At 70.5% G+C, this 56,538-nt stretch carries 52 protein-coding genes (2 of these 52 running past the window's edge); 27 read left to right on the top strand and 25 right to left on the bottom strand.

Annotated features, from left to right (window positions below):
- A protein-coding gene (locus ACIQI8_RS21330; protein WP_402352721.1) for a nucleoside triphosphate pyrophosphatase crosses the window boundary here: on the top strand, positions 1-279 show its 3' portion. Its footprint begins 348 nt before the window's first position; 279 of the gene's 627 nt are visible here — the last part of the coding sequence; its start codon lies off the left edge, out of view; the stop codon is at positions 277-279.
- On the opposite strand, the gene ACIQI8_RS21335 is transcribed toward ACIQI8_RS21330, so the two are convergent.
- Positions 248-724 (bottom strand): hypothetical protein, encoded by a 477-nt coding sequence (locus ACIQI8_RS21335; protein WP_402352724.1) that lies wholly within the window; start codon positions 722-724, stop codon positions 248-250. The genes ACIQI8_RS21330 and ACIQI8_RS21335 overlap by 32 nt on opposite strands.
- 364 nt (positions 725-1,088) lie before the next feature.
- On the opposite strand from ACIQI8_RS21335, the gene ACIQI8_RS21340 reads away from it, so the two are divergent.
- Both ACIQI8_RS21340 and ACIQI8_RS21345 read left to right on the top strand, forming a co-directional pair.
- Positions 1,089-2,861 carry an acetyl/propionyl/methylcrotonyl-CoA carboxylase subunit alpha gene (locus ACIQI8_RS21340; RefSeq protein WP_402352727.1) on the top strand — a complete coding sequence of 591 codons (1,773 nt, stop codon included), beginning with the start codon at positions 1,089-1,091 and terminating at the stop codon, positions 2,859-2,861.
- An 80-nt stretch (positions 2,862-2,941) separates the two neighbouring features.
- The gene (locus ACIQI8_RS21345) at positions 2,942-3,514 is read left to right on the top strand and encodes a TetR/AcrR family transcriptional regulator (RefSeq protein ID WP_402352730.1); all 573 of its coding nucleotides are present in this window, start codon (positions 2,942-2,944) and stop codon (positions 3,512-3,514) included.
- Positions 3,515-3,583: 69 nt separating this feature from the next.
- Here ACIQI8_RS21345 and ACIQI8_RS21350 read toward each other — a convergent pair whose 3' ends face one another.
- Complete coding sequence (locus tag ACIQI8_RS21350; RefSeq protein ID WP_402352733.1) at positions 3,584-4,537, bottom strand: DeoR/GlpR family DNA-binding transcription regulator; 954 nt, start codon at positions 4,535-4,537, stop codon at positions 3,584-3,586.
- A gap of 164 nt (positions 4,538-4,701) precedes the next feature.
- Positions 4,702-6,150 carry an NAD(P)H-quinone dehydrogenase gene (locus ACIQI8_RS21355; protein ID WP_402352736.1) on the bottom strand — a complete coding sequence of 483 codons (1,449 nt, stop codon included), beginning with the start codon at positions 6,148-6,150 and terminating at the stop codon, positions 4,702-4,704.
- A gap of 95 nt (positions 6,151-6,245) precedes the next feature.
- Here ACIQI8_RS21355 and ACIQI8_RS21360 point away from each other — a divergent pair, with 95 nt between their 5' ends.
- The 4 genes from ACIQI8_RS21360 to ACIQI8_RS21375 all read left to right on the top strand — a co-directional run bounded on the left by ACIQI8_RS21360 (position 6,246) and on the right by ACIQI8_RS21375 (position 10,963).
- On the top strand, positions 6,246-6,683 hold the full coding sequence (locus tag ACIQI8_RS21360; protein WP_123998112.1) for a gamma-glutamylcyclotransferase: 438 nt from the start codon (positions 6,246-6,248) through the stop codon (positions 6,681-6,683).
- 115 nt (positions 6,684-6,798) lie between these two features.
- Positions 6,799-7,623 carry a purine-nucleoside phosphorylase gene (locus ACIQI8_RS21365; RefSeq protein ID WP_123998113.1) on the top strand — a complete coding sequence of 275 codons (825 nt, stop codon included), beginning with the start codon at positions 6,799-6,801 and terminating at the stop codon, positions 7,621-7,623.
- A 144-nt stretch (positions 7,624-7,767) separates the two neighbouring features.
- A complete protein-coding gene (locus ACIQI8_RS21370) occupies positions 7,768-9,399 on the top strand; it encodes a phospho-sugar mutase (protein ID WP_402352739.1) in 1,632 nt (543 codons plus the stop codon).
- Between the two features lie 388 nt (positions 9,400-9,787).
- A complete protein-coding gene (locus tag ACIQI8_RS21375) occupies positions 9,788-10,963 on the top strand; it encodes a hypothetical protein (RefSeq protein WP_402352742.1) in 1,176 nt (391 codons plus the stop codon).
- 12 nt (positions 10,964-10,975) lie between these two features.
- On the opposite strand, the gene ACIQI8_RS21380 is transcribed toward ACIQI8_RS21375, so the two are convergent.
- A complete protein-coding gene (locus ACIQI8_RS21380; RefSeq protein WP_402352744.1) occupies positions 10,976-11,701 on the bottom strand; it encodes a PH domain-containing protein in 726 nt (241 codons plus the stop codon).
- A 214-nt stretch (positions 11,702-11,915) separates the two neighbouring features.
- Here ACIQI8_RS21380 and deoC point away from each other — a divergent pair, with 214 nt between their 5' ends.
- The 3 genes from deoC to ACIQI8_RS21395 are packed head-to-tail and all read left to right on the top strand — an operon-like array spanning position 11,916 to position 15,213.
- Positions 11,916-12,872, top strand: a complete 957-nt coding sequence (deoC, locus tag ACIQI8_RS21385; protein ID WP_123998117.1) for a deoxyribose-phosphate aldolase — start codon at positions 11,916-11,918, stop codon at positions 12,870-12,872.
- Between the two features lie 6 nt (positions 12,873-12,878).
- Complete coding sequence (locus ACIQI8_RS21390; RefSeq protein WP_402352747.1) at positions 12,879-14,315, top strand: aldehyde dehydrogenase family protein; 1,437 nt, start codon at positions 12,879-12,881, stop codon at positions 14,313-14,315.
- Positions 14,305-15,213, top strand: a complete 909-nt coding sequence (locus tag ACIQI8_RS21395) for an aldehyde dehydrogenase family protein (RefSeq protein WP_402352750.1) — start codon at positions 14,305-14,307, stop codon at positions 15,211-15,213. Before ACIQI8_RS21390 ends, ACIQI8_RS21395 begins: the two co-directional genes overlap by 11 nt.
- A gap of 64 nt (positions 15,214-15,277) precedes the next feature.
- Here ACIQI8_RS21395 and ACIQI8_RS21400 read toward each other — a convergent pair whose 3' ends face one another.
- Positions 15,278-15,679, bottom strand: coding sequence for a hypothetical protein (locus ACIQI8_RS21400; protein WP_402352752.1), 402 nt, complete (start codon positions 15,677-15,679; stop codon positions 15,278-15,280).
- A gap of 127 nt (positions 15,680-15,806) precedes the next feature.
- Here ACIQI8_RS21400 and ACIQI8_RS21405 point away from each other — a divergent pair, with 127 nt between their 5' ends.
- Positions 15,807-16,442: a uridine kinase gene (locus ACIQI8_RS21405; protein WP_402352755.1), complete on the top strand. Its 636-nt coding sequence runs from the start codon at positions 15,807-15,809 to the stop codon at positions 16,440-16,442.
- 213 nt (positions 16,443-16,655) lie between these two features.
- Here ACIQI8_RS21405 and ACIQI8_RS21410 read toward each other — a convergent pair whose 3' ends face one another.
- Complete coding sequence (locus ACIQI8_RS21410) at positions 16,656-17,393, bottom strand: SigE family RNA polymerase sigma factor (RefSeq protein ID WP_402352758.1); 738 nt, start codon at positions 17,391-17,393, stop codon at positions 16,656-16,658.
- 243 nt (positions 17,394-17,636) lie between these two features.
- Between ACIQI8_RS21410 and afsQ1 the strand changes: the two genes are divergently transcribed.
- The 5 genes from afsQ1 (at position 17,637) to ACIQI8_RS21435 (ending at position 21,466) form a co-directional block, all read left to right on the top strand.
- Positions 17,637-18,314 (top strand): two-component system response regulator AfsQ1, encoded by a 678-nt coding sequence (gene afsQ1, locus ACIQI8_RS21415; RefSeq protein WP_280878262.1) that lies wholly within the window; start codon positions 17,637-17,639, stop codon positions 18,312-18,314.
- Positions 18,311-19,903 carry an ATP-binding protein gene (locus ACIQI8_RS21420; protein WP_402352761.1) on the top strand — a complete coding sequence of 531 codons (1,593 nt, stop codon included), beginning with the start codon at positions 18,311-18,313 and terminating at the stop codon, positions 19,901-19,903. Before afsQ1 ends, ACIQI8_RS21420 begins: the two co-directional genes overlap by 4 nt.
- On the top strand, positions 19,900-20,532 hold the full coding sequence (locus ACIQI8_RS21425; RefSeq protein ID WP_402352764.1) for a hypothetical protein: 633 nt from the start codon (positions 19,900-19,902) through the stop codon (positions 20,530-20,532). The genes ACIQI8_RS21420 and ACIQI8_RS21425 overlap by 4 nt, the downstream gene beginning before the upstream one ends.
- Before the next feature lie 82 nt (positions 20,533-20,614).
- Positions 20,615-21,166: a VanZ family protein gene (locus ACIQI8_RS21430; RefSeq protein WP_402352766.1), complete on the top strand. Its 552-nt coding sequence runs from the start codon at positions 20,615-20,617 to the stop codon at positions 21,164-21,166.
- A gap of 93 nt (positions 21,167-21,259) precedes the next feature.
- Positions 21,260-21,466 (top strand): PspC domain-containing protein, encoded by a 207-nt coding sequence (locus ACIQI8_RS21435; RefSeq protein ID WP_402352769.1) that lies wholly within the window; start codon positions 21,260-21,262, stop codon positions 21,464-21,466.
- A gap of 75 nt (positions 21,467-21,541) precedes the next feature.
- Here the strand turns inward: ACIQI8_RS21435 and ACIQI8_RS21440 are convergent, their stop codons facing one another.
- Positions 21,542-21,901, bottom strand: a complete 360-nt coding sequence (locus ACIQI8_RS21440) for an ATP-binding protein (RefSeq protein ID WP_401713695.1) — start codon at positions 21,899-21,901, stop codon at positions 21,542-21,544.
- Between the two features lie 178 nt (positions 21,902-22,079).
- Entirely contained in the window at positions 22,080-23,198 is a 1,119-nt protein-coding gene (locus ACIQI8_RS21445) for an adenosine deaminase (RefSeq protein ID WP_402352772.1), read from the bottom strand.
- A 113-nt stretch (positions 23,199-23,311) separates the two neighbouring features.
- Here ACIQI8_RS21445 and ACIQI8_RS21450 point away from each other — a divergent pair, with 113 nt between their 5' ends.
- Positions 23,312-24,076 carry an alpha/beta hydrolase gene (locus ACIQI8_RS21450; RefSeq protein ID WP_402352775.1) on the top strand — a complete coding sequence of 255 codons (765 nt, stop codon included), beginning with the start codon at positions 23,312-23,314 and terminating at the stop codon, positions 24,074-24,076.
- Positions 24,077-24,109: 33 nt separating this feature from the next.
- Here ACIQI8_RS21450 and ACIQI8_RS21455 read toward each other — a convergent pair whose 3' ends face one another.
- Positions 24,110-25,060 carry a LysR substrate-binding domain-containing protein gene (locus ACIQI8_RS21455; RefSeq protein ID WP_402352778.1) on the bottom strand — a complete coding sequence of 317 codons (951 nt, stop codon included), beginning with the start codon at positions 25,058-25,060 and terminating at the stop codon, positions 24,110-24,112.
- A gap of 63 nt (positions 25,061-25,123) precedes the next feature.
- On the opposite strand from ACIQI8_RS21455, the gene ACIQI8_RS21460 reads away from it, so the two are divergent.
- On the top strand, positions 25,124-26,389 hold the full coding sequence (locus ACIQI8_RS21460) for an MFS transporter (protein ID WP_402352781.1): 1,266 nt from the start codon (positions 25,124-25,126) through the stop codon (positions 26,387-26,389).
- A 131-nt stretch (positions 26,390-26,520) separates the two neighbouring features.
- Positions 26,521-27,537: a sigma-70 family RNA polymerase sigma factor gene (locus tag ACIQI8_RS21465; protein ID WP_402352784.1), complete on the top strand. Its 1,017-nt coding sequence runs from the start codon at positions 26,521-26,523 to the stop codon at positions 27,535-27,537.
- Here the strand turns inward: ACIQI8_RS21465 and ACIQI8_RS21470 are convergent.
- The 8 genes from ACIQI8_RS21470 to ACIQI8_RS21505 all read right to left on the bottom strand — a co-directional run bounded on the left by ACIQI8_RS21470 (position 27,421) and on the right by ACIQI8_RS21505 (position 36,440).
- A complete protein-coding gene (locus ACIQI8_RS21470) occupies positions 27,421-27,807 on the bottom strand; it encodes an STAS domain-containing protein (protein WP_402352786.1) in 387 nt (128 codons plus the stop codon). The genes ACIQI8_RS21465 and ACIQI8_RS21470 overlap by 117 nt on opposite strands.
- 147 nt (positions 27,808-27,954) lie before the next feature.
- Positions 27,955-29,232 carry a thymidine phosphorylase gene (locus tag ACIQI8_RS21475; RefSeq protein ID WP_402354079.1) on the bottom strand — a complete coding sequence of 426 codons (1,278 nt, stop codon included), beginning with the start codon at positions 29,230-29,232 and terminating at the stop codon, positions 27,955-27,957.
- A gap of 85 nt (positions 29,233-29,317) precedes the next feature.
- Positions 29,318-29,719: a cytidine deaminase gene (locus tag ACIQI8_RS21480; RefSeq protein WP_402352789.1), complete on the bottom strand. Its 402-nt coding sequence runs from the start codon at positions 29,717-29,719 to the stop codon at positions 29,318-29,320.
- A complete protein-coding gene (locus ACIQI8_RS21485) occupies positions 29,716-31,002 on the bottom strand; it encodes an ABC transporter permease (RefSeq protein ID WP_402352792.1) in 1,287 nt (428 codons plus the stop codon). Before ACIQI8_RS21485 ends, ACIQI8_RS21480 begins: the two co-directional genes overlap by 4 nt.
- The gene (locus tag ACIQI8_RS21490; protein ID WP_402352795.1) at positions 30,999-32,129 is read right to left on the bottom strand and encodes an ABC transporter permease; all 1,131 of its coding nucleotides are present in this window, start codon (positions 32,127-32,129) and stop codon (positions 30,999-31,001) included. Before ACIQI8_RS21490 ends, ACIQI8_RS21485 begins: the two co-directional genes overlap by 4 nt.
- Positions 32,126-33,676, bottom strand: coding sequence for an ABC transporter ATP-binding protein (locus tag ACIQI8_RS21495; RefSeq protein ID WP_402354082.1), 1,551 nt, complete (start codon positions 33,674-33,676; stop codon positions 32,126-32,128). Before ACIQI8_RS21495 ends, ACIQI8_RS21490 begins: the two co-directional genes overlap by 4 nt.
- A 199-nt stretch (positions 33,677-33,875) precedes the next feature.
- Positions 33,876-34,931: a BMP family protein gene (locus ACIQI8_RS21500; RefSeq protein ID WP_402352798.1), complete on the bottom strand. Its 1,056-nt coding sequence runs from the start codon at positions 34,929-34,931 to the stop codon at positions 33,876-33,878.
- Between the two features lie 288 nt (positions 34,932-35,219).
- Positions 35,220-36,440, bottom strand: coding sequence for an amidohydrolase (locus tag ACIQI8_RS21505; RefSeq protein ID WP_402354085.1), 1,221 nt, complete (start codon positions 36,438-36,440; stop codon positions 35,220-35,222).
- Between the two features lie 340 nt (positions 36,441-36,780).
- Here ACIQI8_RS21505 and ACIQI8_RS21510 point away from each other — a divergent pair, with 340 nt between their 5' ends.
- Positions 36,781-37,440, top strand: a complete 660-nt coding sequence (locus tag ACIQI8_RS21510; RefSeq protein ID WP_402352801.1) for a class I SAM-dependent DNA methyltransferase — start codon at positions 36,781-36,783, stop codon at positions 37,438-37,440.
- A gap of 488 nt (positions 37,441-37,928) precedes the next feature.
- Here the strand turns inward: ACIQI8_RS21510 and ACIQI8_RS21515 are convergent, their stop codons facing one another.
- The 4 genes from ACIQI8_RS21515 to ACIQI8_RS21530 all read right to left on the bottom strand — a co-directional run bounded on the left by ACIQI8_RS21515 (position 37,929) and on the right by ACIQI8_RS21530 (position 42,846).
- Positions 37,929-38,996: a hypothetical protein gene (locus ACIQI8_RS21515; RefSeq protein WP_402352804.1), complete on the bottom strand. Its 1,068-nt coding sequence runs from the start codon at positions 38,994-38,996 to the stop codon at positions 37,929-37,931.
- 25 nt (positions 38,997-39,021) lie between these two features.
- Positions 39,022-39,957 (bottom strand): N-acetylneuraminate synthase family protein, encoded by a 936-nt coding sequence (locus ACIQI8_RS21520; RefSeq protein WP_402352807.1) that lies wholly within the window; start codon positions 39,955-39,957, stop codon positions 39,022-39,024.
- A gap of 14 nt (positions 39,958-39,971) precedes the next feature.
- Positions 39,972-41,237 carry a cytidylyltransferase domain-containing protein gene (locus tag ACIQI8_RS21525; RefSeq protein WP_402352809.1) on the bottom strand — a complete coding sequence of 422 codons (1,266 nt, stop codon included), beginning with the start codon at positions 41,235-41,237 and terminating at the stop codon, positions 39,972-39,974.
- 262 nt (positions 41,238-41,499) lie between these two features.
- Positions 41,500-42,846 carry a DUF6716 putative glycosyltransferase gene (locus ACIQI8_RS21530; RefSeq protein ID WP_402352812.1) on the bottom strand — a complete coding sequence of 449 codons (1,347 nt, stop codon included), beginning with the start codon at positions 42,844-42,846 and terminating at the stop codon, positions 41,500-41,502.
- Positions 42,847-43,044: 198 nt separating this feature from the next.
- Here ACIQI8_RS21530 and ACIQI8_RS21535 point away from each other — a divergent pair, with 198 nt between their 5' ends.
- The 6 genes from ACIQI8_RS21535 to ACIQI8_RS21560 all read left to right on the top strand — a co-directional run bounded on the left by ACIQI8_RS21535 (position 43,045) and on the right by ACIQI8_RS21560 (position 49,185).
- Positions 43,045-44,031 carry a glycosyltransferase family 2 protein gene (locus tag ACIQI8_RS21535; RefSeq protein ID WP_402352814.1) on the top strand — a complete coding sequence of 329 codons (987 nt, stop codon included), beginning with the start codon at positions 43,045-43,047 and terminating at the stop codon, positions 44,029-44,031.
- Positions 44,031-45,368: a polysialyltransferase family glycosyltransferase gene (locus tag ACIQI8_RS21540; RefSeq protein ID WP_402352817.1), complete on the top strand. Its 1,338-nt coding sequence runs from the start codon at positions 44,031-44,033 to the stop codon at positions 45,366-45,368. Before ACIQI8_RS21535 ends, ACIQI8_RS21540 begins: the two co-directional genes overlap by 1 nt.
- A gap of 117 nt (positions 45,369-45,485) precedes the next feature.
- Entirely contained in the window at positions 45,486-46,328 is an 843-nt protein-coding gene (locus ACIQI8_RS21545; RefSeq protein ID WP_402352820.1) for an FkbM family methyltransferase, read from the top strand.
- A gap of 154 nt (positions 46,329-46,482) precedes the next feature.
- Positions 46,483-47,505 carry a glycosyltransferase family 2 protein gene (locus ACIQI8_RS21550; RefSeq protein ID WP_402352823.1) on the top strand — a complete coding sequence of 341 codons (1,023 nt, stop codon included), beginning with the start codon at positions 46,483-46,485 and terminating at the stop codon, positions 47,503-47,505.
- Positions 47,498-47,923 (top strand): GtrA family protein, encoded by a 426-nt coding sequence (locus tag ACIQI8_RS21555; protein WP_402352826.1) that lies wholly within the window; start codon positions 47,498-47,500, stop codon positions 47,921-47,923. Before ACIQI8_RS21550 ends, ACIQI8_RS21555 begins: the two co-directional genes overlap by 8 nt.
- Positions 47,920-49,185, top strand: a complete 1,266-nt coding sequence (locus tag ACIQI8_RS21560; protein WP_402352829.1) for an NAD(P)/FAD-dependent oxidoreductase — start codon at positions 47,920-47,922, stop codon at positions 49,183-49,185. Before ACIQI8_RS21555 ends, ACIQI8_RS21560 begins: the two co-directional genes overlap by 4 nt.
- Here the strand turns inward: ACIQI8_RS21560 and ACIQI8_RS21565 are convergent.
- From ACIQI8_RS21565 to ACIQI8_RS21575, 3 genes are read right to left on the bottom strand one after another with little or no spacing between them, the layout of a single operon-like run.
- Positions 49,175-50,887 carry a hypothetical protein gene (locus ACIQI8_RS21565; RefSeq protein WP_402352831.1) on the bottom strand — a complete coding sequence of 571 codons (1,713 nt, stop codon included), beginning with the start codon at positions 50,885-50,887 and terminating at the stop codon, positions 49,175-49,177. The two genes, ACIQI8_RS21560 and ACIQI8_RS21565, sit on opposite strands and share 11 nt — an antisense overlap.
- A 2-nt stretch (positions 50,888-50,889) precedes the next feature.
- On the bottom strand, positions 50,890-53,223 hold the full coding sequence (locus ACIQI8_RS21570; protein ID WP_402352834.1) for a glycosyltransferase: 2,334 nt from the start codon (positions 53,221-53,223) through the stop codon (positions 50,890-50,892).
- The gene (locus ACIQI8_RS21575; RefSeq protein ID WP_402352837.1) at positions 53,220-54,629 is read right to left on the bottom strand and encodes a glycosyltransferase family 29 protein; all 1,410 of its coding nucleotides are present in this window, start codon (positions 54,627-54,629) and stop codon (positions 53,220-53,222) included. Before ACIQI8_RS21575 ends, ACIQI8_RS21570 begins: the two co-directional genes overlap by 4 nt.
- Positions 54,630-54,892: 263 nt before the next feature.
- Between ACIQI8_RS21575 and ACIQI8_RS21580 the strand changes: the two genes are divergently transcribed.
- A complete protein-coding gene (locus tag ACIQI8_RS21580) occupies positions 54,893-55,984 on the top strand; it encodes an acyltransferase family protein (RefSeq protein WP_402354088.1) in 1,092 nt (363 codons plus the stop codon).
- Between the two features lie 37 nt (positions 55,985-56,021).
- Here the strand turns inward: ACIQI8_RS21580 and ACIQI8_RS21585 are convergent, their stop codons facing one another.
- Positions 56,022-56,538, bottom strand: partial view of a TetR/AcrR family transcriptional regulator gene (locus ACIQI8_RS21585; RefSeq protein WP_402352840.1) — the 3' portion only. It continues 137 nt past the right edge of the window; only the last 517 of its 654 coding nucleotides appear in the window; its start codon lies beyond the right edge, outside the window; the stop codon is at positions 56,022-56,024.

The raw sequence follows: 56,538 nt of genomic DNA on the forward strand, positions 1-56,538 counted from the left end.
GACACCTCGGACGGCAACAAGCGGTACGTGTCGGCGACGGCCTCCACCGTCGTCCGCTTCGGCGAGCCCACCGACGAGGAGATCGCCGCGTACGTCGCCACGGGCGAACCCCTTTACGTCGCCGGAGCGTTCACGCTCGACGGCCGCAGCGCGCCGTTCATCGAGGGCATCGACGGCGACCACGGCAACGTGATCGGCCTCAGCCTGCCGCTGCTGCGCCGGCTGCTGGCCGAACTGGGCGTCGGCATCACGGAGTTGTGGGCGCCGGCGGAGGCGTGACCTTGGGTCCGTCACCGCCCTTGGCGTCCTGGGGCTCCTCGCGGGCGGGCTCGGGCAGGCTGTCGTAGGTCATCAGCAGCAGCACGATGAGCGCGAGTACGACGACCATGAACAGGAACGCCGACCAGCCCACCAGCCCCCACACGAACGCGGCGAGCAGCCCGTGCACCACGGCCGCGCTGATCAGCAGGACGCGGCCGAGGCCGGCCGGCGGACGGTTGCGCAGGGCCACGAGCAGGGCGACCAGTCCGCACAGGGCGAAGTAGAGCCCGAAGACGATTCCGCCGGCCTTCGAGGACACGGCCATCGTGTCCGAGTCGAGGCCGGCCAGGGACATGTCCTGCCGGTCCACGACGATGCCGAGGAACCAGTTCAGCGCGGCGACGCCGAAGGCTTCCACGAACAGCACGACCGCCACGATCCATGCCACCGGCCTGCGTATCACCGGTCCCCACCCACTTCCGAGCCGACCTCTGGTTACCCCAAGTACGTTCGATACATCGCGAACGCTACTAACGGGTAAACCCGGGGACAAGGGTTCTGCGGACCGCAAAGAATCATTGGGCCATTCGTAGGGACTCCACAAAGAAACGACGTGGGCCGCAGCACGTGATGACAGAGACCTTGACCACAGAGGCGGGCTAGGGTTTCCCCGAGAGGTCCTGCGTACCGAGGTGCGACAAGGGATTTCATGGGTCGGGCACGCCTCGCATCACGCTCCGTGTGGGCAAGCTCACCACCGGGGACGGGTCGAAGTGCCGTGTCGGCAGTCCCTAAACTCGGCTTGTTTCAAGGAGGGAGCCTCAATCGTGCGCAAGGTGCTCATCGCCAACCGTGGCGAAATCGCTGTCCGCGTGGCCCGGGCCTGTCGGGATGCCGGGATCGCGAGCGTGGCCGTATACGCCGACCCGGACCGGGACGCTCTGCATGTCCGCGCCGCGGATGAGGCGTTCGCCCTGGGCGGTGACACCCCGGCGACCAGTTACCTCGACATCGAGAAGGTCCTGAACGCGGCCCGCGAGTCCGGCGCCGACGCCGTCCACCCCGGCTACGGCTTCCTCTCCGAGAACGCGGAGTTCGCCCAGGCGGTCCTGGACGCGGACCTGATCTGGATCGGCCCGCCGCCGCAGGCCATCCGCGACCTCGGTGACAAGGTCGCCGCCCGGCACATCGCGCAGCGCGCCGGTGCCCCGCTGGTCGCCGGCACGCCCGACCCGGTCTCCGGCTCGGACGAGGTCGTCGCCTTCGCCCAGGAGCACGGCCTGCCGATCGCCATCAAGGCCGCCTTCGGTGGCGGTGGCCGCGGCCTCAAGGTCGCCCGCACCCTCGAAGAGGTCCCGGAGCTGTACGACTCCGCGGTCCGCGAGGCCGTCGCGGCCTTCGGCCGGGGCGAGTGCTTCGTCGAGCGCTACCTGGACAAGCCCCGGCACGTGGAGACCCAGTGCCTGGCCGACACCCATGGCAACGTGGTCGTCGTGTCGACGCGTGACTGCTCCCTCCAGCGCCGGCACCAGAAGCTGGTGGAGGAGGCGCCCGCGCCCTTCCTCTCTGAGGCCCAGATGGCGGAGCTGTACTCCTCCTCGAAGGCCATCCTCAAGGAGGCCGGCTATGTCGGCGCCGGAACCGTGGAGTTCCTGGTCGGCACGGACGGCACGATCTCCTTCCTGGAGGTCAACACCCGTCTCCAGGTGGAGCACCCGGTCACCGAGGAGGTCGCCGGCATCGACCTCGTACGCGAGATGTTCCGTATCGCCGACGGCGAGGAACTCGGCTACGGCGACCCCGAACTGCGCGGTCACTCCTTCGAGTTCCGCATCAACGGCGAGGACCCGGGCCGGGGCTTCCTGCCCGCGCCCGGCACCGTGACGACCTTCGCGCCGCCGTCGGGCCCGGGCGTCCGCCTGGACGCGGGCGTGGAGTCCGGCTCGGTCATCGGCCCGGCCTGGGACTCGCTCCTGGCCAAGCTGATCGTCACCGGCGCCACCCGCGAGCAGGCCCTGCAGCGCGCGGCCCGCGCCCTGGACGAGTTCCAGGTCGAGGGCATGGCCACGGCGATCCCGTTCCACCGCGCGGTCGTCAGGGACCCGGCGTTCGCCCCCGAACTCACGGGCAGCGAGGACCCGTTCACGGTCCACACGCGCTGGATCGAGACCGAGTTCGTCAACGAGATCAAGCCCTTCACCGCCCCCGCCGACACGGAGACGGACGAGGACCCGGACCGCGAGACGATCGTCGTCGAGGTCGGCGGCAAGCGCCTGGAGGTCTCCCTCCCGTCCTCGCTGGGCATGTCGCTGGCCCGCACCGGCCTCGCCGCCGGCGCCCGCCCCAAGCGCCGCGCGGCCAAGAAGTCCGGCCCCGTGGCCTCCGGCGACACCCTCGCCTCCCCGATGCAGGGCACGATCGTCAAGATCGCCGTGGAGGAGGGCCAGGAGGTCAAGGAGGGTGACCTGGTCGTCGTACTCGAAGCGATGAAGATGGAACAGCCGCTCAACGCGCACAAGGCCGGCACCATCAAGGGCCTGTCCGCGGAGGTCGGCGCCTCCATCACTTCGGGCGCCGCGATCTGCGAGATCAAGGACTGAGCCGTACGGCATCGACAGGCGCCCGGCAGACGGCAACGGCCGCTCTGCCGGGCGCCTTCGCACAAGGGCAGGTGAGTCCCATGACGGCCAACCCCCCGGCAGGCCTGCGCGCCGACGCCCGCCGCAACTACGCGCGCCTCCTCACCGAGGCCCGCGCCACCTTCGCCGCCCAGGGCACGGACGCGTCCCTGGAACACGTGGCCCGCCGAGCGGGCGTCGGCATCGGCACGCTGTACCGCCACTTCCCCAACCGCCACGCCCTGTTGAGCGCGGTCTTCGAGGACGCGGTGAACGACCTGCGCTCCCGCGCGCAGGAACTCCTCGACGCCCCCGAGCCCTGCACGGCCCTGGTGGCCTGGCTACGAGAGATCGTCACCCACGCCGGTGAGTACCGGGGCCTGTCCCGAGCCCTGATGTCGGTGACGACGGACCACACCTCGGCGTTGTCCCGGTGCAGCGACCCCATCCAGCAGGCGGGCGCCGCACTTCTGACCCGAGCTCAGCAAGCGGGCACAGTCCGAGAAGACGTCACGATCACAGACCTCCTCCAACTGACCCACGCCATCGCATTGGCAGCGGAGGAGTCTCCGGCGGATCCGGATGTGGCGGACCGCTTGCTGACTCTGACGCTACGGGGCCTGAAAGCAAGCTGATCTGCAACGCCCTCAGGGGCGCGGGGAATCGCGCGAACAACCCCCACCGGCTCGCAGCCGCAATACGACCTAGCGCCGCCGCAAATCGGCAACGCGCGCCCGCTCGGCACCTGGCGAAGTCTCACCAAGCGTCGTGGCCGCCCTCAACCCGGCTCCTTGCCGACGAGGCCCCGGCAGAGCCACATCTCGGCGAGCTCCCCGCGGGGGGCTCGCATCACTCCCCGCCCCACCGCCGGAGGCCCCCGCCCCCGCGACAGCGATCTGCACGCCCTGATCCGCCAGCGCCTGCAACTCCGCCCCCGCCCGGTCGTCATGGGCCGGCGGTTCATCGGTCACGAGCCGCGTGATCACATCCGTAGGCACCGTCTGGAACATCGTGTCCGAACCGAGCTTCGTGTGATCGGCGAGCACGACGACCTCCGCCGCGGCCTGCACCAACGCCCGGTCGACGGACGCCGACAGCATGTTGGACGTGGAGAGCCCGCGCTCGGCGGTGAGCCCGCTCCCGGAGAGGAAGGCACGGGAGACGCGCAGCCCCTGCAGGGACTGTTCGGCACCGCTGCCCACGAGGGCGTAGTTGGAGCCGCGCAGGGTGCCGCCGGTCATCACGACCTCGACCCGGTTGGCATGGGCCAACGCCTGGGCCACCAGAAGGGAGTTGGTGACGACGGTCAGTCCGGGCACGCGGGCGAGCCGGCGTGCCAGTTCCTGCGTGGTGGTACCCGCTCCGACCACGATGGCCTCGCCCTCTTCGACGAAGCCCGCGGCGAGATCGGCGATGGCCGTCTTCTCGGCGGTCGCGAGATGTGATTTCTGCGGAAAGCCGGACTCCCGCGTGAACCCGCCCGGCAGTACCGCACCGCCATGCCGGCGGTCGAGGAGTCCTTCTGCCTCCAGTGCGCGCACGTCCCGCCGTACGGTCACTTCGGAGGTCTGGACGACGCGGGCGAGTTCACGGAGCGACACGGCCCCGTTCGCTCGCACCATTTCGAGGATCAATTGGCGACGTTCTGCAGCGAACACGAAACTGACAGTAACGCGGACGACCGTCTGCTTTCAGCAGTTTGCGCCGAATAGCAGAAGTTGTTCGCACACAAGCACGGGGAGTGGTATAAGGCCTACCCGCGCCGACTGCCGTACGCATGCTCGACAACTCCCCGTGACCAGCGGGGAGTCGGTTTCGGCGGTCAGGCCTCGCCGGTGGCCTTCCGGGTGTGCAGCTGTCGGGCCACCTCGGCGATCGACCCCGAAAGGGACGGATAGACGGTGAACGCGTTCGCGATCTGTTCGACCGTCAGATTGTTGTCGACGGCGATCGAGATCGGATGGATCAGTTCCGAGGCGCGCGGGGAGACCACGACACCGCCGACCACGATGCCGGTGCCGGGGCGGCAGAAGAGCTTCACGAAGCCGTCCCGGATGCCCTGCATCTTGGCGCGCGGGTTGCGCAGCAGCGGCAGCTTCACCGCGCGGGCGTCGATCTTGCCGGAGTCGACGTCGGACTGGCTGTAGCCGACGGTGGCGATCTCTGGGTCGGTGAAGACGTTCGAGGAGACCGTCTTGAGGTTGAGGGGGGCCACCGCGTCGCCGAGGAAGTGGTACATGGCGATCCGGCCCTGCATGGCGGCCACGGAGGCGAGCGCGAAGATGCCGGTCACGTCACCGGCCGCGTACACGCCCGGAGCGGTCGTGCGGGAGACCTTGTCGGTCCAGATGTGGCCCGACTCGCGCACCCGCACGCCGGCCTCCTCCAGACCGAGGCCCGCGCTGTTGGGGATGGCGCCGACGGCCATCAGACAGTGGGAGCCGGTGATGACGCGGCCGTCGGAGAGGGTGACCTCGACCCGGTCGCCGACCCGCTTGGCGGCGGCGGCGCGGGAGCGGGCCATGACGTTCATGCCGCGGCGGCGGAAGACGTCCTCCAGGACGGCGGCGGCGTCCGGGTCCTCGCCCGGCAGCACGCGGTCGCGGGAGGAGACGAGGGTCACCTTGGAGCCGAGGGCCTGGTAGGCGCCGGCGAACTCGGCGCCGGTGACGCCGGAGCCGACCACGATGAGTTCCTCGGGCAGCTCGGTGAGGTCGTAGACCTGGGTCCAGTTCAGGATGCGCTCGCCGTCGGGCAGGGCGTCGTCCAGCTCGCGCGGGTGGCCGCCGGTCGCGATGAGCACGGCGTCGGCGGTCAGGGTCTCCTCGCTGCCGTCGGCGGTGCTGACCACGACCTTGCGGGAACCGTCGAGGGCCTGCATGCCCTCAAGGCGGCCCCGGCCGCGCATGACCCGGGCGCCGGCCCGGGTGACGGAGGCGGTGATGTCGTGCGACTGGGCGAGGGCGAGCCGCTTCACACGCCGGTTCACCTTGCCGAGGTCGACGCCGACCACCCGGGCCGCCTGTTCCAGCGGCGGGGTGTCGTCGGCGACGATGATGCCGAGCTCTTCGTACGAGGAGTCGAAGGTCGTCATCACCTCCGCCGTGGCGATGAGGGTCTTCGACGGCACGCAGTCGGTCAGCACCGACGCCCCGCCCAGACCGTCGCAGTCGACGACGGTCACCTCCGCGCCGAGCTGCGCCGCTACCAGGGCAGCTTCGTATCCGCCGGGTCCACCACCGATGATCACGATCCGAGTCACGTACCCCATTGTCCCGCACGCTTCAAGGTGCCACCGCCCCGGGGCGACCCGGGGGGCCCGTGGGACCGGAGAGGTGCGTGTGTCGGCTGCCGTACCCTCGACGCATGTCGCTCTACGCCGCGTACGCCGGCAACCTCGACGCGCGGCTGATGACCCGCCGCGCCCCCCACTCGCCCATGCGCGCCACGGGCTGGCTGAACGGGTGGCGGCTGACCTTCGGGGGCGAGCACATGGGCTGGGAGGGCGCGCTCGCGACGCTGGTCGAGGACCCGCTGTGCCAGGTCTTCGTCGCGTTGTACGACATCGCGCCGCCGGACGAGGAGTCCATGGACCGGTGGGAGGGCGTCGGCCTCGGCATCTACCGCCGGATGCGGGTGCGGGTGCACACGCTGGAGGGCGAGGAGCCCTCGTGGGTGTACGTGCTCAACGGCTACGAGGGTGGACTGCCGTCGGCCCGCTATCTCGGGGAGCTGGCGGACGCGGCGGAGTCGGCGGGGGCGCCGCACGACTACGTGATGGAACTGCGCAAGCGGCCCTGCTGAGAGCTTCTCACTCATACGCTTCTCACAGGTCTCGTTGGAAACGACAAGACAACGATCGCAATCCCGTGAGCTCTGTCATCTACGCGCGTAGGCCGATACCGGCTACCCTCATCGCGTGAACGCATCTCTTCTTCCGGACGACATCCAGGGCGACCCCCACGCCGCCGCTGACGCCGCCGCCACTCGCCTGCGCGAACTGACGGGCGCCGAGACCCACGACGTCGCCCTTGTGATGGGGTCGGGCTGGGCTCCGGCCGTGGACGCCCTCGGCACTCCCGACGCCGAGTTCCAGGTCACCGAGCTGCCCGGCTTCCCGCCGCCGGCGGTGGAGGGACACGGCGGCACGGTCCGCTCGTACCAGATCGGCGCGAAGCGGGCCCTGGTCTTCCTGGGCCGTACCCACTACTACGAGGGCCGTGGCGTCGCCGCCGTCGCGCACGGTGTGCGGACCGCGGTGGCCGCCGGCAGCAAGACGATCGTCCTCACCAACGGCTGCGGGGGGCTCCGCGAGGGCATGCGGCCCGGCCAGCCGGTGCTGATCAGCGACCACATCAATCTGACGGCGACCTCGCCGATCGTCGGCGCGAACTTCGTCGACCTCACCGATCTGTACTCGCCGCGGCTGCGGGCGCTGTGCAAGGAGATCGACCCGAGTCTGGAGGAGGGCGTGTACGCGCAGTTCCCCGGGCCGCACTACGAGACTCCGGCGGAGATCCGGATGGCTCGGGTGATCGGGGCGGATCTGGTGGGCATGTCGACGGTCCTCGAAGCGATTGCTGCGCGTGAGGCGGGGGCTGAGGTGCTGGGTATTTCCCTGGTGACGAACCTTGCCGCGGGGATGACGGGTGAGCCGCTGAACCATGAGGAGGTTCTGCAGGCGGGTCGGGATTCCGCGACTCGGATGGGGTCGCTGCTCACTCAGGTGCTTGGTCGGCTTTAGGCGCGTTGCCGGGGGCTGTGCCCCCGGACCCCCCTTCGGCCCCGAAAGGGCCTCGTCCTCAAACGCCGGACGGGCTGAAAGATACGGACCAGCGTCGAAGACGCCCAGCCCCCACCGAAGTTCACAACGAGAGGTTGAGCGACCGTGCACGACGATCTCATCGCCCGGGCCCAGGCCTGGCTCGGCGAGGACCCGGACCCGGAGACCCGTGATGAGCTGGCCAAGCTCATCGAGGCCGGGGATGTCGGCGAACTCGGCGAGCGGTTCAGCGGGACCCTCCAGTTCGGCACCGCGGGTCTGCGCGGTGAGCTCGGGGCCGGGCCCATGCGCATGAACCGGGCCGTCGTCATCCGGGCCGCCGCCGGCCTCGCCGCCTACCTCAAGGGGAAGGGCAAGACGGGCGGGCTCGTCGTCGTCGGGTACGACGCCCGGCACAAGTCCGCCGACTTCGCCCGGGACACCGCCGCCGTGATGACGGGAGCGGGGCTGCGGGCAGCCGTGCTGCCGAGGCCGTTGCCCACTCCCGTACTCGCCTACGCCATAAGGCACTTGGGCGCGGTCGCCGGTGTCGAGGTCACCGCCAGCCACAACCCGCCGCGCGACAACGGCTACAAGGTCTACCTCGGCGACGGCTCCCAGATCGTGCCGCCCGCGGATGCGGAGATCGCCGCCGAGATCGACGCCGTCGCGCGTCTGGACGACGTTCCCCGGCCCGACAGCGGCTGGGAGATCCTCGACGAGTCCGTTCTCGACGCCTACCTCGCCCGCACGGACGCCGTGCTCGCGGCCGGGTCCCCGCGTACCGCCCGCACCGTCTACACCGCCATGCACGGCGTCGGCAAGGACGTGCTGATGGCCGCCTTCGCCCGGGCCGGGTTCCCGCGGCCCGTGCTCGTCGCCGAACAGGCCGAGCCCGACCCGGACTTCCCGACCGTCTCCTTCCCCAACCCGGAGGAGCCGGGCGCCATGGACCTCGCCTTCGCGCGGGCCCGTACCACCGATCCGGACCTGATCATCGCCAACGATCCCGACGCCGACCGCTGCGCCGTCGCCGTCAAGGAGAGCGGCGAGTGGCGGATGCTGCGCGGGGACGAGGTCGGCGCGCTGCTCGCCGCGCATCTCGTGCGGCGCGGGGCGCGGGGCACCTTCGCCGAGTCGATCGTGTCGTCGTCGCTGCTCGGGCGGATCGCCGACAAGGCCGGGCTGCCGTACGAGGAGACCCTCACCGGCTTCAAGTGGATCGCCCGGGTGGACGGGTTGCGCTACGGCTATGAAGAGGCCCTCGGGTACTGCGTCGACCCCGACGGCGTGCGCGACAAGGACGGCATCACCGCCGCGCTTCTCGTCACCGAACTGGCCTCGGAGTTGAAGGAGGAGGGGCGGACGCTCCTCGACCTCCTCGACGACCTCGCCGTCGAGCACGGGCTGCACGCCACCGACCAGTTGGCGGTGCGGGTCGAGGACCTGTCCGTGATCGCCGCTGCCATGCGGCGGCTGCGGGAGCGGCCCCCGACCGAGCTGGCGGGGCTCGCCGTCACCCGGTCCGAGGACCTCAACCGCGGTACGGACAGGCTGCCGCCCACCGACGGGCTGCGGTACACGCTGGAGGGGGCCCGCGTGATCGTCCGCCCGAGCGGCACCGAGCCGAAGCTCAAGTGCTACCTGGAGGTCGTCGTGCCGGTGGCCGAACACGCGGATCTTCCGGCGGCGCGGGCCACGGCCTCGGACCTGCTGGCGGCGATCAAGCGGGATCTGTCGGCCGCCGCCGGAATCTGAATCCCCGTCACTCTCCTTCTACGGTCGGTCAGTCGACCTTCCACTCGACCGTGAAGCGGTCCACCTCCGCGCCCGTCGCCGCCGGCGCCCGTACCGTCAGGGCGAAGTGCCGTGGCGGTGCAGTACGTCGGCACCGGGCCGACCTCGTCCTCGTGGCCCTCGTAACTGTCGGCCACGGGGAAGGCGTAGACGCTCTCGCCGCCGGGTCGGTGCGCTCGTAGATGTGGTGGCGACTGGACTGAACCTCTGCATTGGCCCATGTACGGGTCCGTAGCACCCCATCGGGTGATTTACCTGTGTCCGTTGACCTGGGATCCGTGCCCGGCCGGGGCGCGGCGGCAACGGTGGACGGCGAACGCACCGCCGAGCCAGCCCTGGAGCCACCGCCGTGTCCTCGACCGCCACCCGGCCGACACCCCGAGCGACCACCGCCCCCGCGGTCTCGACGAGGCCCGCTCCCCCGCCGGCACTGCTCCGCGCGGCCCCCGCCCTCCTCGCCTACCTCGCCGTCCGCCTCACCGGCTTGCTGGTCCTCACCCTCTGGGCCCACCGCGAGCACCACGGTGTGTGGCCGATCCTGGCGGTCCAGTGGGACGCCGACTGGTATCTGGGCATCGCCGACCACGGCTACGCGCACGTCCTGGGCACCGCGCGGGACGCCAACAACCTGGCCTTCTTCCCGCTCTACCCGTATCTGATGAAGGCCGTCGCCGTGCTGACCCCGGGCTCCCGCGCCTCCACCGGGCTGGGGATCGCCGTGGTCGCCTCGGTCGTCGCCGCGTGGGGTGTCTTCGCGGTGGGCGACCGGCTGCACGGGCGCCGGGTCGGGGTGCTGCTGACCGTGCTGTGGGCCGCGCTGCCGGTGGGTCTGGTGCAGTGGATGGGGTACACGGAGTCGCTGTTCACGGCGTTCGCGGCCTGGGCGCTGTACGCGGTTCTGGCCGAACGGCCGCTTCTGGCAGGGGTGTTGTCCTCGCTCGCCGGCCTGACCCGCCCGACCGGCATCGCGGTGGCCGCCGCGGTCACGGTCTGGGCCCTGCTCGCGCTGCGCCGACGCCCTTTCGACCGGCGCCTGCTGGCCGCCGCCGTCCTGGCCCCGCTCGGCTGGTGCGGGTACGTCGGCTGGGTGGGGCTGCGCCTGGGCCGCTGGGACGGCTACTTCGCCGTACAGCGGCTGTGGCACAACGAGGTGGACGGCGGGGTCCAGACGCTGCGCCGGATGCGCGAGTACCTGATGTACGACTCCACGCCCGAGCTGTTCTTCGTGCTGGTGACCTACGCGCTGATCGTGGCGGTGGTGCTCTACGCGCTGTCGGTGGGGGACCGCCAGCCGCTGCCGCTCCTTGTCTTCACCGGCGTCCTTCTGGTGATCGTGCTGTGCAGCGGAGGCGTCTACTTCCCACGCGCCCGCTTCCTGCTGCCGGGCTTCCCGTTGCTGCTGCCGCTCGCCCTGCATCTGGCCCGCGCGTCACGCCGGTACCGCGTGCTGGCCCTGACGGCGGCGGTGCTCGGTTCGGCGTACTGGGGGGCCTATATGGCCCTCGTGTGGCCCAGCGCGCCGTGACCGACGGGACCGTCAGCCCACCACGAGCAGAATCACCAGCAGCACGGCCCCGGCCAGCGTCGGCCCCGCGACCTCGTACGCCCAGCGCACGGTCACCTCGCCCTGAGCCGTCTCGGCCTGCCCCCGCGTCTCCATGAACTCCCGCAGCTCGTCCATGACCTTGTCGGTCTCCGCCCGCACCGGCCCGTCCGGAACGGCCTGACCTCGCGAGAGCCCGCCACTCAGGCCACCACCGAGCCCGCCGCCACCCCCGAAGGCGCCGCCGAAACCGCCGCGGCTCCGCCTGCTCCCCCCCGCGGCCTGGTCCGCCGCCGCCCGGGACTCCCGCCGGGACGCCTTCTTCCGCGCTCGCAGGGAGACGGGGACGGACCACAGCTGGTACTTGGTGCCGGACTGCGCCACGACCTCGTTCGAGAAACCGGAGCGCAGGGAAGCGACCTGCCCCCAGGGCAGCACGATCACCCGGAACGGATTGCGGATGCGCAGCCGGTCCGCGTTGGCGTACACCGCGGGACGCAGCGTGAAGGCGACGACCGGCGGCACGACGAGGATGAGCGTGGCGAGCGCGAGCCACGGCGTGCGGCCGTGGCCGGAGAAGATCGCGTCAAGGCCGAGCCAGGCCACGATGGCGAGCAGCAGCACACCACCGGCGATCCCCGCGGGTGATCGGTAGATGCGGTCCCTGGACTCGGATGCCGGGGGTTGCGGCGCGGGGGGCTCGTGGTGCGGGGTCGTCATGCTGCCGATTGTGCCTCAGCGGTTCGCCTCCTCGCCGTTGGGGACCTGTTGCGTTCGCGTCTGCGGGTGCGTCGTGGCTGGTCGCGCTCACGCGGCGGAGCCGCATATCAATGCAGCCCCGCGCCCCTGAGGGCACTGCACCGGGCGGCGTGACCGAGCTCGGTCTCCGGGGCTGTACAGCCGCTACGCGCGTAGATATGCTCGTCTGGTGACCATGCCCACCACTGCACCCACAGCACCCGCTCTCGGCGACGTCACCGCGTCCGACAGCACGCTGCGCCGCTTCCTCCACGGGCTGCCCGGCGTCGACGCGGTCGGCCTGGAGGCGCGTGCCGCCTCGCTCGGCACCCGTTCCATCAAGACCACCGCGAAGGCGTACGCCATCGACCTCGCCATCTCGATGGTCGACCTGACGACGCTGGAAGGCGCGGACACCCCCGGCAAGGTCCGGGCGCTCGGCGCCAAGGCGGTGCGCCCCGACCCGACCGACCGGACGAGCCCCTCGACCGCGGCCGTCTGTGTCTATCCCGACATGGTGGCCGTCGCCAAGGAGGCCGTCGCCGGCTCCTCCGTGAAGGTCGCCTCGGTCGCCACCGCCTTCCCGGCCGGCCGTGCCGCGCTCGACGTGAAGCTGGCCGACGTGCGCGACGCGGTCGCCGCGGGCGCCGACGAGATCGACATGGTCATCGACCGCGGGGCGTTCCTCGCGGGCAAGTACATGAAGGTGTACGACGAGATCGTCGCCGTGAAGGAGGCCTCGGGCGCCGCCCGCCTCAAGGTCATCTTCGAGACCGGCGAGCTGTCGACGTACGACAACATCCGGCGCGCGAGCTGGCTCGGCATGCTGGCGGGCGCGGACTTCATCAAGACCTCGACGGGCAAGGTCGCCGTCAACGCGACGCCCGCGAACACCCTGTTGATGCTGGAGGCGGTGCGCGACTTCCGCGCGCAGACCGGCGTCCAGGTCGGCGTGAAGCCCGCCGGTGGCATCCGGACCTCCAAGGACGCCATCAAGTTCCTGGTCCTGGTCAACGAGACCGCGGGCGCGGACTGGCTGGACAACCACTGGTTCCGCTTCGGCGCGTCCTCGCTCCTGAACGACCTGCTGATGCAGCGTCAGAAGCTGGCCACCGGCCGCTACTCCGGCCCCGACTACGTGACGGTGGACTGATCCGACATGGCTACCTTTGATTACGCACCGGCGCCCGAGTCCCGCTCGGTCGTCGACATCGCGCCCTCCTACGGCCTGTTCATCGACGGCGAGTTCACCGAGGCGGCCGACGGCAAGGTCTTCAAGACCGTCAGCCCGAGCACCGAGGAAGTCCTCTCCGAGATCGCCCGGGCGGGCGAGGCGGACGTCGACCGCGCGATGAAGGCCGCCCGCAAGGCCTTCGAGAAGTGGTCGGCGCTGCCGGGCTCCGAGCGCGCCAAGTACCTGTTCCGCATCGCCCGGATCATCCAGGAGCGCAGCCGCGAACTGGCCGTCCTGGAGACCCTGGACAACGGCAAGCCGATCAAGGAGACGAGGGACGCCGACCTGCCCCTGGTCGCCGCGCACTTCTTCTACTACGCGGGCTGGGCCGACAAGCTGGACCACGCGGGCTTCGGCGCGAACCCGCGACCGCTGGGCGTCGCGGGCCAGGTCATCCCCTGGAACTTCCCGCTCCTGATGCTGGCGTGGAAGATCGCCCCGGCGCTGGCCACCGGCAACACGGTGGTCCTCAAGCCCGCCGAGACCACTCCCCTGTCGGCGTTGTTCTTCGCGGACATCTGCCGCCAGGCCGGTCTGCCCAGAGGCGTTGTCAACATCCTTCCGGGATACGGGGATTCGGGCGCCGCGCTCGTCGCGCACCCGGACGTCAACAAGGTCGCCTTCACCGGCTCCACGGCCGTCGGCAAGGAGATCGCGCGGACCATCGCGGGCACCCGCAAGAAGGTCACCCTCGAACTCGGCGGCAAGGGCGCGAACATCGTCTTCGACGACGCCCCCATCGACCAGGCGGTGGAGGGGATCGTCACCGGCATCTTCTTCAACCAGGGCCAGGTCTGCTGCGCGGGCAGCCGGCTGCTGGTCCAGGAGTCCATCCAGGACGAGCTGTTGGACTCGCTCAAGCGCAGGCTCTCCACGCTCCGCCTCGGCGACCCGCTGGACAAGAACACGGACATCGGCGCGATCAACTCCGCCGAGCAGCTCGCCCGGATCACCTCGCTCGTCGAGCAGGGCAGCGCGGAGGGAGCCGAGCGCTGGTCCCCGGAGTGCGAACTGCCCTCCTCCGGCTACTGGTTCGCCCCGACGCTCTTCACGAACGTCACCCAGGCGCACACGATCGCCCGCGACGAGATCTTCGGCCCGGTCCTGTCGGTCCTCACCTTCCGCACCCCGGACGAGGCCGTCGCCAAGGCCAACAACACCCAGTACGGCCTGTCGGCGGGCATCTGGACAGAGAAGGGCTCCCGGATCCTCGCGGTCGCGAGCAAGCTCCGGGCCGGTGTCATCTGGTCCAACACGTTCAACAAGTTCGACCCGACCTCGCCGTTCGGCGGGTACAAGGAGTCGGGCTTCGGCCGCGAGGGCGGTCGCCACGGCCTGGAGGCGTACCTCGATGTCCGATAAGAGCGAGCAGCAGCGGCTGAGCGTCTTCAAGACCTACAAGCTGTACGTCGGCGGGAAGTTCCCGCGTTCCGAGAGCGGCCGGGTGTACGAGGTGACCGACTCAAAGGGCAAGTGGCTGGCGAACGCGCCGCAGTCCTCCCGCAAGGACGCCCGTGACGCGGTCGTCGCCGCCCGCAAGGCGTTCGGCGGCTGGTCCGGCGCGACGGCGTACAACCGGGGCCAGGTCCTCTACCGCGTGGCCGAGATGCTGGAGGGCCGCAGGGAGCAGTTCACGCGCGAAGTCGCCGACGCGGAGGGCCTGTCGAAGTCGAAGGCGGCCGTGCTCGTGGACGCGACGATCGACCGCTGGGTCTGGTACGCGGGCTGGACCGACAAGATCGCCCAGGTGGTCGGCGGCGGCAACCCGGTCGCGGGCCCCTACTTCAACCTGTCGTCCCCGGAGCCGACGGGCGTGGTCACGGTCCTCGCCCCGCAGGACTCCTCGTTCCTGGGCCTGGTGTCGGTGCTCGCCCCGGTGATCGCGACCGGCAACACGGCCGTCGTGATCGCCAGCGAGAAGTCCCCGTTCCCGGCCCTGTCGCTGGGCGAGGTGCTGGCGACGTCGGACGTCCCCGGCGGTGTCGTCAACGTCCTCTCCGGCCGGACGGCGGAGATCGCGACGCCCCTGGCCGCACACCAGGACGTCAACGCGATCGACCTCGCGGGCGCCGACGACGTCCTGGCGAAGGAGCTGGAGATCGCGGCGGCCGACAACCTCAAGCGCGTTCTCCGTCCACAGCCTGTGGACGAAGTCGACTGGTCGGCGGCTCCGGGCCTCGACCGCATGACGGCGTTCCTGGAGACGAAGACGGTCTGGCACCCGACCGGCGCCCTGGGCGCCTCGGGCTCGTCGTACTGAGCCCCCACGACCGAGCCGCGCCGCCCCACCATCCGGGGGCGGCGCGGCTCTCCTCGTCCCCGCGTCAGCGCAGCAGCCCCGCCACCTGCCCCACCACCGGAACGCTGCCGATCGACTCAGCCTGGGCCACCGGACCGGTGAGGGCCTGGGTGGCCAGGGGCTTGAAGTCGGCGAGTTGGGTGCCAAGGCCGTTGTCGAGGGGGTCCACACCCGTGCCCGCGAGGGGGTTGGGCTTGAGGTCGGCGACCGGTCCCGTGACGTAGCCGACCATGCCGGTGAGGGCCTGCGTGCCGGCCTGCGGGTCGATCGTGCCGAGGGAGGTGGGACGGGTGCGCACCACGTCCAGTACCGGCTCGGTGTCCGCGGCGGCACTCGCGGCACCGGCGCCGAGCGCCACGCCTGCCGTCGCGAGGGCGACCAGGGCCCGCTGGGCGGTCGGGTTCGGGGAGGACGTGTGTCGTGCCATCGCTGGTGCCACCTTCTGGTGCGCGGGGTAATCGTGTCGACACGAAGGGTAGTTGAGGTGTGATGCGCACTCCAAAGACGACCCGCGGGGTCGGCAGGGCGTACGGAATACGTCAAACTGGTGACCCGTGAGCATCCATGTCCCTTCCTCCGCCCGTGTCGTGCTGCTCTGCGGCCCCTCGGGCTCGGGCAAGTCCCTCGTCGCCGCCCGTTCCGGTCTGCCGGTGCTGCGCCTCGACGACTTCTACAAGGAAGGGAACGACCCGACGCTGCCGCAGGTGGCGGGGAGTTCCGACATCGACTGGGACCACCCGGAGTCCTGGGACGCGGACATCGCGGTCGCCGCGATAGCCGACCTGTGCCGCACGGGCCGTACGAACGTCCCCGTGTACGACATCTCGCTCAGCGCCCGCACCGGCGAGGACGCCGTCGACATCGGGCGTACGCCGCTCTTCGTCGCGGAGGGAATCTTCGCCGCCGAGATCGTGGGGCGCTGCCGTGAACTGGGGCTGCTGGCCGACGCGCTGTGCCTCAGCCGTGGTCCGATGCGCACCTTCCGGCGCCGCTTCCTGCGGGATCTGCGCGAGGGCCGCAAGTCGGTGCCGTTCCTGCTCCGCAGGGGCTGGCGGCTGATGCGTCAGGAACGGTCGATCGTCAGCCGGCAGACCGCGCTGGGTGCCTTTCCGTGTGACAAGGACGAGGCCCTGACGCGGCTCGCCGAGGCCGCGGTGGGCCGACGGCCCGCGGCGACACCGACGATCTGAACCCCGTACGCACGAAAAAGCGGGACTGGACGGACCCCCCGGCCCTCCAGTCCCGCTTCCCCGTTCCCCCGTGGTGCTCCCCCGTGCTGCTCCCCCGTTGGCCCCGTTCCCCCGTGGCCCCCGTTGGAGTTCCGGCAACCGTTCACCACCCCCCAGTGGTGCCCCCTCGGTTGCCGCTCCCCCACTTGCTTCCCCCGTGCTTCCCCCCAACCCTCAGGCGACGAGCTCCCCGAAGGCGTCCTCCTCGTCACGGCCGAAGCTGAGGACCTCGTCCTCGCGCATCCGGCGGAGCGACCGCCAGATGCTGGACTTCACCGTGCCGACACTGATGTCGAGGATCTCCGCGATCTCCGGGTCGGTGCGGCCCTCGTAGTAACGGAGGACCAGCATCGTGCGCTGGAGTTCGGGGAGCCGGGCGAGCGCCTGCCACAGGACGGCGCGCAGTTCGGTGCCGCGCATGGCGTCCGTGTCGCCGGGCGTCTCCGGCAGTTCCTCGGTCGGGTACTCGTTCAGCTTGCGGCGGCGCCACGCGCTGATGTGCAGGTTGGTCATGGTGCGGCGGAGGTAGCCCCCGACCGCGGCCTTGTCGCTGATCCGGTCCCACGCCCGGTAGGTCGAGAACAGCGCGCTCTGCAGCAGGTCCTCGGCCTCGAAGCGGTCGCCGGTCAGGTGGTAGGCGGTTGCGTACAGGGAGGCTCGACGCTCCTGGACGTAGGCGGTGAACTCCGCCTCCGACAGCGAACGGCGTTCCCCCGTGCCCTCCCTGTACGCGCTTCCCCCGTGTGTCTCCCCCGTGACACCGTCAACCACCGTCATGTACCCGGTGTGCTGACGCCCGGTGCCGCGAGCGCACCCCCGCCCGCTCACGGCACCGGACTTCTCTGAACCCCGGGTGACGTCGTGCAGTCGCGTGACAACCGCGCTTGCGCTTGTGCTGTGCAGCGTGTTCATCTCGCGCCCCCCGTCGTGGACTTCCGGTGTTCGGCCTGCTCAGGCGGTGCTGCCTCGCGGCGTTTCCTTGCCTGTGCCGAGAAGCTTGCCCGGGCCACTTCATGGACGTGTCCGCCGACTGTCACAGACCTGTCACAGGGGTCCGGCTACGGAATCGCACAGCGTGGTCACAGAGAGCGGCGTTAGGGGCCGTACCTGTACAAGTGTCGAAACCCCGGCCGTGCATGGGCCAGAATGAGGCCCGTGCCTTCCCTGTTGCTGATCGAGGACGACGACGCCATCCGTACGGCCCTGGAGCTCTCACTGACGCGCCAGGGTCACCGCGTGGCCACTGCTGCCACCGGCGAGGACGGCCTGAAGCTGTTGCGCGAGCAGCGTCCGGACCTGATCGTGCTGGACGTGATGCTGCCCGGCATCGACGGGTTCGAGGTGTGCCGGCGCATCCGGCGCACGGACCAGCTGCCGATCATTCTGCTGACCGCGCGCTCCGACGACATCGACATCGTCGTCGGTCTTGAGTCCGGTGCCGACGACTACGTCGTCAAACCCGTGCAGGGGCGGGTTCTCGACGCCCGGATCCGGGCCGTGCTGCGGCGCGGTGAGCGGGAGTCGAACGACGCGGCGACCTTCGGCAGCCTCGTCATCGACCGCGCGGCGATGACCGTGACGAAGAACGGCGAGGATCTCCAGCTCACCCCGACCGAGCTGCGGCTGCTGCTCGAACTGAGCCGGCGGCCGGGACAGGCGCTGTCCCGGCAGCAGTTGCTGCGGCTGGTGTGGGAGCACGACTACCTGGGTGACTCGCGCCTTGTGGACGCCTGCGTGCAGCGGCTGCGCGCCAAGGTCGAGGACGTGCCGTCGTCCCCGACCCTGATCCGTACGGTGCGTGGTGTCGGCTACCGGCTGGACTCGCCTCAGTGACCGAAGCGCACGGGGGGATCCGCGGCTGGGCCGCGGATCGCAAGGGAGTCTGGTCCCGGCTGCGGTTCACCAGTCTGCGGCTGCGCCTGGTCGTCGTGTTCGGCCTGGTGGCGCTGACGGCCGCGGTCTCCGCGTCCGGGATCGCGTACTGGCTCAACCGCGAGGCGGTGCTCACCCGCACCCAGGACGCCGTGCTGCGCGACTTCCAGCAGGAGATGCAGAACCGCGCGGGCTCGCTGCCGCCGGACCCCTCGCAGGACGAACTCCAGCACACCGCGGGGCAGATGTCGGGCAGCAGCCAGCGCTTCAGCGTGCTGCTGGTCGCGCGGGGTGCCGACGGCAAGGCCCTGTACGGCACTTCGGGTGCCCTGGACGGCTTCTCCCTTCAGGACGTGCCGACTTCGCTGCGCGCCGCGGTGAACAAGAAGCAGAAGGTCGACTCCGGCAACAAGTACCCGTACCACCTCTACTGGCAGCGGGTGGTGCAGAACGGCACCCCGTACCTGGTGGCCGGCACCAAGGTGATCGGCGGCGGCGCGACCGGCTACATGCTCAAGTCCCTGGAGCCGGAGGCGAAAGACCTCAACTCCCTTGCCTGGTCGCTGGGTATCGCCACCGGGCTCGCGCTCATCGGCTCGGCGCTGCTCGCGCAGGCCGCCGCGACGACCGTGCTCAAGCCCGTGCAGCGGCTGGGCACGGCCGCCCGGCGGCTCGGCGAGGGCCGGCTCGACACCCGGCTGCGGGTGTCGGGGACCGATGAACTCGCGGATCTGTCACGGACGTTCAACTACGCGGCCGAGGCGTTGGAGAAACGCGTCGACGACATGGCCGCACGGGACGAGGCGTCCCGCCGGTTCGTCGCGGACATGAGCCATGAACTCCGTACGCCCCTCACCGCGATCACCGCCGTCACCGAGATCCTGGAGGAGGAGCTGGAGGCGGAGTCCGGGTCCATGGATCCGATGATCGAGCCCGCGGTACGGCTGGTCGTCAGTGAGACGCGGCGGCTCAACGACCTGGTCGAGAACCTCATGGAGGTCACCCGCTTCGACGCCGGCACCGCCCGCCTGGTCCTGGACGACGTGGACGTCGCCGACCAGATCACCGCGTGCCTGGACGCGCGCGCCTGGCTGGACGCGGTCGACCTGGACGCCGAGCGGGGCATCCACGCCCGGCTCGACCCGCGCCGGCTGGACGTCATCATGGCCAACCTCGTGGGCAACGCGCTCAAGCACGGCGGCTCCCCGGTGCGGGTCGCGGTGCGGGAGTCGGGGACCAAGGGCGGCCAGGACGGCACGGGCGCCGAGGTGGTCATCGCGGTGCGCGACCACGGGCCCGGCATCCCCGAGGACGTCCTGCCGCACGTCTTCGACCGCTTCTACAAGGCGAGCGCCTCCCGCCCCCGCTCCGAGGGCAGCGGCCTGGGCCTGTCCATCGCCCTGGAGAACGCGCACATCCACGGCGGCGAGATCACCGCCGCCAACTCCCCCGACGGGGGTGCGGTGTTCACGCTGCGGCTGCCGCAGGACGTGTCGGCGCTGACGGAGGACCCCGAGCAGGCCGAGGGGAAGCAGGGGGAGCCCTCATGACCGTACGACCCACCGCGGCACGCCCGTTCGGGGTGCGCCGGCTGCTGGCGCTGCCCGTGCTGGCCGCGCTGCTGACGGGGTGCGGGATCCGTTCCACGGAGGTCCCGACGGACTTCGGGGCGGCGCCCTCGCGGGTGCAGTGCTCGCTGGCCGAGCCGAACATCTCGACACAGGCCTCGCGCGGGCTGCCGGTGCAGGTGTTCCTGCTGTGCGGCTCGTCGCTGGTCGCGGTGGACCGGACGGTGCGGGTCCCGGACGGCACCGCCGACTCGCAGCGGCGGGTGCTGGTGGCGCAGGGGCTGCTGGACGAGCTGACGGCGACCCCGTCGTCCGCGGAGCGGGAGGCCGGGTACACGACGGACGTGCGCGGCGGCATCGGCGTGGGCGGCCCGCACGCCGGCGACCCGGAGGACACGCTGCGCCTGAGCAGCGCGCCCGCCGACCTCACCTCCTACGCGCTGGCCCAGATCGTGTGCACCTTCTCCGACTCCGCCGCGGCCGAGGGCGACGGCTCGGTCATCCTGGGCGGCCCGGGCCGCGATCCGCTGCGCCGCTACGAGTGCACGGACGAGGTCCGCTCCCGCCCGGGCTCGCAGGAGCCGCCGTCCGCCGAGGTGACGGGCGGCTGACGTACGGGTGTGGCACAGGCCTCATCCAGGTACCTGGGGGTAAGCCGGAACCGATCCCGCCGGGGGCCGCGTCTTGTGGGGCGTGCAGCGTCAAGGCTTCGTCGGCGGCAGCGCCGAGATCCGCGTCCGTGTGGCAGGAGGTGTTCTCCTCGTCGCACATCTCGTGTTCGTCGCCTGGCTCACGCTGCGCCCGCTGGACGTCCCCTGGGTACAGCCCGCCAATCTGCGCCCGTTCGCCGGGATCCACGCCGATCTGGCGCTGGGCTGGCCCGAGGCGGCCCGGCGCATCGCCGAGGGGCTCGGACTGCTCGCCCCGCTCGGCGTGCTGATCCCGCTGGTGCACGGGCGGCTGTACGCGGCGCCACTGTCGTCCCTGGTCCGCACGGCCGCGGCCGGTGCCCTCATCTCGCTCGGCATCACTCTGCTGCAGACCGGTGTGCCCGGCCGGGTCGCCGACGTCGACACGCTGTTCCTGAACACCGTCGGCGTGGCCCTCGCGCATCTCGCGGTGGTACCGGCCGGCCGCGCCCGGCTCCGCCGCAGGGGGGATCGCCTGCCGCCCGCGGCCGTCCTCCAGGAGGAAGCCGCTCAGGGTCTGACCCCGACGATTCCCAGGGTCGGCATCGCACCGTAGAGCGACGCCGGATCCGCGGGTTCTCCGTAGCGTTGAAGGCAGATGAGGCAGCCACGACCGGCCGCCCGACCGACGCTCACGAAGGAGCCGCACATGTCCGCCATTGCCCGCCCCACCAACGGCCGCATGATCGGCGGAGTGTGCGCAGCGCTGGCGCGGCGCTTCGGCACCTCCGCGACCACGATGCGCGTGATCTTCGTGCTCTCGTGCCTGCTGCCGGGCCCGCAGTTCCTGCTCTACATCGCGCTGTGGATCCTGTTCCCCTCCGAGGAGAAGGCAGCCCGCACCGCCGCCTGGTGACCCGCTTTCCGTGTACGCCGATGGGGCGCACCCCGTGTCCGAGGGGTGCGCCCCACCTGTGTGTCCGAGGGCGGTTCAGCCGAGCGGGATCCCGTTCAGCGGCAGGCCGTGCGTGGGCAGGCCGGTCTGGCCCACCGGGAGACCGCCGAGGAGCCCCGCGACCGGCGCGGTCGGGCCGTCGGCGAGCACCTTCTGGGCGGCCGGCTGCACGGCGGACAGACCCGACGCGAGCGCGGGCTGCGCCTGGCTGAGGGCCTCACCGGCACCCGGCAGCGCCTTGGCGACGTTCTCGGCGGGCAGCGTCTGGGTGAGGGTGCCCAGCGCCTGGCTCGCGTCCGGAACCGCCGGGGCGGCGTTCGCGGCACCCGCGCCGGTGGCGGCGAAGGCGGCACCGAGCGCGGCGACACCGAGGGTCTTGGCAGCAGACTGCTTCATGAAATGCGTCCTCGAAATGGGGTTACGGGGATGTGAGCGGTCCACGACCGTAAACATGCGAAGGCGCCCGCCGCAAACATCGAAATGCGGACGGATTGTGAATACCCGTCCGCATTCCCAGTGGGCCGATACGTCCCGGCCACCCCTTATCGACCGCATACCCGCTGGTGGAGGCGGTCTACTGGAACAGCCATTCGGACTTGAGCTCGGCATATCCGGGCTTCACGACGTCATTGATCATCGCGAGTCGTTCATCGAAAGGAATGAACGCTGATTTCATCGCATTGACGGAGAACCACTGCATGTCGTCGAGCGTGTAACCGAACGCGTCGACAAGATGCTCGAATTCCCGGCTCATGCTGGTGCCTGACATGAGCCGGTTGTCGGTGTTCACCGTGGCCCGGAAGTGCAGCCGGCGCAGCAGCCCGATCGGGTGCTCGGCGTACGAGGCCGCGGCCCCGGTCTGGAGGTTGGAGCTGGGGCACAGCTCCAACGGGATCCGCTTGTCCCGTACGTAGGCGGCGAGCCGCCCCAGCCGCACCGAGCCGTCGTCGGCGACCTCGATGTCGTCGATGATGCGCACCCCGTGGCCGAGCCGGTCGGCGCCGCACCACTGCAGGGCCTGCCAGATGGACGGCAGTCCGAAGGCCTCGCCGGCGTGGATGGTGAAGTGGTTGTTCTCCCGCTTGAGGTACTCGAAGGCGTCGAGGTGCCGGGTGGGCGGGAAGCCGGCCTCGGCGCCGGCGATGTCGAAGCCGACGACCCCCAGGTCCCGGTAGCGGTTGGCGAGTTCGGCGATCTCCAGGGCGCGGGCCGCGTGCCGCATGGCGGTGAGCAGGGCGCCCACCCGGATGCGGTGACCGTTCTCCCGGGCCAGCCGCTCCCCTTCCCGGAAGCCCTCGTTGACGGCCTCGACGACCTCTTCGAGGGTCAGGCCGCCCTCCAGGTGCTGCTCGGGCGCGTACCGCACCTCGGCGTACACCACCCCGTCCTCGGCGAGGTCCTCCGCGCACTCGCGGGCCACCCGCACCAGCGCGTCGCGGGTCTGCATCACGGCGACGGTGTGCGAGAAGGTCTCCAAGTACCGCTCCAGGGAACCGGAGTCGGCGGCCTCGCGGAACCACAGGCCGAGTTTGTCGGGGTCGCCCTCGGGAAGCCGGTCGTATCCCGTCTCCCGGGCGATGTCGACGACGGTGCCCGGACGCAGGCCGCCGTCGAGGTGGTCGTGCAGCAGAACCTTCGGCGCCCGGCGGATCTGGTCCGGCGTCGGGATGTTCGCGGTGCTCTGGCTCGTCATTGCCGCACTCTACTTCCTACGCGCGTAGATCGCTCGGTGTACAACTCCGTCGATACGTAACGGTGACCGCGCGGACGGTTCGTGTGCACCGACCCTTCTGACACTGTTCTGTCATGGCACACCAAGCGACGACGCCGGTGCGACGGGCCCGGCTGGGGAGGGCACTCGGCCCGGAGCCGACGACGGTGAGCGGCGTGGTGCTGCTGCTCCCCGGCGGCCACGAGGAGTCCGCCCGCAGACCGTCCCCCATGCTCGCCACCGCCTCCGTAAGGGCGTTGGGCCGCCGCCTGGCCCGCGCGGGCCGCGACGACGGCCTCGCCGCACACGTCGTCCACTACCGCTACCGCGGCTGGAACGGCAACGAGGCGCATCTCGCGGGCGACGCGACCTGGGCGGCGGACGAGGTCGTACGACGCTACGGCGACGTGCCCGTGTGCCTCCTCGGCGTCGACATGGGCGGCCGGGCGGCGCTGCGGGCCGGCGGGCACGAGGCCGTCAACTCGGTGCTGGCGATCGCGCCCTGGTTGCCGGAGGACGACGTGGCGGCTTCGCCCGAACCGGTGAAGCAGTTGGTGGGCCGGCGGGTGCTGATCGTGCACGGCACGAACGACGAACGCACCGATCCCGAACTGTCGTTCAGGCTCGCCTCGCGGGCGAAGAAGGCGAACCGGGACGTGTGCCGGTTCGAAGTGCACGCCGACGGACACGGGTTGCACCAGTACCGCAGTGAAGTGCACGCGTTGGCACTGGACTTCGTGCGGGGGGCGTTGTTCAGGGCGTCCTTCGCCCGGCCGCTGGAGGACGCGTTCGCGGCGCCGCCGCCTCTGGGGCTGCGGATGCCGTTGGCCGCGGGGTTCGGAAAATCGTTGCGCCGCTGACGGTCGGACCGGGTCAGGTCAGGTCAGGTCAGGTCAGGTCAGGAGACTTCCCCTTCTCGACAGGAGGAACTTCTTGAAGGCGGCCACTGGTGGCGTGTCCGGATGTCCCTCCAGCCAGGCCACGCCGATCTCTCTCGCCGCCCTCGGAGACGTGACCGTCAGTTCGGCAACCCCCGGGCGGGGGAAGGCCGGTGGCGGCAGCAGGGCCACGCCCAGGCCCGCCGCCACCAGACCCCGTAGCGTCTCCGCCTCCTCGCCCTCGAAGGCGACCCTCGGCTTGAAGCCCGCCTCCTTGCAGAGGTCGTCGGTGATGCGCCGCAGGCCGTAGCCGGGCTCCAGGGTGACGAAGGTTTCCTCGGCGGCCTCCGACAGGCGGACGCGGCGGCGGGTGGCCAAGGGGTGGTCGGCGGGGACGACCAGGCGGAGTTTCTGTTCGTCCAGGCGGCGGGCCACCAGGCCGGGGGCGTCGGGGACCGGGGAGGTCAGACAGAGGTCCAGTTCACCGGCCCGGAGCTTCTCCAGCATCGCCTCGCCGTAGGTCTGGACGAGGGTGAAGCGGACCCGGGGATGGTCGGCGCGGAAGGCGCGGATCAGCCCGGGGACCGTCTCGGAGCCCATGGTGTGCAGGAAGCCGAACGCGACCTTGCCGGTGGTCGGGTCCGCGTCGGCGCGGACCTCGTCGGCGGCCTTCTCGATCTCGGCGAGGGCCCGTTCGACGGAGGTGAGGAAGGTGCGCCCGGCGGGGGTCAACGACACCGTGCGGCCTCTGCGGGCGAACAGGTCGACGCCCAGGTCCTGTTCGAGGCGGACCATCGCCCGGGAGAGGGTGGACTGCGGGACCCGCATCTCCTGTGCGGCCCGCGTGACGTGCTCGGTGCGGGCGACACCGGCGAAGTACGCGAGGCGGGGCGCGAGCAGCGCGACGATGTCTTCTGTGTCACCGGACGGTGACAGATGAGCCTGTGACCTCTGCTGATGCTCCATGGGAACGATTATGACGATTCCGTGCATTGGACGGATGAGCGGGAGCGTACGTAGCTTCGAGGCATGCCTGCCAGTACCGAGGTGTCCGCTCCCACGGATGCCCTCTCCCCCGTCCCCGCCTCCGACTCCCGGCTGACCCCGGGCGGCCCCGGCTACCGCCGGATGAGCTTCGCCCTCTTCCTCGCGGGCGTCGCGACCTTCGCGCTGCTGTACTCCACGCAGGCTCTGCTGCCGCTGATCTCCGGCGGGTTCGGGGTGGCGGCGAGCGACGCGAGCTGGACGGTGGCGGCGGCGACCGGCGGACTCGCGCTGTTCGTGCTGCCGATGAGCGCGCTGTCGGAGCGATTCGGACGTCGTACGGTCATGACCGCGTCCCTGATGGTCGCGGTGGGCCTGGGTGTCCTGGTGCCGTTCGCGCCCTCGCTGGGCCCGCTGGTGGCGCTGCGGTTCCTTCAGGGTGCCGCGCTGGCCGGGCTGCCCGCATCCGCGACGGCGTATCTGGCCGAGGAGGTCCGGCCCCAGGCGCTGGTCACGGCGATCGGACTGTTCGTCGCGGGCAACAGCGTCGGCGGGATGAGCGGCCGGGTGATCACCGGGTGGGTCGCGCAGGAGTGGGGCTGGCGGGTGGCCGTCGGTGTCATCGGCGCGATCGCGGTGGCCTGCGCGGTGGCCTTCCGGCTGCTGCTGCCGGCGCCCACGCACTTCACGCCGGGCTCGCTGCGCCCCCGGGCGGTGGCCCGCACGGTCCGCGACCACCTCGCCGACCCGCTGCTGCGCCGGCTGTACGCGATCGGCGCCCTGTTCATGACCGTCTTCGGCGGTGTCTACACGGTGATCGGGTACCGCCTCACCGAGGCGCCGTTCTCGCTCCCGCAGGGCGTCATCGGCTCGATCTTCCTGGTCTACCTGGTCGGCACGGTGTCGGCGTCCACGGCGGGACGCCTGGTGGGCCGACTGGGCCGCCGTGGGGCGCTGTATCTGGCGGCCGGTACGACGGCCTCCGGGCTGCTGCTCTCCCTGGCGCCCTCGCTCCCGCTGGTCCTGCTGGGCCTGGTGCTGATCACCGCGGGCTTCTTCGCCGGGCACGCGTGCGCCTCCTCCGCGGTCAGCAGGACGGCCACGACAGGCCGCGCCCAGGCCTCGGCGCTGTACCAGTCGGCGTACTACATCGGCTCCAGCGCGGGCAGCACGGTGGGCGCGCTCGCCTTCCACGCCGGCGGCTGGGCCGGGACGGTCGGCGTCGGACTGCTCGCGGTGGCCGGAGTCGTGATGATCACCCTCCTCGGGACCCGGGCGGCGCGGCTGGCCGCACGCCCCGTGACCGCCTGACGCCGGTCCTCCTCCCCACCTCTGACCTGCCCCTTTGTTCACTCCAGGGGCCATTGTCAGTGCCCTGCGGTAGCTTCCGAAGTGCTGGGCGCACACAAGCGCGACAGAAACACCACAGGGGTGGGTGGACGATGAGCGACGGTACGGCGACGACGACGGACCTGGACGTCCGGCTGGAGAAACACCGCACGGAGCTGACGGGGTACTGCTATCGCATGCTCGGCTCCTCCTTCGAGGCCGAGGACGCGGTGCAGGACACGATGGTCCGCGCCTGGCGCAGCTACGAGAAGTTCGAGGGCCGCTCCAGCCTGCGCTCCTGGCTCTACCGCATCGCGACGAACGTCTGCCTGGACATGCTGAACGCGGGCAACAAGCGCGCCCGTCCGATGGACCTGAGCGAATCCACCCCGCTCGCCCAGGCCGCGCTCTCCCCCCGCCCGGACAACACCTGGCTGGAGCCCATGCCGGACGCGCGCGTGCTGCCCACGCCCGAGGACCCGGCGGAGGCCGCGGTGGCCAAGGAGTCCGTGCGGCTCGCCTTCATGGCGGCCCTGCAGCAACTGCCGGCCAAGCAGCGCGCGGTGCTCATCCTGCGCGAGGTGCTGGCCTGGCGGGCGAGCGAGGTCGCCGAGCTGCTCGACACGTCCGTCGCGTCGGTCAACAGCGCGCTGCAGCGGGCCCGGGCCACTTTGGCGGAGCGGGAGGACAAGGCGGCCGGCGCGGCCGTCTCGGACCCGCTGGACGAGGAGCAGCAGAAACTCCTGGAGCGCTATGTGAAGGCGTTCGAGGGGTACGACATGACGGCGCTGACCGCGCTGCTGCACGAGGACGCGGTCATGACGATGCCGCCGTTCGACCTGTGGCTGACGGGCCACGACGACATCACCGGCTTCATGACCACGCTGGGCGCCGCCTGCGAGGGCTCGCGCCTGATTCCGGTGCAGGTCAACGGACTGCCCGGGTTCGCCCAGTACAAGCCGGACCCGGAGGCGGGCGGCTACAGCCCCTGGGCGGTCCAGGTCCTGGAGATCTCAGACGGCCGGCTCACCGGGTTCCACTTCTTCCTCGACACCAAGCGGTGGTTCCCGCTCTTCGACCTGCCCCTCCATCTCGAAGCGGAGCCCGACCAGACCGAGGAGGGCGTGTAGCGCCGGATCGGGCTCGCGCAGCCTGATCCGGCCCCCGGCCCGCCGGGCGGCCAGTTCGAGCCGCGCGAGCAGATCCACCGCCCCGAGCCCCGGCGGCCCGAGCGCGGCGACGTCCACCACGACGACGCCCGCCCCGGTGGCCTCCAGCCGCGCGCGCACGCCGTCGCACAGCCCGGCCACCTCGTCACGGGTGACGGGGCCGGGCAGCACGAGTACGGCGGGTGTCATGGCGTCCACGAGCGGTAGACCGGCCGGACGGTCGGAACTCATCGCGGGCCGCGCGCCCACGTGGTGTGTCCGCCTGTCCGCCGACGGCATGCGCTCAGGAGGCGTGCCCTGCGGCCGGGATCAAGGAGCCGACCGCGCGCGAAGGGGCCGGCCCCGAAGGACCGGCCCCTGAGGTCCCCTGCCCTCCTGTCAGGCGATGCGCTCCAGCACCACCGGCGACGCCGTGAAGGCCGTGCCCGGCGCCTCGATGTCGTAGGAGCCGAGCACCGCCTCGACCGCGTACTCGAAGCGCTCGGGGGTGTCCGTGTGCAGGGTCAGCAGGGGCTGGCCCTCGGTGACCTCGTCGCCGGGCTTGGCGTGCAGTTCGACGCCCGCGGCGGCCTGCACCGGGTCCTCCTTGCGGGCGCGCCCCGCGCCCAGGCGCCAGGCGGCGATGCCGATGTCGTACGCGTCCAGGCGGGTCAGGACACCGGAGGTCGGGGCCTTGATGACGTGCTGTTCCTCGGAGGTGGGCAGGGTCGCGTCCGGGTCGCCGCCCTGGGCCGCGATCATGCGGCGCCAGACGTCCATCGCCGAACCGTCGGCCAGGGCCTTGGCCGGGTCCGCGTCCCTCACGCCGGCCGCGTCCAGCATCTCGCGGGCGAGGGCGAGGGTCAGCTCGACGACGTCCGCGGGGCCGCCGCCGGCCAACACCTCGACGGATTCCCGAACTTCGAGGGCGTTGCCGGCCGTCAGGCCGAGCGGGGTGGACATGTCGGTGAGGAGCGCGACCGTCTTCACTCCGTGGTCGGTGCCGAGGCCGACCATCGTCGACGCCAGCTCGCGCGCGTCCTCGATCGTCTTCATGAAGGCGCCCGTGCCCACCTTCACGTCCAGGACCAGCGAGCCGGTGCCCTCCGCGATCTTCTTCGACATGATCGAGGAGGCGATCAGCGGGATCGCCTCGACCGTGCCGGTGACGTCCCGCAGCGCGTACAGCTTCTTGTCGGCCGGGGCCAGGCCGTCGCCCGCCGCGCAGATCACCGCGCCGGTCCCGTCGAGGACGGACAGCATCTCCTCGTTCGACAGGAGGGCGCGCCAGCCGGGGATCGACTCCAGCTTGTCCAGGGTGCCGCCGGTGTGGCCAAGGCCCCGGCCCGACAGCTGCGGGACGGCCGCGCCGCAGGCCGCCACCAGCGGGGCCAGCGGGAGGGTGATCTTGTCGCCGACACCGCCCGTGGAGTGCTTGTCGGCCGTCGGGCGGGACAGCGCGGAGAAGTCCATGCGCTCGCCGGAGGCGATCATCGCGGCGGTCCAGCGGGCGATCTCGCGCCGGTTCATGCCGTTGAGCAGGATGGCCATCGCGAGCGCGGACATCTGCTCGTCGGCGACCTCCCCGCGGGTGTACGCGTCGATGACCCAGTCGATCTGTGCGTCGCTGAGCTCACCGCGGTCCCGCTTGGCGCGGATGACGGAGACGGCGTCCATGGCCATGGCTTGGTTCCTTCCGAGGGTTCCAGCAGCCGTGCGGCCCCCTGAGCGATGGCGCCAACTCAGCGGGGCCGCACGGGTGTTACTTGGTGAGGTGGTCCGGGCCGAAGGCCTGCGGCAGCATCTGGGACAGCGGCAGGATCCCCGCCGGGGTCTCCAGGAGCAGGTCCGGGCCGCCGAACTCGTACAGCAGCTGGCGGCAGCGGCCGCACGGGACGAGGATCTCGCCCCGCCCGTCGACGCAGGTGAAGTGCGTCAGCCGGCCGCCGCCGGTGCGCTGCAGCTCCGAGACGAGCCCGCACTCGGCGCACAGGCCAAGACCGTACGAGGCGTTCTCGACGTTGCAGCCCGAGACCGTACGGCCGTCGTCGACCAGCGCGGCGACGCCGACCGGGTAGCCCGAATAGGGGGCGTAGGCGTGGGACATGGCCTCGCGGGCCACCTCCCGCAGTCCGTCCCAGTCGACGTCCGGCCGCGTGGTCACTTGCCCTGGCCCTTGCGGTAGCGCATGCCGTCCGCCTTGGGCATCCGCAGGCGCTGCGCGGACAGCGACAGCACCAGCAGGGTGACCACGTACGGGGTGGCGCCCACGAAGTCGCTGGGGACCTCGTCGGTGGTGAGGTACCAGACGAGGACCGCCACGGCCATGACGGCGCTGACGGCGCCCTGGATCATCGCCTTCTTGTACAGCTTCCAGCCGGCCAGCACGGCGAGCAGGACCACCAGGAGCAGGAGCAGCGCGTGGACGGTCTCGCCGCCGTTGCGCAGCTGGAGCGCGTCGGAGAAGCCGAACAGGCCCGCGCCCATGGCGAGTCCACCCGGCCGCCAGTTGCCGAAGATCATCGCCGCGAGACCGATGTAACCGCGCCCGCCGGTCTGGTTCTCCAGGTAGGTGTGCGAGGTGACCAGCGCGAGGAAGGCGCCGCCGAGACCGGCGAGGCCGCCGGAGACGGCGACGGCGACGTACTTGTACTTGTAGACGTTGACGCCGAGGGACTCCGCGGCGATCGGGTTCTCGCCACAGGAGCGCAGCCGCAGACCGAACGCGGTCCGCCACAGCAGCCACCAGCTGCCGACGAACAGGAGCGCGGCGAAGACCGTCACCACCGACAGGTCGCTGACCAGGCCGCCGAGGATGCCGGCGAGGTCGGAGATCAGGAACCAGTGGTGCTTCTCGACCGAGCTGAGCGCGTCCGAGAGACCGGGTACGTCGATGTTGGGCAGCGAGTCGACGGGCGGGGACTGCTTGGGGTTGCCGCCCGCGTCGGCCGCCTTGCCGTCCGAGAAGAAGATCTTGGCGAGGTACTGGGTGGCGCCGAGCGCGAGCAGGTTGACCGCGACACCGGAGACGATGTGGTCGACGCCGAAGGTGACGGTCGCGACGGCGTGCACCAGGCCGCCGAGGACACCGAAGCCGATGCCGCACAGCAGGCCGAGCCAGGGGTTGGACTGCCAGCCGATCCAGCCGGCGCCGAAGGTGCCGAGGATCATCATGCCTTCGAGGCCGATGTTGACCACGCCGGCCCGCTCCGACCACAGACCGGCGAGACCGGCCAGGCCGATCGGTACGGCCAGCGCCAGCGCCGCGCTGACCTGGCCCTCGGAGGTGAGCTGGTCGGCGCCGGTGATGACGCGGACCGCGGCGACGAGCAGCAGCGCGCCCGCGACGATCATGAGGATCTGGCCGAGCGACCGGCTCGACCGGGTGCGTCCGGTGGCCGCCTTGGGTGCCGCGGGGGGCGGCGTGTCGGTCATCGTGGCAGTCATCGCGCCACCTCCTGCTTCTCGGTCGGGGCGGCGGCCTGGGCGGCGAGCTCCGCGCCGACCCGCTGCTGCTGGCGCTTGAGGCCGTAGCGGCGCACGATCTCGTAGGCGATGACGACGCACAGGACGATGACGCCCTGGATCACGCCGAGGATCTCCTTGTCGTAGCCCTCGAACTCAAGGTGGTTGGTGGTGCGTTCCAGGAAGCCCCACAGCAGTGCGCCCAGCGCGATGCCGACCGGGTGGTTGCGGCCGAGCAGCGCGATGGCGATGCCGGTGAAGCCGATGCCGACCGGGAAGTCGTTGCTGAACTGGTGGCTGTCGTTGAGCAGGGTCGGCATGCCGATCAGACCGGCCACCGCGCCCGAGATCACCATGCTGGTGGCGACCATCTTCTTCACCGAGACACCGCTGGCTGCGGCCGCGCTCTCGGACTGGCCGACCGTGCGCAGGTCGAAGCCGAAGCGGGTGCGGCCCAGCACGAACCAGTAGGCGATGCCGACGAGCACGGCGATGACGATGAAGCCCCACAGCTCGCCCGCCGCACCGGTGTTGATCTGGAAGAAGTACGAGGAGGAGGGCAGCGGGTCGGTGGAGACGACCGTGCCGCCGCTCTGCAGCTCGGCGAGCTTTCCGGGCTGGAGCAGGAAGGCGATGATCGCGGTGGCGATCGAGTTCAGCATGATCGTCGAGATGACCTCGCTGACGCCGCGGGTCACCTTGAGGACGCCCGCGATGGCCGCCCACACGGCACCGGTGCCCATGGCGCACAGGATGATCAGCGGGATGGAGATCCAGCCGGGCGTGGTCAGCGCGCCACCGAGGACGGCGGCGAAGAACGCGGCGATGCGGTACTGGCCGTCGACGCCGATGTTGAACAGGTTCATCCGGAAGCCGATGGCCACCGAGACACCCGCCAGGTAGTACGTCGTCGCCTTGTTGAGGATGTAGACCTGGCTGTCGCTCGCGGAGCCGTAGGTCAGCATGTCGCTGAAGGCGGCGCCCGGGTTCTTGCCGGTGGCGAGGATCACCAGGGCGGTGACGACGAGCGCGGCGACGATCGCGAGCAGCGGGGCCGCGATCCCGAGGAGCAGCCGCTCCTTGTCGATGCGTTGGGTCAGCTTCTTCATCGGGCGTCGTCCTCTGTGCGCTCCGGGCCGGAGGCCTCTGTGTGCTCCAGGTGGCCGCTGGCCGCACCGGTCATGGCGGAGCCCAGCTCCTCGGGGGTGATGGTGGCGGGGTCGGCGTCGGCGACGAGCCGGCCGCGGTACATCACGCGCAGGGTGTCGGAGAGGCCGATGAGCTCGTCCAGGTCGGCCGAGATCAGCAGCACGGCCAGGCCCTCGCGGCGGGCCTCGCGGATGTGGTCCCAGATCGCGGCCTGCGCGCCGACGTCCACACCGCGGGTGGGGTGGGCGGCGATGAGCAGCTTGGGCGAGTGGCTCATCTCGCGGCCGACGATCAGCTTCTGCTGGTTGCCGCCGGACAGCGAGGCGGCCGTCACGTCGATGCCGGGGGTGCGGACGTCGTACGCCTCGATGATGCGGCCGGTGTCGGCGCGGGCGCCCTTGATGTCGAGCAACTGGCCGTGGGAGTTGGGGCGTTCGGTGACGTGGCCGAGGATGCGGTTCTCCCACAGCGGGGCTTCCAGGAGGAGGCCGTGGCGGTGGCGGTCCTCGGGGATGTAACCGATGCCGGCCTCGCGGCGCCGGCGGGTGGGCGCGTGCGAGATGTCGGTGTCGCCGAGGGTGATGACACCGGCGTCCGGGTCGCGGATGCCCATGATCGCCTCGACCAGCTCGGACTGGCCGTTGCCCTCCACGCCGGCGATGCCGAGGACTTCACCCTGGTGGATGGTGAAGGAGACGGCGTCGAGGATGACGCGCTCGACACCGTCGAGGTCGGTCTGGCTCAGGTTGAGCTTGTCGACCTTCAGCAGCGGGACGTCGGTGACCGTGGACTCCTCGGTCTCCGGCGTGGGCAGTTCGCTGCCGACCATCAGCTCGGCGAGCTGCTTGGGCGTGGTGCCGGCCGGCTCGACCGTGCCGACGGTGGTGCCGCGGCGGATGACGGTGATCTCGTCGGCCACGGACAGCACTTCGCCCAGCTTGTGCGAGATGAAGATGACGGTGAGGCCCTCGGCCTTGAGCTCGCGCAGGTTGTCGAAGAGCGCCTCGACCTCCTGCGGCACGAGGACGGCGGTGGGCTCGTCGAGGATGAGCGTCTTGGCGCCGCGGTAGAGGACCTTGAGGATCTCCACGCGCTGCCGGTCGGCGACCCCGAGCTCTTCGAGCAGGACGTCCGGTCGCACGTTCAGGCCGTACGCGTCGGAGATCTCCTTGATCTTCGTACGGGCCCCGGAGCCGATGCCGTGGAGCTTCTCCGCGCCCAGGACCACGTTCTCCAGGACGGTGAGGTTGTCGGCCAGCATGAAGTGCTGGTGGACCATGCCGATGCCGCGGGCGATGGCATCGGCCGGATTGTTGAAGGTGACCGTCTCGCCGCCCACGGTGATGGTGCCCTCGTCCGGCTGCTGCATGCCGTAGAGGATCTTCATCAGGGTGGACTTGCCGGCACCGTTCTCACCGCACAGGGCGTGCACGGTGCCGGTGCGGACGGTGATGTCGATGTCCTTGTTGGCCACGACACCGGGGAATCGCTTGGTGATGCCGCGCAGTTCGACGGCAGCGGGAGGGCTGGACGCGTTGATGGCGCACTCTCCTGATGGGGAAAGGGGCTGCGTAGGGGAGGGCAGGCGTCGGCGACGCTAGCGCGGCAACTCCAAGCTACACGCGTAGAGTTGACACATTGTTATGGCTCGACGAGGGGTTGTCGAGACCCCTCGCCGAGCCAGGGTTCCGGCGGGAACCGTCAGGTCAGCTGGTCTTGACCTTGACGGAGCCGTCGACGATCTTCGCCTTCGCGGCGTCCAGCTGGGTCTTGATGTCGTCGATGAAGCCACCGCTGGTGGCCAGGCCGACACCGCCCTTTTCCAGCGAGTAGACCTGGTTGCCGGTCAGCGGCTTGCCGTCGTGCACGGACTTGACGAAGTCGTACACGCCGACGTCGACGTTCTTGACCATCGAGGTCAGGATCGAGTTCTTGTACTTCGACAGACCCGGGATGTTGTACTGGTCGGAGTCCACGCCGATGGCCCAGGCACCCTTGACCGCGGAGACGGCCTCGATCGAGCCGTTGCCGGAGGAGCCGGCCGCGGCGTAGATCACGTCGGCGCCGTTGTCGAGCTGGCCGGACGCGGCCTCCTTGCCCTTGTCCGGGCTGGCGAAGCCGGACAGGTCGGAGCCGTGGGTCAGGTACTGGACGTCGACCTTGACCTTGGAGTTCGTGTCCTTGACGCCCTGGACGTAACCGGCCGCGAACTTCTTGATCAGCGGGGTGTCCACACCGCCGATGAAGCCGACGTGGTCCTTCTTGGTCTTCAGCGCCGCCGCGACACCCGCCAGGTAGGAGCCCTGCTCCTCCGTGAACGTGATGCTGTCGACGTTCTTCGCCGTGGCGACCGAGTCGATCAGGCCGAAGTTGACCTTCGGGTACTTGGCGGCGACCTTGTCGACCGAGGTGGCGTAGGAGAAGCCGACGGCCACGATCGGGTTGTAGCCGGCGTCCGCCAGGTCGGTCAGGCGCTGCTCGCGGTCGGCCTCCGTGTCGGAGCTCTTGGCGGTCAGTTCCTTGATGGAACCGCCGAACTCCTTCGCGGCCTTGTCGGCACCGCGCGCGGCGGAGTCGTTGAAGGAACGGTCACCACGGCCGCCGACGTCGTAGGCGAGGCCGATCTTGATGCCCTTGCCGCCACCGGAGGAGGCGGACGACGAGGTGTCACTGTCGGAGGAGGTACTGCCACAGGCTGTGGCAGTCAGTGCGAGAGCTGCGGAAGCGGCGACCGCAGCGGAAAGCTTGGCTACCCGGCGCACGGGAAGGCTCCTTCACCTGACCTGAGCGCCATATCGGCGCTGGATGTGAGCACCATGCCAGTGCTCAGGCCTGCACGCCCATGCGGCGTCGGCTTCGCGGCATCGTAACGCGCGTAGATGTCAGAAAAAGACCTACTCCAAAGCCGTTATCGATTCGAGGCAAACGGCGTCTGAACTCGGGCTCCGACCCTCTGACACGGGTCGATTTCGAACGGTGCACGATTGGCTTACAACCGTGTTGCGCCGGACGGCGCAACAGCCCTCGTGGGGCTGTCGCGCGCCCAGCGACTACTCCGCGGCGTCCAGCAGCGCGGCGGCGGTGAACATCTCCACGCCCACGGTGATCGCGGACTCGTCGGCGTCGAAGTCGCCCTGGTGCAGATCGCGCACGGTCCGCTCCCCCGGGGTGCGGACGCCGAGCCGGGCCATGGCGCCGGGCACGTGCTCCAGGTACCAGGAGAAGTCCTCGCCGCCCAGGCTCTGCTCGGTGGACTCGACGGCGTCCGCTCCCAGGCGGGCCGTCATGGCGTCGCGCAGCAGGTCGGTGACGACCGGGTCGTTGACGACCGGGGGGACGCCTCGGACGTAGGTGATCTCCGACTTGGCGCGGTGCAGGTTGGCGATCTCGTCGATCGCGGCGACCACGATGTCGGGCGCCTGCCGCCAGGTCTCCAGGTCCAGGCAGCGCACGGTGCCGGAGAGCTCGGCGTGCTGCGGGATGACGTTGGGCGCGTGCCCGGTCTCGATCCGTCCCCAGGTGACCGCGAGTCCGCTACGGCTGTCCACGCGCCGGCCGACCAGGGCGGGCACGTCGGTGGCGACCCGGGCGGCGGCGGTGACCAGGTCGGTGGTCAGGTGCGGGCGGGCGGTGTGGCCGCCGGGTCCGTCGAGGGAGACCTCCAGGCGGTCGCAGGCGGAGGTGATGGCACCGTGCCGCAGTCCGATCCGCCCGGCGTCCACCTTGGGGTCGCAGTGCACGGCGACGATCCGCCCCACCCCGTCCAGCACCCCGCACTCGATGGCGTCGGCGGCGCCACCGGGCAACACCTCCTCGGCGGGCTGGAACAGCAGCCGCACGGGCCGCGGCAGCAGCCCCTGCTTGTGCAGCTCGGCGAGGACGAGGCCGGCGCCGAGGACCACGGTGGTGTGGACGTCGTGACCGCAGGCGTGCGCACGGCCCGGCACGGTGGAGCGGTACGCGCACTCACTCTTCGTGTCCGGGATCGGCAGCGCGTCGATGTCGGCGCGCAGGGCGAGCATGGGCCGCCCGCCGTCCCACTCACCGATGTCACAGATGAGCCCGGTCCCGATGGCGAGCACGCGCGGCTTCAGCCCCGCCTGTTCAAGGCGTGCCTTGATCGCCGCGGTCGTGCGGAACTCCTGGTTGCCCAGCTCGGGATGCATGTGCAAGTCGCGGCGGAAGGCGACGAGTTCGGCACGCAGGGCGGCGGGCAGCGTGCCGGGAAGCAGGGCTTCCCCGGGCAGATCGGCCTCGGACTCCAGTGACATAAGTTGCTTCACCCTCTGAAGGGTAGGACGCCGGAGGGACCAACTGACCCTCGATCAACAAAAGTTCAACCCGTTAGGGGAAGAAAATCTGGTCGCCCGACGCATATGTATCGGTTCGGATGGGTAAACTCGCCCGCTTTTCGGTCGGGCGGATCATGAGATCCACGGAGAGTCACTCCTTCAACGGATACCACGCTCGGCACGCACCCGGCGGTTCTGTTCACCTGTCGGGACCGCACTGTCGCACAACCGTGGCGGGAGACTCCGTCGGGAGAACGGCGGATGCCGCCCCGATGAACCGGCGGACGGGCGCGTCCGGGCCACACTAGGGTGCGGGCACGTGAGCCCAGAAACCGCGGATTTCCTGCAGACCACCCGGACCTCGTACGACACGATCGCCGACGCCTACACCGAGCGGTTCTCGGACTGGCTGGGCATCCACACCCTGGACAGAGCCCTGATCACCGGCTTCGCGGAGCTGGTGGGAGCGGCCGGCGGCGGGCCGGTGGCCGACATAGGCAGCGGACCGGGCCATGTCACCGCCCGGCTGCAGCGGCTCGGCATCCCCGTCTTCGGCGTGGATCTCTCGCCCCGCATGGTGGAGCTGGCCCGCCGGGCCCACCCCGAGGTGCGCTTCCACGTGGGGTCGATGACGTCCCTGGACCTGCCCTCCGAGACCCTCGGCGGAATCGTCGCGCTCTACTCGATCATCCACGTCCCCGACGACCGGTTGCCCACGGTCCTCACCGAGTTCCACCGGCTCCTGGCCCCCGGCGGCCACGTCCTGCTCGGCTTCCAGACCGGCACCGACGACGGCCGCCTGCACCTCGCCGAACGCTTCGGCCACGACATCTCGCTCGACTACTACTGGCGCACCCCGGACGCGGTGACGGAACAGCTGGCCGAGGCGGACCTCGTCCCGGTCACCCGGATGGTCCGGGAACCCCAGGACACCGAGACCCGCCCGCGGGCGTTCCTGGTGGCGCGCAAGGACGGGTGAGGACGACCGACGGCTGTCCGACGGATCCACCCGGCCGCAGGACACGGCGCTCATCAGCGCGGATGGACGAGCCAGGGCCGCGTGAGGTCGGGCTGCCGTCCGGATCAGGCCTGTTGGTGAGACGCGGGGGCTCTCCGCCGAGCCGTCGGCGCGACCCCTCCGGCCGGTCGCCTGCCGGCTGCCGTGACGCCGGGCAGGGCCGCGGCGCCGATCCGTGGCATCGGACCTCCGGCAGGACGGGCCGGGCCCCACGGTCCAGACCCCCGGCAGGACGGTGCCGGATCCCGCGGACCGAACCCCCGGCCGAGCCGTCCCGCTACCCGCGGACCGGACCCCCGCCAGTACGGTGCCTGATCCCGCAGACCGAAGCCCGGCCGAGCCGTCCCGGGACCCGCGGACCAGACTCCCGGCAACGCCGTCCCGGAGCCCGTCGACCGGAGGATCCCCGTCAGGGTGCCTCCGTCGGCCGCCCCCTCAAGCCTTCCCCGTCAGGCCACCACCGTCACCGAGGACAACCGCGTGACGTCCTTCGCCGTTCCCGTGACGCCCGAGAGGAAGCCCTGGGCTCGGGGAGAGGCTTTGTCGGTGAGCCAGTCGGGGTCGATGTCGCAGACGGCGACGCGGACCTCGGTGCCAGCCAGGGCCAGCGGGAGGGTGTGGACGACCGTCGAGGGGAAGCTGAGGATCGTACGGCCGATCGGGCCGCGGCGGGCGATCAGTTCCAGCGGCAGGTCGGGGCGGACGATCTCCAGGCCCGTCTCGGCGGCCAGCCGGTGGAGCTTCTCGGTGCTCTCGCGGCGGTGCGCGAAGTACCGGGTGGCGCCATGGGCCTTGGCGAGGTGCTGGACGGCCTCCAGGTAGCGCTCACCGTCCACCACGCCGGTCTCCACCAGCGAGGTGCCGACCATGTCGGCGCCCTGGGTGATGCGGGGCGGCCCGAACCGCCTGCGGGTCCAGGAGAAGTCGTTGGCGGTGACCGTCACTCCGGGAGGCGTCTCGTCCATCGGCATGGAGGAGAAGACCTCGACCCGTCTCTTCGCGCTCGGCGTGAGGCGGTGGCGGGCCCGGGAGGACACCGGGGCGAAGAGCAGGTCCCGCGCGCCCGGCCGGCCACCCTTGCGGTGCCAGCGCACCAGGCGCTCCCCGCGGGCGAGTTGGGCGACGAACTCCATGGTCGCGGTGCCGTCGTCGACGACGACGAGGTCGCGGGCCTTGGTGATGGTCAGCAGCAGCTGTACGTAGCGGGAGAACGGGTCGCCCAGGACGACCCGGGGTGCCCGCCGGAGCAGGCCGCTGAGGCCGCCGATCGTCTGGAACGGTGCCGCGGGGCCGCCCCGGGCCTCCTCCCAGCGGACGTGGTGACCCTCCTCGCGGGCCAGCTCCGCCATCCGGCGCAGCTGACCGCGGGTCATGGGGTCGGTCGGGGACAGCACGACGAGGGTGAGCTCCGCGCCGGGCGCATGGGCGTGCGCCCACTCCAGCACGTTCAGGAGCTGTACGGGGCTCTCGACGAACGCGAGCGTGGGGTGGCCGGCGGATCCGGCGCGGGGGCTCATCGATGTATGACCGTCCCTGTGTGGATCAGACCGAGACCGGCTCGCCCGCGGCGGCGGCGATCTCCGCCTCGGCGACGACGCCCGGCACGCGGCGCAGCTTCTTCATCGGGCCGAGCTCCGAGTCGTAGACCTTCTTGACACCGTCACCGAGCGAGGCCTCGATGGTACGGATGTCACGCACGAGGCGCTGCAGGCCCTGCGGTTCGACCGAGGCGGCCTGGTCGGAACCCCACATCGCGCGGTCCAGGGTGATGTGACGCTCGACGAAGGCGGCGCCCAGCGCGACCGCGGCGAGGGTGGTCTGCAGGCCCGTCTCGTGACCGGAGTAGCCGATCGGCACGTTCGGGTACTCGGCCTGGAGGGTGTTGATGACGCGGAGGTTGAGCTCCTCGGCCTGCGCCGGGTAGGTCGAAGTGGCGTGGCACATCAAGATGTTGTCCGAGCCGAGGACCTCGACCGCGTGGCGGATCTGCTTCGGGGTGGACATGCCGGTGGAGAGGATGACCGTGCGGCCGGTGGCGCGCAGGGCGCGCAGCAGCTCGTCGTCGGTCAGCGACGCGGAGGCGACCTTGTGGGCGGGGACGTCGAACTTCTCCAGGAAGGCGACGGCCTCGGTGTCCCACGGGGAGGCGAACCAGTCGATCTCCCGGCTCTTGGCGTACGAGTCGATCTGGCGGTACTCGTCCTCGCCGAACTCGACGCGGTGGCGGTAGTCGATGTAGGTCATGCGGCCCCAGGGGGTGTCGCGCTCGATGTCCCACTGGTCGCGCGGGGTGCAGATCTCCGGGGTGCGCTTCTGGAACTTGACCGCGTCGCAGCCGGCTTCGGCGGCGGCGTCGATCAGCTTGAACGCGTTCTCCAGCTCACCGTTGTGGTTGATGCCGATCTCGCCGACGACGTAGACGGGGTGGCCCGGGCCGGCGGTCTTCGAACCGAAGGTGCGCAGACGGGAGTTGCTCATGGCGGGTGATGTCCTTACTTGTTGAGGGAATCGAGAGAGGGGCCGAGGATCCAGCTGGCGATCTCTCGGATCGCGCCGTCGCCACCAGGGACGGTGGTGACCGCACGGGCGGCGCCGCGTACCACGTCGTGGGCGCTCGCGACCGCCACGGGCCAGCCCACGAGGGCGAAGCACGGGAGGTCGTTGACGTCGTTGCCGACGTAGAGCACGCGCTCGGGCGCGATGCCCTGCTCCTCGCACCACTGCTTCAGTGCGAGGTCCTTCCGGTCGATGCCGTGCTGGACCGGGATCCGCAGCTTCCGGGCCCGCGCGGCGACGACAGGGTTCTGCTCCGTGGAGAGGATCAGCATCTTCAGGCCGGTCCTGCGCAGCGCGGCGATGCCCAGTCCGTCGCCGCGGTGCACGGAGACGAACTCCTTTCCATCGGCGTCGATCAGCACCCGGTCGTCCGTCTGGGTGCCGTCGAAGTCCAGTACGACCGCGTCGATGTCGGCGCCGGTCGGCAGCGAACCGGGGCGGTCCGCGTCGAAGAGGGGTGCGAGTGCCCGGGCGCGGGCGAGTTCGTGGTGGTCGTCGATCTCCAGCACGCGGGCCGGGTCGGTGCGCACGAGTTCGGTGCGGCCGAAGAAGCGGTGCTGGTGCTCGCGGAAGCCGACCGCGTCCATCGCGTAGACGGCACCGGTCTCCAGGAAGTCCTGGGGGCGGTCCTGGCGGCGCGGGCGGAAGGACTTGTCGTGGTTGACGCCGTAGCCGCCGCCGGTGGCCGCGTCGGTCTCCGCGACGGTGCCCGCCCTGGCCTCGTCGTCGGCATCGCGCCACACGAAGCCGTGGAAGGGGGCCACGGTCAGGGCGGAGTCGGCGCCGTCGTCGACGACCGCGCCGACGACGCCGTCCACGTCCTCGCGGATGATGAACGGGCTGGTGCACTGCACGAGCAGCACCACGTCGACCGTGGCCCCGTGCAGGGCCTCGTGCGCGTCCATGGCGTGCAGCACGGCGGCCTCGGAGGTGGCGGTGTCGCCGGCGATGGCGGCGGGCCGCAGCACGACCTCGGCGCCGGCCGAGCGGGCCGCGGCGGCGATGGCCTGGTCATCGGTGGAGACCACGACGTCCGTCACCAGCCGGCTGGCCCGGCACTCACGCACGGCACGGGCCACCAGCGGCACACCGCCCACGGGGGCGAGGTTCTTCGCGGGCACACCCTTGGAACCGCCACGCGCGGGAATCACCGCGAGCACCCGGCGCACCGAAGCGCCTTGGCCCGCTTCGGGGTTGGACATGGGCTCTACTCCTTGAGAGGGAATCGAGGACGACGACCGACCGGCCGGAGAGACACTCACGGCACCACCACCCGCCGCGGCACAGGAGCGACCACCCGCACGCCACGCCGGCAGGCACCACGCACCGAAGCGCCTTGGCCCGCTTCGGGGTTGGACATGGGCTCTACTCCTTGAGAGGGAATCGAGGACGGCGACCGACCGGCCGGAGGGACACTCACGGCACCACCACCCGCCGCGGCGACGGGTCCGCTGGGGCGGGGACTCACAGGTCCCCCATCCGCCGGATCACCGGGGCGACGCGCTGCACGCCGTGGCGGTAGGCACCGCGTGCGGCGCGGCGGACTATCTGCTTGACCGCGCTGGGTTCCTTGTCGGCGGCGGGGGCGCCGGGCAGCGGGCTGCCGTCCGGGCCGAGGTGGTGGCGGGCGAGGATGCCGGGCAGGTAGCCGGGCGCGGTCGCCGGTGTGTAGTACGGGGTGAGGGGCGCGAGGCCGCCGGGCCGGGCGAGCAGCTTGGTGATCCGCTCGCGCGCCGCGTCGAAGGCGGTGTCGTACGAACCGTCCGCGGCGACGCCCTGACGGGCCACCCACTCCTCGTCGGGCTCGGGCCGGTGGCCCTCGTCCAGCTGGTCCCAGGAGGCGAGGCAGCCGGAGCCCACGAAGTGGTGGTTGCCGAGCACCTCGCGCACGCCCAGGTCGCTGAGGATGACCGTGGGGATACGGCGGTGCAGGGACTCCAGCGCGGCCGTCGAGCTGATGGTGACCAGCAGGTCGGTGCGGTCGAGGACCTCGCCCATGTTGCCGTACACCAGGCGGAAGTTGGCCGGTGCGTCGAGCTTCTGGACCAGCTTCTGGTAGGGCAGTTCCTCGATGTGCGTGGTGTGTTCGCCCGGCTTGGAGCGCAGCTTGAGCAGCACCTCCCGCTCGGGGTGCCGGCGGGCGTGCCGGATCAGCCGCTCCAGCAGGTACGTACGGTCCTTGCGGCTGTCCGGCACGGACGGCTGCGCGGCGAACACCACGGTGTACGGGTCGTGTTCACCTTCGTAAGGAGCGCCGCCGAGGAACGGGAGTGCCACCTCCGTCACCGACGAGGCGTCCGCGCCCACCCCTTCGTACACACCTCGGAAACGCTCCGCGTCTTGGCGGGAGTTGGCGAGGACGAGGTCCGCGCCGTGCCGCAGCAGCAGACCGTCGGCGAGCTTCTCGTAGACGACGCCGACGTAGCCGGTGACGACGACGGGACGCCGCTTGCGGCCCTCCCACACGCGCTTGAGGCCGTGCAGCATGGCCTGGACGCCGCCGCCGACGAGGGCGAGCACGACGAGGTCGTACTCCTCCTCGGCCATGGCACGCAGGAACTCGAGCGCCGTGACCTCCTTCAGGGAGTCGACGTGGACGCCCACTTCGGCCAGTTGGCGCGCCGTGGGGGTGGCCCGGCCGCGCAGCAGGAATCCACTGAGCTCGGGGCCGACTTGCGCGGCGTCGCGCCCTGCGGCTTCCATGGTCGGGCCCGGAACGATACGAGCCGCGGTCAACGCACCCCATTTCCAGCGGGTGTCGGAGTCCGCGAGAACAGCGATTCTCATGGGCTTAGTTGTACTAGGCGGCACAACCAAGACGCTACGAAGCAAATCCGAGGTGCGGCCCAACCGCACCTGGCCAAAAAGTTAACAACACATCGCCGAGAGCCGAACTGGCTCGCCTAAGCCTCGGAAGTACATGGGATGCACCGTTCCGACACATGGAGTTCACCCGCCGTACGGGTACCGGAAAGTTCAGCAGCCGAGCCGCCTCCTAGGCTTTTGCGGGTGCCAAAGCTCTCCGTGATCGTGCCGTTCTACAACGTGCAGCAATATGCCCCGGACACCCTCAGAAGCCTCCGCCTCAACGCTCGACCGGATTTCGAGTTCGTTCTTGTGGACGATCATTCGAAGGATGAAACGCCGGACATCCTGGAACGAGCCGTCGAAGAACTGTCCGACGTGGCCCAGGTTCGCTACGTCCGCCACGAGAAGAACGGAGGCCTCGCCACCGCCCGCAACACGGGTCTGGACGCGTCGAGCGGCGAGTACCTGACCTTCCTCGACGGGGACGACTGGGTGGCTCCCGGCTACTACGAGCAGCTGGTGGCGGCCATGGAGAAGCTGGACTGCGACTTCATCCGCACCGACCACGTGCAGGCGACCGCCCGCTCCCGCTCGGTGCACCGGGTGCCGCACGGGCGCCGCTGGGAGGTCATGAACCCGCGCGAGGCGATCCTGCCCGCCTACCGCACGACCTCCGTGGACTACGCCTACGCCTGGGCCGGCGCCTACCACCGCCGCCTCCTGGAGAAGGGCCTGCTGCACTTCACGGACGGGCTGCGCACCGCCGAGGACCGGCCGTGGATCTGGAAGCTGCACCGCGAGGCGGAGTCGTTCGCCGTGGTGAGTCTGCTCGGCGTCTTCTACCGGCGCGGGGTCGCCTCCTCGCTCACCCAGATCGGTGACGTCCGTCAACTCGACTTCATCCGGGCCTTCGATCAGGTCATCGAGGAGACGGCGCTTGACCCGGACGCCGAGCGGCTGCTGCCGAAGGCCGTGCGGACGTACTGCGCGATCATCGCCCACCACCTCGCGGACGATTCCAAGTGGGAGCCGGCCGTGGCCAAGCAGCTGCGGTCGATGAGCGCGGCGGCCATACAGCGCATGCCGCAGGAAGCGCTCGGTGACGTACTCGACACCATGGACCTGCGCCGCTCCTCCAAGCTGCGGCGGCTGCGGCGCCGGATCACCACAGCGAAGGCGGCCGCCTGATGCCCCGTACGACCCGGATCTTCTGCGTCTCGACGCTGTACGGCGCGGCCACCCTCGCCGCCGCCATGGAGTCCGACCTCTTCACGGAGGCGGACGGCGACCGGCAGGTGCTGCTGGTCTTCAACAACTCCACGACGCCGGAGACCACTCCGGCCGTCGACGAGATGCCGGGCTTCGAGCCGCTGCGCGACCACTTCGACACCGTGCTGTCGTGGAACGAGGCCATCCGCCCCTTCCACCCGGGCGCGTGGGCGCCGCGGCCCGACGACATCCCGCTCTTCGAGCGCTATCTGCGGCTGCTGTGGGAGCTGGGCGACGACAGGGTGGAGCTGGTCCTGGAGTCCATCCAGGTCGCCCCCGCCCTCACCGTGGCCCAGTTGTTCACCGAGGCCCCGATCGAGGTCTACGCCGACGGCCTGATGAGCTACGGGCCCACCCGCAACAAGCTCGACCCGCTGGTCGGCACGCGGGTGCGGCGGCTGCTCCACCTGGACCTGGTGGCCGGTCTGACGCCGATGCTGCTGACCGAGTTCGACGTGCCGGCGCAGGTCGTGCCCACCACCGCCTTCCTGAAGGTGATGGGTGAACTCACCGCCGCCGTGCCCGAGGCGCCGGTGCTGCCGGCCAACTCGGCGCTGCTCCTTGGCCAGTACCTCTCCGCGCTGAACATCCTCTCCGCCAAGGAGGAGGAAGAGCTGCACGTGCGGATGATGCGCGGGGCGGTCGAGCGGGGTCACCGCGCGATCGTCTTCAAGCCGCATCCCACCGCGCCGGCCCGCTACAGCCGGATCCTGGAGGCGGAGGCCGAGAAGCTGGGCGTCGACCTCACCGTCCTCGACCTGCCGGTCCTGGCCGAGGTGCTGTTCGAGAAGTCCCCGCCCGCACTGGTCGTCGGCTGCTTCTCGACCGCGCTGTTCACGGCGTCCGCGTTCTACGGCCTGCCGGTGGCCCGGGTCGGCACCGAACCGCTGCTCGACCGCCTCACGCCGTACCAGAACAGCAACCGGGTCCCGGCCGTCCTCGCGGACGCGGTGATCCCGGACCTGGAGGGCCGCAAGGGCGAGGAAACGGTGGCGGCCAGGACGCTCGGCGGCCTAGTCACCGCTGTCGGTTTCACCATGCAGCCGCAGATCCACCCCTCCCTGCGCCCGGCGGCCGAGAAATATCTGTCCAAGGAATTCGGCCCGCGCACCCAGCGCTACTTCAAGCGCAAGCGACTCACCTCGCTGGGCCTGCCGGGCGGTATCCCGGAACGACTGGCGTTCCTGCCGCGCAATGCCACCGCACGGCGGGTGGTACGCAAGGCCCGTTCGCTGAAGAAGGCCGTACGCCTCTGAATTTCGGTCACCCATGCGGTGGGCCGCGGCCCGTGTCTCCATGCACGGGCCGCGGCCCACTCGCATACCTGTTCCGGGCACCTGCAACAAACCGGGACCGGGCCCTACGATCGCAGCATGCGTATACCCCAGCTCCAAGAAGCGAATGCCCGCATGCTGGACCACGCACCATCCGTACGACCGGTCAGCACGAGCGACATCATCGTCACCCATCGAAAGAAGTATCCCTACAGAGGTTATGTGGAGATCAACTCGCCGTATTGCCCGCCCTTCGTCATGTTCTGCGTGAACGACGACGCGGTCGCCCTCGACACCTTGTGGAACGGCGAGTTCGGTTACGAACCCGGCAGTCTCGCCACCTGGTCCCGGCTGGCCGCCAAGAGCACGACGATCGCCGATGTCGGTGCGCACGTCGGCTATTTCTCGATGATCGCCGCCCTCGCCAACCCCAAGGCGAAAATCCACTCCTTCGAACCGGTGGACCAGATCCACGCCCGCCTCTCGGTGAACGTCCGCTCGAACGGCCTGCAGAACATCAAGCTCCACCAGGCGGGCGTCTCCAGCCAGGCGGGATGGGCCGAGATCAGCGTCCGCTTCTCGGGAAACCTGCTGTCCACGGGATCGACCCTGGAGGCGGGCGCCGCGGGCGCCGAGCTGAAGCGGATCCGGCTGCTGCCCCTGGACGAGGTGTTCGCCGACACCAAGCTGGACCTCATCAAGATCGACGTCGAGGGCCATGAGATGTCGGTCCTCGAAGGAGCCCGGCAGGTGCTGAAGCGCGACCGGCCGACCGTGATCCTCGAAGCGCTGCAGGACGCGCAGATGGACGCGCTCCTCGCCGAGTTCAACCCCCTGGGCTACGACTGCCACTGGGTCACCGAGGCCGACGGAACCCTCGTGCCGTGGTACGCGCCCCGGCCGCGCAAGACGCGGAACCTGCTGTTCACACCGACCGACTGAGGCCCGCTTCCTTCGTCACGGTGATCACCCGAACCTCTATTAGAGCGTGGTAAATAGGAACGTAAGAGAAATAGGTACGAAGAGATACTCGGAGGATTGCATTCCGACGCCATGTGTTGGTCGGGAGTTCACAACCGCTCCATAGCTTCCACCAATGGCGCAAACAGCTTCGCCGCCCGCCCACGCTCCGGCTCCCGTCGCGCTCGCGGCGGTCGAGCCGGAGTCGGCCCGGCGGCCACTCATCTCGTATGTCCTGCCGGTCTACAACGAGCAGGACGGCATCACCGCATTCCACACCGAGCTCATCGCCGCGCTCGGCTCCCGGCCGGAGCTCGACTTCGAGCTGGTCTACGTCAACGACGGCTCCGCCGACGGCTCGCTCGCCCTGCTCAAGGGGCTCGCGGAGCAGGACGCCCGGGTCAAGGTCGTCGACTTCGCCCGCAACTTCGGGCATCAGATCGCCATCACCGCGGGCCTCGACCTGGCCTGCGGCGACGCCGTGATCGTCATGGACACCGACCTCCAGGATCCGCCGAAGGTCAGCCTGGAGCTGGTCGACGCCTGGCAGGGGGGCGCCGAGATCGTGCACGCGCGCCGCCGCAGCCGGCAGGACACCCCGTTCAAGAAGGCCACCGCGCACCTGTACTACCGCATGCTGCGCTCCTCCACCGAGGTCGACATCCCGCTGGACACCGGGGACTTCCGGCTGCTGGACCGCAAGGTCGCCGACGAGCTGCGCAAGTTCCGCGAGCGCAGCCGCTTCGTGCGCGGCATCGTCGCCTCGATGGGCTACACCCAGACCGAGGTCGCCTTCGACCGCGACGAGCGCTTCGCCGGCGAGACCAAGTACCCGGTGCGCAAGATGGCCCGCCTCGCGGTCGACGGCATGACGAGCTTCTCCACCACCCCGCTGAAGATGATCACCCGGCTCGGCTTCGCGGTCCTCGCGCTGTCGCTCGTCGGCATCGTCTACGCGCTCGCCATGAAGTTCTTCCGGCCCGAGATCACCGTCTCCGGCTGGACGATGCTGATGTGCGTGGTGCTGTTCCTCGGCGGCACCCAGATGCTCTCGCTCGGCGTCATCGGCACCTACATAGGGCGGATATACAGCGAGGCCCAGGGCCGGCCGCTGTACCTGGTGCGCGAAGTGATCGGCGGACCCGAGTCCGATGACTGAGATCACCGCCACCACTCCCGCGGTGACCGCCGAGAACTCCCGCTCCAAAACCGTGCGCCAGCTGGTGCGTTACACCGTGATCGGCGGCAGCGGCGTCGTCATCGACTTCGTGGTCTTCCTGCTGCTGCACAACCTCGCGGGCATGGACGAGCAGCTCGCCAACGCGCTGAGCACCACCCTCGGCATCGCCAACAACTTCGTCCTGAACGCCCTGTTCACCTTCGAGCGCCGGGACCGGCTCGTGGTCCGCTTCCTGCGCTTCTACGCCGTCGGACTGACCGGCATCGTCTTCACGAACCTGCTCTTCCTCGCCTTCACCAACGGCCTCGGCATCGACGCCAACGTCGTCAAGGCCGCTTCGCTGCCGCTGGTGCTGGCCCTTCAGTTCGTGCTCAACCGAAAGTGGAGCTTCGCATGAATCTCGGCATCATCGGCGCGGGTGCCACCGGCCTGACCGCCGCCTGGGACGCCGTACGCGCCGGCCACCAGGTCACCGTCCTGGAGGCGGCCGACGAACTCGGCGGTCTGGCGGCCTCGTTGGAGGTGGGCGGCGTTCCGCTGGAGCGCTACTACCACCACATCTTCCGCAGCGACAAGGCGATGATCTCCCTGATCGGGGAGCTCGGCCTCGGTGACGCCCTGCGCTTCCACCGGCCGACCACCGGCATCTACCGCGGCGGAAGGCTGGTCGACTTCACCACGCCCTTCGACATGCTGCGCTACCCGGAGTTCAACCCGGTCGACGCCGTGCGCTTCGCCGGTTCCTCGGCCGTGCTGAAGGCGGTGCGCAACGGCGAGCGCTTCAACGACCTGACCGCGCTTGCCTGGTTGCGCCGCTGGGCCGGCGAGAAGGCCACCGCCGCGATCTGGGAGCCGCTGCTGCGCGGCAAGTTCGGCGACCGCGCCGAGCAGGTGTCAATGGCCTGGCTGTGGGCCCGTATCCACTGCCGCACCTTCGAACTCGGCTATGTGGACGGCGGGTTCGAGCGGGTCTACGCGGCGCTGCGGGACGGGATCGAGGAGCGCGGCGGCAAGGTGGAGTTCGGCAAGGCGGCCGAGTCCGTACGGCAGGACGGCGACACCGTGACGGTGGGCTGCGCGGACGGCTCGCGCTACGAGTTCGACCAGCTGATCGTCACCACTCCGCAGCCCGCCTTCGCCAAGGCGGCCGGGCTGCCCGCCGACAACGCGGTGTGGAAGAACCAGTACCTCGGCGCGACGTGCTTCGTGCTGGAGCTGGACCGCAGCGTGATCCCGTACTACTGGCTCAACATCAACGAGCCCGGCTTCCCCTTCCTCGCGGTCGTCGAGCACACGAAGATGATCGACCCGTCGGTCTACGGCGGCCGGCACATCCTCTACGTCGGCAACTACGTCGAGCGCGAGGACTGGCGCTTCACCACCGAACCACGCGAGCTGCTCGACCGGTTCGTGCCGTATCTGCGGCGCGTGAACCCGGACTTCGACGCCTCCTGGATCAAGGACTGGCACTTCTCGAAGGCCGGGTTCGCGCAGCCGGTGGTCACGCCGGAGTACCGGGCGCTGATCCCGGCCCACGAGACGCCGATGAGCCGGGTCACGCTGGCCACGATGGCGCAGATCTACCCGCAGGACCGGGGCCAGAGCTACTCGATCGCCCTGGCCCGCAAGGTCACCGCGTCCCTCGGGATCAACGCCTGACGCACAGCACGGCCCGGGTCCCGGGGCGGGCGCTCGGGCAGTCGTAGACGGCCTGGATGCGCTTCCACAGCGCCGGGTCCACATGGCCCGGCTGGAACCAGGGCCGCTCCAGGACCGCGTACGGGGCCGGGTCGTGGTCGACGCAGTCGGCGTTCTCCTTGAACGACGGCAGCTCGGCCACGTCCGGCAGGAAGCGGCTGCGCTGCAGGAAGGTCGCGATCGGGTAGCGGCACTGCGCCGGGTGGTCGATGTAGTACGTCATCTCGCCGAAGGCCAGGTACAGCACCGGCGCGTTCGCGGGCAGCCGGTCGCGGATCCGGTCCGCGTCGGCCTGGGCGCTCCGCATGCCGGCCAGGTAGTGCGAGCTGGTCTCGGTGACCTTGCCGCGGAAGACCATGTGCGGGGAGCCGGGCCAGATGGAGGCCGTCAGGCAGACCACACCGCAGAGCGTGACCAGCACGGCCGAGGTGACCCCGCGCCGGACGGTCGTCCTCCTGGTCCGGAGCACGTCCACGCCCGCCGCGAGCAGCGCGACCAGCCCGGCGACCCAGATCTCCCACGGCCGTTGCAGGCCCTTGGGCGCCTGGCCGTAGACCACGGGCAGCACGCCGTACACCAGCGACACGGCGGCGAAGCACCACGGCGGTGTGCGGCGGGCGCCGCCCACGGCCAGGCCCCAGGCAGCGGCGGCCAGTACCGGCATCTGGGCCCCGTGGTACAGGAACCAGTTGCCCTGCACGACCACGACCGCCTGGGCGGCGACGCCGATCGTGACGGCGACCAGAAGCAGTTCGGCCCGCCGCCACCGGCCGCTCACCCGGGTCAGGATCAGCAGCAGCGCACCGGGCGCGAGCAGCAGCACCGGGGTGGTCACGGCCCGGTCGGCCAGGAAGTCGATCGAGCGGTCGAGGATGAGGTGCGGGTGGACGCCGGTACGGCCGATCGCCGTCTGGTTGATCTGCGGCATGTCCTGGGTCCACTGCCACTCGTGGGACCCGCCGAGCACGCTCAGCCCGAACAGGCCCGCGGCGGCGGCCATCGCGACCACGGCGACCCGCACCGCGCGGCCCCGGTCGACGGCGTAGACAAGGAGGATGCCGATCGCGGCGGTGTCCGCGGTGGAGTACTTCATCATCACCGCGAGCCCGAGCGGTACGGCGGCGAGCAGGGCCGCCCGCCAGGGCCGCTGCGGGCCGATCGCGGCGGCGACGCCGAGCACGGTCAGCACCACCGCGGCCCACTCGGGCTGGAGGAAGTCGTTGCGCGGGGCGAGCGCCAGGGCCAGGCCGGTGGCGCCCGCGGTGAGGGCCGCCTCGCGGCCGGTGACCCGGCGCAGGAGCGCCGCGTGGAGAGCGTAGGCGGCAGCGGCGGCGAGCAGGACGCCGGCCGCTCCCATCAGGGCCTCGCGGACCGGCGCGCTGTCTGTGCCGAAGGAGGTGAGGCGGTCGAGGATCGCGATGAACCACCGGTAGAAGTACGGCCGGTGGGTGAAGACCTCGGACGGCGAGTAGCCGGCCGCGCGGCCGGTGCGCAGCGCGGCCAGGACGTAGTGCAGGTCGCCGGTGAGCCGGCGGGTGGTCACGGTGTACACCACCGCCACCGCGGCCGGCAGGGCGACCACCGCCCACCACAGGGGTGAGCGGCGGTCGCCGGTGCGCGGCCGGGCGACGGTGGTGTCGCCGGCCAGGGTGCTGGTCGCCACGCTCAGCCGCCCAGGATGACCCGCAGGTCGGCGGCGTTCGCCTCGGTCGCCTTCCACAGTTCCTGCTGGCGGCCGTGGACGTCGGCGACCGTCTTGTCGTGGTCGGCGAGGAGGTCCCTGGAGCGCTCCACCAGACGGGCCGCGAGGTGGCGGTCGTGGACGGAGACGCCCCACTCGGGGCGCTCGATGTCCCGCAGGAAGTACGCCATCTTGGGGTGCGAGATCAGGCTGATGATGGGCGTGCCGACGCCGAACGGGATCATGCCCGCGTGGCCGCGCATGCCGATCACCAGCTTGGTGCGGGCGTAGAGATCGAGGATCTCCTTGTTCTCGAAGTCGTACATCGGGATGACGGGCATCGAGATGCCGTGCTCGCGGCGCAGGTCGAAGACGATCTTCTCGTCGTCGAGCGAGTGGGCCACGCACCGGACCTCGGCGAGCTCGCCCAAGTCCCGTACGGCCTTGGCCATTTGGGCCAGGAAGTACGCGTAGTCGTGGCCGAAGCGCAGACCCGCGCGGTCGTAGGCCGCGTTGATCAGGATGGTGTCGTCGCGCCGCGCCGGGTCCTGCCAGCCCGGCACCAGCTGACGGGTGACCGTCGTCGGGCAGGGCTGGAAGCGGATCTTGTCGTGCAGGTGGGCCGGGACCATCGCCCGGACCTTCTCGATCGAGCCGTGGTTGCGCAGGCCGAAGAAGCTGGACTTCTCGACCAGCAGGCGCAGCGAGTCCCGGAAGCGGTTGGCCCGGTAGGACTGGCCGTCGAACGCGTTGAAGCCCACGGCGAAGACGGCGATCGGCACGTCGATGGCGGCGAGGTGCTCGTCCGGGACGTTCCACTGCCAGGCGCTGTTGCCGTTGGGCATGGTGTCCGGGATGAACAGACCGCCGCCGCCGATGACCAGGCCCCGGCGCTTGTTGACGCGCTCCAGGGCCGCCTTGTCGAACAGGCGGTGGGCGTGGACGGAGTGCCAGCGCCGGGAGGTGGTGTCCGGCCCGAAGGCCGAACGGACGCTCTCCGGAAGGAGCTTGTCGCCCGCGTTGCCCTGCCGGTCCATGTAGAACGCGACGTGCGCCAACTGGTCCTCGGGCGCGCCCTGTTCCTGGGCCGGCACGGAGGCCGCGCGCTGCGCCCACAGGCGGCTGGAGCGGTGGGTCGGGTCGACGGCGATGCCGGCCGTGGCGTACTTCAGCGCATTGGCGTTGTCGCCGTGCACCCAGGCCATCTGGGCGAGCCGGGCGTAGGAGGTGGCGGCCCGGTTGGGGGCGGCGGTGGCCAGCAGCAGCTGGGCCTTGGCCTCCTCGTAGCGGGAGACGCTCATCAGGGCGTGGCCGAAGACCTCGTGCGGCCAGGCCTCGTCCAGCGGTATGTGGACGCCGGAGAGGACGTCGACGGCGTCCTGGTAGTCGCCGTTGCCTATGTGCGCGGCGGCGACCTTGCGGGCGACCTCGACATCGCCGGTGCGGGCGACGTGCGGGGTGCCGTAGTGCACGAGCAGGTCGTGGTGCAGGCCGCCGGGGGCCTCCATGTACGCGGCGTGGAACTCGGCGTCGGTCAGCTCGAACTCGCGCCAGCGCGCCTCCGCCTGGCTGTAGCCGGCCTCGCCGCCCTGCCAGGGCTTGTGGCGCCCGGTGAAGTGCAGGATCGCGGTGTCCTCGGGGACCGGGAGGTCGCCGGACAGCCGCCGCTTGACGAAGTTGTAGCGCGGGTCGAGGCGGACGAAGTCGCCGTTCAGGACCGAGTTGAGGATGCCCTGGTCGTGCTTGTCCAGCTCGTAGTCGCCGGAGCGGCCGCAGCGGTCCAGGCGGGCGCAGAACTCGTCGCTCAGGTACTCCTTCTGGATCACCAGCAGACCGGAGTTGAGCTTGTGCTGCCCGTAGAAGAACTGCGGGACGGCCGCCAACCCCTCGCGCAGTTCCAGGAGTTCGCTCAGGCTGCCCAGGACGACCATGTCCGTGTCGAGTGTGATGACGGTGTCGTACTCACGGATCCTGAAGACGTCCAGGATGAAGTACGCCTTGCGGACCAGGTAGTTGTCCTGGTCGCCCTTCTGGTACGAGTCGTAGTGGTCGGCGTCGACGCGCCGCATCACGATGCGCGGGTGCAGGGCGCGGATCTGGGCGATCGAGCCGGCCTTGAGGTCGTCGTAGAGGACGACGAAGTCCTCGCACACGCTCGGGTTGGACAGCGCCAGGCTGCGCAGCAGGACGAGGAAGCCGGGCAGGTAGTTCTCGTCGACGAAGCTCGCGAAGGCGATGCGCCGCTTGCCGGTCAGGGCGGCCGCGTCGGTCGACGGGGCCTGGACGGCGGGGGCCCCGGTCAGGGAGGTCGTGGTCATCGCAGGGATATCCTCATGTCGGTCACGCTCTGGGCCCGCTCCATGACCCATGCCTTCTCGCTGGTGTATTCGTGCACGGAGGTGATGGCGAGCTTCATCGCTTCCTGGACGCGGTAGGCGCCGCTCTCGTAGAAGTCGAAGCCGATCAGGTCGAGCTTCGGGCTGACGTCGAGGAAGTCCAGCAGGTACAGCATGTTGAAGCCGGTGGTCGGGATGCCCGACCAGACGTCCGTGCTGAGCTTGCCGATGTTCCGCACCGGCCAGCGCAGCGACTCGTCGCCGAGGTAGGTCTGGGCGCCGGGCACCAGGCGGTTGCGCAGCGAGTACTTCCAGTCGCCGGAGATGCCGCCGAAGACCAGGCGCGTGGAGACCTGCTTGTCCCAGTTGAAGCCGTGCTTGTGGATCGTGGCGTGGATGTCCGTCCTGCTGCCGGTGTTCCTCGGGTCGATCCGGTACGAGTTGAAGCGCACGACGAGGTCGTACGCGTCGATCTCGCTGCCCATCGAACTGGCGCCCACGCGGCCGGAGTTGGCGATCAGCGCGATCGACTTGCCGGCGATCAGGTTGCGGAACTCGCCGAGGCTGATCCACTCCACACCGCCGACGGTCGGGTCGGCGACCGGTCCGCGCATGCGGGTGCGGCGCTGCTCGGCGTAGAGGGCGAGGGCCTCGGTGAGCGCGGGCAGGTCGACGCCGGGGGCGGTCAGGCGCAGGTCCAGGTACTGACTGAGCAGCTCCTGGCGGTCGTTGACCGGGGCCTCCTCGGCGGTCAGCGTCAGGAGCGCTCCCACCAGGCGGGGTTCGGCCTCGCTCCAGTCGCCGACGGCCTGCGCGGCCAGACCCTCGGCCCACACGTCGGTGGCGGGGCGGCGGGTGAACTCCTCGGCGCGCGGGGTCTGCCGCTTCAGGAGGGCGATCAGCTCGCCCTCCTTCTGGCCGGCCAGGCGCAGTCCCGCGATCCGGTTGCGGACGCCGAAGCCGTCGTCGTCGGTGAGCGAGAGGTACTTCTCGTACGCCTCCAGGGCCTCGGTCTCGTCGCCGATCGCCTCCAGGAGACGGGCGCGCAGACGCCAGCCTGCGCGGGAGTTCTTGCGCTGGGCCAGGACGGTGTCGCTGATGACCAGGGCGAGGTTGAGCTCGTCGTCGTAACCGGCCTCAAGTGCCTTGTTGGCTACGGCGAGCAGGGCGTCGAGCACCTCGTTCGGGATGCCGCCCGTGGGTGCCGCGGCGCCCTTCACCGCGCGCTTGAGCAGCGCGGTGGCGCCGCCGGCGGGCGCGGGCGCGGGGGCCGCCACAGAGGTGGTGCCCCACACGACGAGCAGCTTGCGCAGCTGCTCGGCGAGTTCCACGCGCTTGCGGTCGATGCTGCCGACGAGTTTTCCGCTGTGCGCGGCACACGCGCGCAAGCAGTCGTCCAGCTCCCCTCCACGTACACGTGCGCGTCTGTTCTGGACCCTCGTCATGGCGCTCCTGGGTATTTGCCAAGCCAATGCGGTGAAAACTGAGTCGTTCGCCGGGTTTACCACGGCGTAGGGGGATGCTGGAAAAATTAGGAAGCAAAAGCGACGTTCAGGTGAACTGATGGAAGCCGGAGGACGAATCGTTGGGCCGTCGACCAAGCTTTCGCCACGATTCGGACTATTGGCGCCGACTCCCCCATAGAGAGCTTCTGATCGAAAGACCGCCCGCGGAATCCGAGGTCAAAGCCCCGGAGCCCAGGCTGCGGTCGCTGGACGGACTGCGGCTGCTCGCCGCCCTGATGGTGGCGGGCTACCACTACGGCGGCCGCGACGGCGAGGTCGCCCGCGCGTGGGGAAGTTCCCCACGCGAGCAGTTCCCCACATTGCATTCGTATTTCGCGTACGGCTGTCTCGGTGTGCAGGTCTTCTTCGTGATCAGCGGGTTCGTGATCTGCATGAGCGGATGGGGACGCCCGGTGAAATCCTTCTTCGCGTCCCGTGCCGCGCGACTGCTGCCCGCCTATTGGGCGGCCATCGTACTCGTGACGGCTGTGTTCACTCTCCCGGTGGTCGCCTATGAGGCGGTCTCGCCGAGCGACGCGCTGGTCAACCTGACGATGCTTCAACAGCCGCTGGGTGTGGAGCGGGTGCTCGGGGTGTGCTGGACGCTGTGGGCGGAGGTCCGCTTCTACGCGCTGTTCGCGCTGCTGGTCGTGGTCCCCGGGGCCAACCGCCGCCGGGTGCTGCTCTTCTGCGCGGGCTGGATGGCGGCTGCGGCGATCGCCCGGGGTGCGCACGAACCGCTGCTCGACATCGTCGTGATGCCCGAGTACGCGCCGTTCTTCGTCGGCGGTGTCGGCCTCTACCTGGTCCACCGCGACCGGCGGGACGTCTACGCGTGGTCGGTGGTGGCCGTGGGCTGGCTGATCGGGCAGCACGAGGCGGTGGCGGCGCTGTGGCGCCCGGCGAGCACGGACGCGTTCGCCCATCGCACCATGTTCGGCATCGTCCTGGTGGTGACGCTGGGCTTCGCGGCGGTCGCGGCGATCGCGCTGGGCCGCCTAGGCTGGGCGAACTGGCCCTGGCTGACGACGGCGGGCGCCCTGACCTACCCCTTCTACCTGGTCCACGAGCACCTGGGCTGGCCGGTCATCCACATGCTGCACGCGGTCCTCGGCCTGCCCGCGCGCATGACGCTCACTCTCACGGTGGCGGGCCTGCTGGGCCTGGCCTGGCTCATCCACCGGTTCGTGGAGCGTCCGTTCGGGCCCCGCCTGAAGCGGGTACTGGCGTCGGCGTGAGGGACGGCGAGGCGGGCGGCAGCGCCGGTGGCGCGGCTCAGCCCGACGGGCGGTAGCAGGCCTCGATGCCCATGAGGACCAGTTGCAGGCCCTCCTCGAACTGCCGGTCGTAGTCCTCGAAGATCTCCGCGCCGGCCGCGGCCGACAGCGGGAACTCGGCCAGCAGCCGGGCCCGTTCCTCGACGTCGTAGCCCGCGCGCCGTTCCTCGGGCAGCGGCTTGACGCCCTGCTCCTCGATGACGAAGCCGATCGTGTACGCGTTCGCCGTGGCCGCCGCGCGGACCGACTGGGCGAGGGTGAAGCCGGCGGCTCGGAACACCCGCAGGTTGTCCTCCATCTCGCGGCCGTGCTCGGTGCCGGTGAAGCGGGAGCCGCTGAAGACCCGCGCGCCGTCGCGGTAGCCGAGCAGGGCCGCACGCAGCCCGCGGTTGGCCTTGAGCAGCCTCTCCCGCCAGGTGTCCGCGGGATCCAGGGCCGTCCCCGCCACCATCCGTCGGTACATCTCGGTCGCCATCTCGTCCAGCAGCGCCTGCTTGTCCTTGAAGTGCCAGTAC

The organism is Streptomyces sp. NPDC092369, assembly GCF_044755245.1.
In the GTDB taxonomy this organism is placed as follows: Bacteria; Actinomycetota; Actinomycetes; order Streptomycetales; family Streptomycetaceae; genus Streptomyces.

Bases quoted from the DNA above. Each gene is read 5' to 3' on its own strand.
- ACIQI8_RS21490 (WP_402352795.1), bottom strand. From the start codon at position 32,129: ATGAAGAAGCTGACCCAACGCATCGACAAGGAGCGGCTGCTCCTCGGG.
- deoC (WP_123998117.1), top strand. From the start codon at position 11,916: ATGCCCACCACTGCACCCACAGCACCCGCTCTCGGCGACGTCACCGCG.
- ACIQI8_RS21540 (WP_402352817.1), top strand. From the start codon at position 44,031: ATGCCCCGTACGACCCGGATCTTCTGCGTCTCGACGCTGTACGGCGCG.
- ACIQI8_RS21545 (WP_402352820.1), top strand. From the start codon at position 45,486: ATGCGTATACCCCAGCTCCAAGAAGCGAATGCCCGCATGCTGGACCAC.
- ACIQI8_RS21360 (WP_123998112.1), top strand. From the start codon at position 6,246: ATGTCGCTCTACGCCGCGTACGCCGGCAACCTCGACGCGCGGCTGATG.
- ACIQI8_RS21435 (WP_402352769.1), top strand. From the start codon at position 21,260: ATGTCCGCCATTGCCCGCCCCACCAACGGCCGCATGATCGGCGGAGTG.
- ACIQI8_RS21355 (WP_402352736.1), bottom strand. From the start codon at position 6,150: ATGGGGTACGTGACTCGGATCGTGATCATCGGTGGTGGACCCGGCGGA.
- ACIQI8_RS21425 (WP_402352764.1), top strand. From the start codon at position 19,900: ATGACCGTACGACCCACCGCGGCACGCCCGTTCGGGGTGCGCCGGCTG.
- ACIQI8_RS21380 (WP_402352744.1), bottom strand. From the start codon at position 11,701: ATGACGACCCCGCACCACGAGCCCCCCGCGCCGCAACCCCCGGCATCC.
- ACIQI8_RS21395 (WP_402352750.1), top strand. From the start codon at position 14,305: ATGTCCGATAAGAGCGAGCAGCAGCGGCTGAGCGTCTTCAAGACCTAC.
- ACIQI8_RS21550 (WP_402352823.1), top strand. From the start codon at position 46,483: ATGGCGCAAACAGCTTCGCCGCCCGCCCACGCTCCGGCTCCCGTCGCG.
- ACIQI8_RS21555 (WP_402352826.1), top strand. From the start codon at position 47,498: ATGACTGAGATCACCGCCACCACTCCCGCGGTGACCGCCGAGAACTCC.
- ACIQI8_RS21515 (WP_402352804.1), bottom strand. From the start codon at position 38,996: ATGAGCCCCCGCGCCGGATCCGCCGGCCACCCCACGCTCGCGTTCGTC.
- ACIQI8_RS21450 (WP_402352775.1), top strand. From the start codon at position 23,312: ATGGCACACCAAGCGACGACGCCGGTGCGACGGGCCCGGCTGGGGAGG.
- ACIQI8_RS21525 (WP_402352809.1), bottom strand. From the start codon at position 41,237: ATGTCCAACCCCGAAGCGGGCCAAGGCGCTTCGGTGCGCCGGGTGCTC.
- ACIQI8_RS21560 (WP_402352829.1), top strand. From the start codon at position 47,920: ATGAATCTCGGCATCATCGGCGCGGGTGCCACCGGCCTGACCGCCGCC.
- ACIQI8_RS21520 (WP_402352807.1), bottom strand. From the start codon at position 39,957: ATGAGCAACTCCCGTCTGCGCACCTTCGGTTCGAAGACCGCCGGCCCG.
- ACIQI8_RS21570 (WP_402352834.1), bottom strand. From the start codon at position 53,223: ATGACCACGACCTCCCTGACCGGGGCCCCCGCCGTCCAGGCCCCGTCG.
- ACIQI8_RS21390 (WP_402352747.1), top strand. From the start codon at position 12,879: ATGGCTACCTTTGATTACGCACCGGCGCCCGAGTCCCGCTCGGTCGTC.
- ACIQI8_RS21465 (WP_402352784.1), top strand. From the start codon at position 26,521: ATGAGCGACGGTACGGCGACGACGACGGACCTGGACGTCCGGCTGGAG.
- ACIQI8_RS21445 (WP_402352772.1), bottom strand. From the start codon at position 23,198: ATGACGAGCCAGAGCACCGCGAACATCCCGACGCCGGACCAGATCCGC.
- ACIQI8_RS21505 (WP_402354085.1), bottom strand. From the start codon at position 36,440: ATGTCACTGGAGTCCGAGGCCGATCTGCCCGGGGAAGCCCTGCTTCCC.
- ACIQI8_RS21410 (WP_402352758.1), bottom strand. From the start codon at position 17,393: ATGAACACGCTGCACAGCACAAGCGCAAGCGCGGTTGTCACGCGACTG.
- ACIQI8_RS21455 (WP_402352778.1), bottom strand. From the start codon at position 25,060: ATGGAGCATCAGCAGAGGTCACAGGCTCATCTGTCACCGTCCGGTGAC.
- ACIQI8_RS21485 (WP_402352792.1), bottom strand. From the start codon at position 31,002: ATGACTGCCACGATGACCGACACGCCGCCCCCCGCGGCACCCAAGGCG.
- ACIQI8_RS21440 (WP_401713695.1), bottom strand. From the start codon at position 21,901: ATGAAGCAGTCTGCTGCCAAGACCCTCGGTGTCGCCGCGCTCGGTGCC.
- ACIQI8_RS21345 (WP_402352730.1), top strand. From the start codon at position 2,942: ATGACGGCCAACCCCCCGGCAGGCCTGCGCGCCGACGCCCGCCGCAAC.
- ACIQI8_RS21460 (WP_402352781.1), top strand. From the start codon at position 25,124: ATGCCTGCCAGTACCGAGGTGTCCGCTCCCACGGATGCCCTCTCCCCC.
- ACIQI8_RS21400 (WP_402352752.1), bottom strand. From the start codon at position 15,679: ATGGCACGACACACGTCCTCCCCGAACCCGACCGCCCAGCGGGCCCTG.
- ACIQI8_RS21475 (WP_402354079.1), bottom strand. From the start codon at position 29,232: ATGGACGCCGTCTCCGTCATCCGCGCCAAGCGGGACCGCGGTGAGCTC.
- ACIQI8_RS21470 (WP_402352786.1), bottom strand. From the start codon at position 27,807: ATGAGTTCCGACCGTCCGGCCGGTCTACCGCTCGTGGACGCCATGACA.